This window comes from Thermobifida sp. (genome assembly GCF_017577275.1).
Taxonomy (GTDB): domain Bacteria; phylum Actinomycetota; class Actinomycetes; order Streptosporangiales; family Streptosporangiaceae; genus Thermobifida; species Thermobifida fusca.
The window spans coordinates 57,306-110,693 of sequence record NZ_PITY01000024.1 but is presented as its reverse complement, the minus strand read 5'-3'; the positions used below and the strand labels follow the sequence as shown (position 1 = coordinate 110,693).

Below are 53,388 nucleotides of genomic sequence, written 5' to 3'. Positions count from 1 at the left end.
GTGAGGGTTACGGCGGTCATAGCGGGCGGGGTCCACCCGGTCCCATTCCGAACCCGGTCGTTAAGCCGCCCAGCGCCGATGGTACTGCCCTGTGGTGGGGTGGGAGAGTAGGACACCGCCGTACACATGTGTGAGTGGGGGTGGAACAACCGTTCCACCCCCACTTTGTTTTTCTACTTCTTTGCACGGTCAATATACGATTCACCGGTACCGTAGAGTTGACGTGCATCTTTGAATCATTTCGCGCTGCTACGGACAAGTGGCAGCGTTTTTGACTGTTTACGGACGGAACATGACTGACGACAGCCGATCGGAGAGGCGCGACGGTTCTGGGACCCGAAACCGGAAAGGTTTCCGATCCGGCAGACATGGTCAACGGCGACGGGAAAGCTCCCGGTTCGGTTATGGCAGAGTGCGGGGGAAGTCTGGTCAGGGCCGCCGCTCCTCGCGGAAGAAGGAGGCCGGCTACGGCGACCGCCCAGAACCTACAACGCCGTCTCCCAGCCGGGAGAAGCAGCCAGAGAACCTCACGTCGGGGGGAGAAACAGCAGGCACGGGGAAAGACGCTGCTCCCCAGCTGCCTAAGAACGCCCATCCGCACCGCTTGGACCTGGAGATCCGCAAAGAGCTGCGCACTCTCCCTAAATTCCTGGCGGAGCTGGTGGCCAGGCACTTGGTCGCTGCAGGAGACTTCCTCAATGAAGACCCGGAGCGTGCCTACCAGCATGCTCTTTATGCCCGCCGTAAGGCGTCCCGGGTCGGCGCGGTGCGTGAAGCCGCTGGTATCGCTGCCTATCTGACCGGACGGTGGCAGGAAGCCCTGTCCGACCTGCGGGCTGCCCGTCGTATCACGGGGCAGGACATCTATCTCCCCATGATCGCTGACTGCGAGCGGGGACTGGGGCGCCCCGAACGTGCGTTGGAGATCATCCGCGAGGCCCCGATCGACGAGCTTGACGTCGCGCACCAAGTCGAGCTGCGCATTGTTGCTTCGGGGGCGCGACGTGACATGGGGGACCTGCAAGGGGCCCTGGTGGAACTGCAATGCCCGCAGTTGAAGGAACGCCGGGCACGCCCCTGGGTGGCACGGCTGTTCTACGCCTATGCCGACGTGCTGGAAGAGCTGGGCCGCAAAGGGGAAGCCCGCGAATACTTCTCCCGAGCGTCTGCTGTAGACCGGGAAGGGGTGACCGACGCCGACGAGCGTCTGGCCGCGTTGGAAGGACTCGAGATTGTCGACGTCGGCGACGACGTGGTGTGGAGCGATGCGGAGGACTTCGCATTGAGTGCTGTGGAGCCGGAAGAGTCGAAGGCTCCCGCAGCGGACTCATCCGACCAGTAGCACGACACCCGCTAGACCCGATTCACTCATCTATTGCGTTCCGGTACGGCCAGGAGTGGCTGTACCGGAACGCACCTTTTCCCTTCACGTATTCCTGTTTCCATGGCTGTGAACCCACCCCCGTTGAACGGGGCCACCGTCCACCTGGGGAGCCTCCCTGCCAGCCACGACTCGGTGGTCGTGCTGCTGGTGTCGGGGCGGCACCTGGTCATGGTCCGCCACCGGGACCGAGCCTGGGAGTTCCCGGGCGGCCATGCCGAACCTGGGGAGGATATTGAAGCGACCGCGCGTCGTGAAGCGTGGGAGGAAGCCGGGGCAGAGCTGGCAGGCTTGCGGGCTGTCGGCTACTACGTGCTGCCGAACGGGCACACCACTGTGGTGACCTGTGCCCAGGCCGCGGCGTTGCACCCGTTGACCGGGGAGCACGAGACCGTGGAAGTGCGGGCTTTCGACACGCTGCCTTCCGACCTGTCGTTCACCGACGGCCTCTACGCCTACCTGCTCACCGAGCTCGGCCTCTTGAACGGACCCGATACTCCACGCTCCGACCCAGGAGAGGCGCCCCCTGCGGCTGGAACGACAACCCTGTGAGCTCTGAGGAGTTCGGTTGCGCTCTGCCAGCAGCCGTGCGGCGCGCCGACACATAGAACGGGCTGTTGTTGGGGCGCCTGGGCGGCAGGCTGCGACAGGGGACGAGAGGAGACCTGCCGCCCGGGAAACCGCTGATCCGCGACGCGCAGCCGTGCTATTGTCGCGGGGAGTCCTGTGCTGCAGCGGCCTGCTCCGCTGCGAGCCGGTCCAACCAGTGCATGATGCCGGAGACGTTGCCTTCCTCCCCGCAGAGGATCTCCAAGACCTCCTGGGTTCCTTGCGGAACCTCGTCCGGGAGAGGACGGTAGCGTTCCCGCACCCGCTCACGCACCAAGGCGACTGCATGGTCGAGGTCGCCGGCGGTGCTGTGCGACTCCCGTACGGTCTCCACCCACAGCCGCAGCTCCTCCACGGAGCGCTCCAAGACCGGTTCTACGTCGCTGACCGCCCCGAAGTGGGAGAACATGAGCCGCTGCGGTTTGATGTCACTGAACAGCCGCAGCGAGTCCAGGGCCGCTGCCAGGTTGAAGTCGGGGGGAGGCGTGGCGGGACGCACATCACCGGTGTAGGGGTTGTACATTCCCGCTGCATCGCCCACGTACAGGTCGCCGGTCGCCGAATCTACGAGGCCGATGTGGTGTTTGGCGTGGCCAGGCGAGTAGTAGGCGGTGAGGGTGCGGCCTGCGCCCAAGTCGATGGTTGCGCCAGTGTCCACTGCCCGGATGCGGGTCGCTTCCGTGGGCGCCATCTCGCCGAACAGCACCTCCAGCCGGTCTCCCCACACCATGCGGGCGCTGTTCATCAACCGGGTCGGGTCGGCGAGGTGGCGGGCACCGCGTTCGTGGACGATGATTTCGGCATTGGGGAACATGCGGGCGATCTCCCCGGTGCCGCCCGCGTGGTCCAAGTGGATGTGGGTGACCACCACGGTGGCCAAGTCCTGCGCTTCCACTCCCAGGGAATGCAGGGCGTCGCGGAGCACCGGCGCGGATCCGGCGGTGCCGACTTCCACCACGCAGGGACGTTCGGAACGGATCAGGTAGCTCGAGGTGATCCCCGGGTAGCCCGCCATCCGGGTGTCGATCGCGAAGACGTCGTCACCGAGGGCGACGATGTCCTCCGCAGCGGCCCCGGCCGTCTGCTCCGCCATGTGCTGTTTCCTTTCCTCGACTCTTCGCCACCAGAACCGAATCTAGTTCACGTGGTTTCCGGGAACCCGTCCAGGGATCCGCTGGCCGCGGCACACCCTGGTTATCCACAGGGAAGCGATGTCGGCTTCCGTAACTCGGAGTGGTTGGGCGACTCTGGAGTGAGACAGGGTGTCGCGGTAGGGCGCGGCACGATCGGTTTCCGGTTGGAGAGGACCACCATGGACAACCCGTCGGCGCTCCCGAGCTCCTCCCGGCGCGGTACGCCCGCTGGATGGCAGACGTGCGAAGAAGTTGAGCACCGTAACGAGATTCTGCTCGCCGGGCGTGTGATCGCCGAACCGTCGGTTCGGGAGCTGCACAACGGCGGCCAGTTGGTGACCTGGCGTATCGCAGTGAACCGGCCTTCGTCAAAGCGGCGTCCCCGGCAGGAAGCGGATCCCATCACCTGTGTCAGCTTCCACCGGGACATGGTGGAACTCACCCGGGATTGGCGGATCGGCGACACAGTTCAGGTCACCGGGGCGCTGCGGCGGCGGTTCTGGCGCTCTGTGCACGGCGCGGCCAGCGTGTTCGAGGTGGAAGCCAAGACAGCGCGGCGCGTCAAAGCGGCTGACTCTTCCGCGGTTACCAGCCGAGGATGCCAGTGACTTCGTGGAGAGAGTCGGGGGCGAACACGCGGCCGCTCTGCCATGCCGCGACACAGAGGGCGCGCAGGCCGTCCAGCCGTTCCCCGGACCCCTGCAAGAGCAGCCGGTCTGAGTGGACTGTCGCAGTCCATCCTCCGCAGCGCGCTTCGCGACCGTCCCACAGCACTTCGGGATGGGGTTCGTTGAGTCCGCCAATGTCGTAGGCGAGGTAGGAGGGCCGACGCTGCGGCGGGGCGAGGAGGAGATCCACCGGGGTGGTCACCCCGGTGAGGACCAGCATGCTCGCTGCACCGCGCCGGTGTGCACCTTCGATATCGGTGTCCAAGCGGTCACCGATCACCAGGGGGTTGACGGCACCGGTGCGGCGCACCCCCTCCTCATGCAAGGGGGGTTCCGGTTTGCCTGCCACAAGCGGTTCCTGGTGGGTGGCGTGGGCGATCACTCGGGCAAAGGACCCGTTGCCCGGCTGGATACCGCGACCCATGGGGGCCGTAGCGTCGTTGTTGCTGACCACGAACAGCGCGCCCGCGGCCACGGCCAACGCTCCTTCAACAGCCAGATCGAAACCGAGCCGGGGGGAATATCCCTGGACTACAGCGACCGGGCGGTCGTGGATGGTCGTCACCGGGCGCAGGCCGTGGGCCCGCACTGCCTGGCGCAGCCCGGTGTCCCCGACGACCAGTACCGGTGATCCGGGGGGAAACCGTTCCGCGATCAGGCGGGCCGCGGCCTGGGCGGAGGTGACCACTTCGTCGGCTGCCGCGGTTACCCCCAGGGCGGTGAGGTGCTCGGCAACAGCAGCCGGGGTACGCGACGCATTGTTGGTCACGAAAGCCACCCGCATGCCTTGGGCGCGCGCCTTCGCTACCGCTTCCGGGGCAGCGGGGACTACACGTGGGCCAAGGTAGACGACCCCATCCAAGTCGATGAGGGCCGCGTCGTACAGCGAGTGCAGCGGTTGGGATGCGGTCAGCAGAGTCATCGTCGTCCGTTGCTGTGGTCGGTGGAGCCAGACGGGAAGCCCGGCGCGAGGCTGGAGGTGGTCCCTGCACCGGGAGAGTCAGGGACGGGGCCGCACCGGTCGGGAACGGGTGCGGAAGAAACAGGGGCAGGCCACAGAGCACCCACGCCGACCGCCCTTGATCCTCGGACGCTGGGACAAAGAGAAGAGCCCGCTACCGTGGAGCATCGTGGCGGACGGCTGCAGGGCACAGCCGGTACAGCAGACAAGAGGAACGGAGAAACCTCCATCGGAACGGTGAGAGGACAGGCGGCGACATCCACCCGAATGAAGAAGGGTACCCGGGCCCTGGCGAAGCCAACGGAGGGCTCGCTGAGGACGCTCCGGCGCAGATCCCGGGAACAGCAGGGGTGCTGGTTGAGGCGGCAGGAACGGCAGAGCGCGGAGGTGGGCCGGGTGCCGGTTCGGGAAGCACAGGGCTGCGGCGTTGCGGTGCTGCTGCAGACTCGGGTGGAGAGCTACAGCAGTTTGCGCAGCCGCGCCATGTCGCTGAGGCTCGCTTTCACTTTGACGCGACCAGTGAACAGGGCTTTGGCGTAGTCCAAGCGGTCTTCGGCCAACGCGACAAGGTCGTCGCTGCTGATCGTGATACGCACTTGGGCGCGGTTGCCTGCGGCGGTAGAGGGGCGGGGGGTGATGTCGACCAGGCCGTGCGGGGTCAACCGCATGTCGAAGACGCTGTCCAGGTCGCTGATGGTCAAGCTGATCGTCCGTTCCACGATGTGGGCGCGCCGCTGTGCTTCGTCGAACTGAGTGATGCGCGCAGAGACCAGGTCGAGAGCGGAACGGCATTCGTTGAGGGTGGCCATACCTTTCATACTGCACGATCAGTCGGCCGTGAACCGGGGAGAACGCGGCATGCAGGCGCCCGTGCCGGGCAGGCCCGGAAGGTTTCCCTGTGCACCAGGAAGCCCGGTGCGGCGCGGCGCCAGGCCAGCGCGCCCCAGTGAGCGAGGAAACCACAGGGCGGGTGTGCGCCCGCCGTTCCCTGCTGCTCGGCACGGCACTCCCTCGCCGGGGCTGCGGTGGAGCGGAGACCGGTTCCTGTCCGAGAGTTGAGATCGCCTTTGCCTGCGCTCGAAGAACGGTAGTTTTTCTCTCAAGTCTTCCCGTATCAGGCACCGCAACTGGTTCACCCGGATTTCTGCGAGGAGCATGTTTCATGGTCGTCGAAGTGGTACGCGCCTATCTGGAAGCCGCCAGCGGCCTCACCGAACTCACGAGGAAACACGCGGTTGCGGTAGCCAAAATCCTGATCCGGGAGAGTGAAGAACGCCCAGGGGCACCAACGCGGAGCTCCGAGCTTCCCAAGAACGAGTCGGAAGGCGGGGAGGCTGCGCTGCTCAGCGCGCGGGTCGGCCCCAGTATTCAGGCGTTGGCCACCGAGCTGATTGAAACCAACCAGAGCAACCGTGCCGCACTCAGCCGACTCGTGGAGGCTGAGGTCGCGCGAGTCCTGGACCGCCTCGACGTTGTGCCGCGAGAGGACTATGAGCGGTTAGCGCGCCGGGTCAGCGAGCTGGAACGGCGGTTGGCCGCGGTCACCGCGACCCAGCGGCGCCGGGTCGCGGCCGAGGAACCGGAGTCTGCTGTCGAAGCTGCGGCGGTTACCGTGGCGACAGACCAGGCCCCGCCCTCCGCTGAAACGAGGAGCGCGGAAACCCCCAGCACTGAGGCTGCTGGCGCAGCGGAGGAGACCGCGAAGACTGCCGTACCGGAATCCAACACCCCGGATCCTGGTGCAGCCTCGACCGCTCAGGAATCCGCCGCTGAGGAGACCGGGAAAGCTGAGGAGACCGGGAAAGACGAGACCGCGGCTGCAGAGTCGACGGCCCGCGGCGGGAAGACGAAGAGCGGCCGCGCCCGCGCCACGAAGTCCCAGAGCAAACGCGCTGCAGCCCGCCGTAGTGCAGCCCGGAGCGGAAAGTAGGCCATGACTGACGAAGAAGCGCTCGCGGAACGCGTCATCGACCAAGTGCAGGCCCGGCTGGACTCCTTGGACAGCCTTCCCGTGCACGAGCACGTCACCGTGTTCGAGACCGTGCACCAGGAGCTGGCCGCGGTGCTGTCCGTCCTGGATGCGCCCGGCCAGGGCGCGGTCCGCTGACCCGCTGGGCGTGGTACGGAAGACCGTGCGGGGCACCCGGTTGGGGAGCGTACGGTTGGAGGGACGACAGCTCTGACAGTGAGAAGGAGACGTACACCCCGCTATGGCTAGACGTAGCCGACTCGACGCCGAACTGGTCCGGCGCGGCCACGCGCGTTCCCGGGCCCATGCGGCTGAACTCATCGCGGCAGGCCGGGTCCGTGTGGCAGGCACCCTCGCCACCAAGGCCGCGACCCAGGTGGGTGTCGACCAGGCGATCGTGGTGGAGCAGGCTGACGACGAGCCGGTGTACGTCTCCCGGGGCGCCTACAAGCTCATCGGGGCGCTCGACGCTTTCGCGGTTGACGTGACTGGGCGGCGCTGCCTGGATGCGGGTGCGTCCACTGGGGGATTCACCGATGTTCTGCTCCGGCGCGGCGCCGCCCACGTGGTCGCGGTCGACGTGGGCTACGGACAGTTGGCGTGGTCGCTGCGGTCCGATCCCCGGGTGACGGTGCTGGAACGGCAGAATGTCCGCGAGCTCACCCCCGACCAGGTCGGCGAGCCCCGCCCCGACCTGGTGGTCGCTGATCTGTCGTTCATCTCGCTGCGGCTCGTGCTCGCTCCGCTCCTCGCGTGCGCCGCCTCCGACGCCGATTTCGTGCTCCTGGTCAAACCGCAGTTCGAGGTGGGCCGGGAACGGGTCGGTGCTAAAGGGGTGGTCCGCGATCCGGAAGCGCGTGCCTCCGCGGTGCGGGATGTCGCCGCCCACGCCTGGACTCTCGGGTTAGGGGTATGCGGGGTCACTGCCAGTCCGCTACCGGGGCCATCCGGTAATGTCGAGTATTTCCTGTGGCTGCGCTCTGGCGCCGCCCCGCTCGACGAGCGCCAGCTGGAGCGGGCGGTCGCGGAGGGACCGCAATAGCCGTAGGCCGCGTGTCCGCCCGCTACTCAGGGTTGGATAACGTAACTCGGCCACTTGGCGATCAACTGGCGTCGCGGTGATGCGGTGCCAGCCCCGGCGACGAGGAGGGCCCTCTGTGAAGACCAGCGAAAGTACGGATCGGTTCGGCGGCGTGGCTGGAGAGACGACCAACCGCACCGTGCTTCTCCTGGCCCACACGGGACGTCCCGCCGCCCTGCGCAGTGCGCGCCTCGTCCACGAAAGCCTGACCCGCGCCGGGGTGACGGTGCGGATGCTCGCCTCCGAAATCGAGGCGATCAGAAAGACCGGTGCGCGGATGCAGCCGGTGGAGGTCGTGGAACCGGGGGCGGACGCTGCCGCGGGAACCGAGCTCATCATGGTGCTGGGCGGGGACGGCACCCTGTTGCGTGCCGCGGAGCTCGCCCGGCCTGCCGGGGCGCCGCTGCTGGGGGTCAACCTCGGGCACGTGGGTTTCCTCGCTGAGGCGGAGCGCGACGACTTGTCGGATACGGTCCGCTGCGTGGTCGAGCGCGACTACTCGGTTGAGGAGCGGATGACCATCGATGTGGCGGTCTACAACGGCGGGCGCACCAGTGCGGCACCTGCGGTGCGCACCTGGGCGTTGAACGAGGCCACTGCGGAGAAGGTCGAGTCGGGCCGCATGCTGGAAGTGGTGCTGGAGATCGATGGGCGCCCGCTCTCCCGGTGGGGGTGCGACGGGGTGGTGTGTGCGACACCCACCGGTTCGACCGCGCACGCGTTCTCGGGAGGCGGTCCGATTGTGTGGCCTTCTGTGGAGGCGCTGCTGGTTGTGCCGTTGAGCGCGCACGCTTTGTTCGCGAGGCCGCTGGTGGTCGCCCCGGATGCGGTGATCGCACTGGAGGTCCTGCCGGAGACGACTGACGGGGTGCTCTGGTGTGATGGACGTCGTAGGGTCGAATTGCCCGCTGGAGCGCGGGTGGAGATCTCACGGTCGAAGACACCGGTGCGTTTGGCTCGGTTGCAGCAGGCACCGTTCACCAATCGGCTCGTCGCGAAGTTCGCTCTCCCAGTGGCAGGTTGGCGGGGACGGGCGGCGGAACGCGACAGCGGATAGGCGGTCCGGGCGGACGCGGGTGAACCGCACAGTGCCGCAGCAGTGGTGATTACGGGAGAGAGTTCGGTGCTCGAAGAAGTCCGAATCCAAGGTCTCGGCGTGATTGACGACGCCGTGGTGGAGCTGTCCCCAGGGTTCACCGTGGTCACCGGCGAGACCGGTGCGGGCAAGACGATGGTGGTCACGGGTCTGGGGCTGCTGTTCGGCGGCCGGGCCGACCCGCAGCGGGTGCGTCCTGGGGCGAGCCGGGCGGTGGTGGAAGGACGGTTGACGGTCGACCCCGGCAGCAAGGTCGCCCGGCGGGTGGAGGAGGCCGGCGGGGAGCTCGACGACGGGGTGCTGATCATCTCCCGCAGTGTGTCAGCGGAGGGCCGGTCCAGGGCGTCGGTGGGGGGCCGGTCTGCCCCGGTGAGCCTGCTGGCGTACTTGGCTGATGACCTGGTGGCGGTGCACGGCCAGTCGGACCAGCAGCGGCTGCTCCGCACCGACCGGCAGCGCGCCGCGCTGGACCGGTATGCGGGCGAGGAACTGCAGAAGACGTTGGGCGCGTACACGGCTGCCTACCGCAGGCACCAGGAGGTGTCGGCGGAGTTGACGGAGCTGGTCACGCGGGCCCGGGAGCGTGCCCAGGAAGCAGACTTGCTGCGGTTCGGGATTGAGGAGATCGCTGCGGCGGAGCTCCGTCCTGGGGAAGAGGCGGAGCTGTTGGCGGAGGAGACGCGCCTGGCGCACGCTGATGCGCTGCGGATGGCTGCGACCACCGCGCACGAGGCTTTGGTCGGTGATCCTGCTTCCGGCGTGGAAGTGGACGTCACCACGCTGCTGGCGGGGGCGCGGCAGGCGTTGGCTGCGGTCCGCCAGCACGACACGACGCTGGCCGCGCTCGCTGACCGGCTTGATGAGGTCAGTTACATGATCAGTGACGCCGCTACCGAGCTGGCGTCGTACGCCGAGTCGGTGGATGCTGATCCTGCGCGGCTGGCCGCAGTCCAGGAGCGTCGGGCGCTGCTGGCCCAGTTGTCCCGCAAGTACGGGGACACGGCCGAGGAGATCCTCGCCTGGGCGGAGGACGCCAGTAAGCGGTTGACCGAGCTGGAGGGCGACGACGAGCGGATCGAGCAGCTCACCGCGGAAGAAGCCGAGTTGCGGGAGCGGATGACTGAGCTTGCGGACAAGCTCACCGCGATCCGTACCCAGGCCGCGGAGCGGTTCGGGGCGGCGGTCACCGAGGAGCTCACCGCGCTGGCGATGCCGCACGCCCGGGTGTCGGTGCGGATCCGTACCGGTGAAGAGTTCGGCCCGTACGGGCGGGACGAGGTGGAGCTGTTGCTCGCGCCGCATCCCAGCGCCCCGCCGTTGCCGTTGCACAAGGGGGCGTCCGGTGGGGAGCTGTCCCGTGTCATGCTGGCGATCGAGGTGGTTTTCGCGGGTGCTGACCCGGTGCCGACTTTTGTGTTCGACGAGGTGGATGCCGGGGTCGGTGGTAAGGCGGCAGTGGAGATCGGTCGGCGGCTCGCCCGGTTGGCGCGGAGCGCCCAAGTCATTGTGGTCACTCATCTGCCGCAGGTGGCGGCTTTCGCTGACGTGCACCTGGTGGTGGAGAAGTCCAGTGACGGCATGGTCACGTCCAGTGGGGTGACCCGGTTGGACCGCGGGGGGCGGGTCCGGGAGCTTTCCCGCATGTTGGCGGGGATGGAGGATTCCGAGCTCGGCCAAGCGCACGCGGAGGAGCTTCTCACGCTTGCGGAGGCGGAACGGAATCGGGGCTGAGTTGGGCGGCGCCCGCAAGAGGGCTTCCGGCTGTGCGCGGTGAGGTTGCCGCCTGCGGGGCGGGCCACGGAAGTGTCGACACGCCGATGCGGCACTCTATGTCACTGAGTTTTCACTTTTCGTGGCAGTATGCGGGCGATGAAGGTTCCGACCGCGCTGAGTGCGCGATTGATCAGACTCCGTCGCGCTAAGCCCTACGGGGTGACCGGCGTGACCGCGCCGGTCCGCGCTGACCGCCGCACCAAAAACCTCACTAAACGCCTCAAACCCGGCGATATTGCGATCATCGACCACGTTGACCTCGACCGGGTCAGTGCTGAGGCTCTCGTCGAGTGCGGGGTCTCCGCGGTAGTGAACGCCGCCAAAAGTATCAGCGGCCGCTACCCCAACCTGGGGCCGCAGCTCCTCGTCGAAGCAGGGATCCCCCTCGTCGACGAGGTAGGGCCGGAGATCTTCACGCAGATCGAAGAGGGGGAGCGTCTCCGGTTGGAGGGCAACACCCTGCTGCGCGGTGACACGGTCGTGGCCAAGGGGGTGGAGCAGGACGCCGAATCGATCAAAGCCGCCATGGCCGAAGCCCGCGCCGGCCTGGCCGTCCAGCTTGAAGCGTTCGCCGCCAACACGATGGAGTACCTCAAACGCGAGCGGGCGCTCCTGTTGGAAGGCGTCGGCGTTCCCGAGATCACCACGCCGATCGAAGGCCGGCATGTGCTGATCGTGGTGCGCGGCTACCACTACCGGGAGGATCTGGCAGCGCTCCGCCCCTACATCCGCGAATACCGCCCGGTCATCATCGGAGTGGACGGCGGCGCGGACGCGCTTCTGGAAGCCGGATACCGGCCTGACATCATCGTCGGTGACTTCGACTCGGTCTCTGACCGAGCCTTGGCCTGCGGCGCGGAACTCGTCGTCCACGCCTACCGGGACGGGCGGGCGCCCGGATTGCGGCGCCTCACCGAGCTCGGCTACGAGGCCGTGGTGTTTCCCGCCACCGGGACCAGCGAGGACGTGGCGATGATGCTCGCCGACGAAGCGGGAGCCGCGCTCATCGTTGCGGTCGGCACCCACGCCACCCTCGAAGAGTTCCTCGACAAAGGACGCGCGGGAATGGCCAGCACGTTCCTTACCCGCCTGCGGGTCGGCGGCAAACTCGTCGACGCTAAAGGCGTCAGCCGTCTCTACCGCAGCCGGATCTCGCCGTGGACGCTGCTCCTGCTCGTAGCAGCCAGCCTGCTCACCATCGTCGTCGCGGCCTACTGCTCTCCAGCCGGACAGGTCTACATGACCTTCCTCGCTGCGCGGTGGGACGCGTTCTACTACTGGCTCACGGGGCTTTTCGCGTGATCGACTTCCGCTACCACCTGGTCTCCACAGTCGCGATCTTCCTGGCACTCACTGTCGGCATCGTGCTGGGCAGCACGATGCTGCAAGACCCGCTGCTGCACACCCTCAAAGAGGAGACAGAGCAGTTGCGGCTGCAGAGCGAGCGGCTGCGCGCCGACAAGGATGTGGCGGACCAGTTCAACGCCGGTGCCGCGCAGCTCATCGCCGCCTACGAGACGGTGATGCTCGACCGCAGGCTCACCGACGTGCGGATCGTCGTGGTGGAGCCGGACGGAGTGGACCCTACGCTGCGCGACGCAGTCGTGGAGCAGTTGCGGCACGCCGGGGGCACGGTCGTGGGCCGTATCACTCTCACGGAACGCTACCTCGACCCCGCTGAAGCCACCCACGTCGCCAAAGTCGCCGACCGGTGGGCTGAAGGCCTCAACGTCTCCTACGACAACCCCTACGAGCAGGCCGGCGCCGAACTCGCCCAGGCGCTGCTCGCCTTCGAGGACGACCAGCGTGCCGACACCGGCTTCGACCCGGACAGTGTCCTCGCCGGATACGTCACGTCGGGGCTGCTCGCCGTGCACGGCAAACCCGCGGGCCGGGCGGATGCGGCACTCCTGCTCGCCCCCGCGGAACCGTTCGCGTTCGCTGACGAGCGTGACGCCGAGGATCCGGCGGCCACCCCGCCCGCCAACGCGATCATGCTGGCGTTCGCCCGCGCTCTTGACCAGGTCGGGATCGCCACGGTGCTGGCGGGGCCGCCGGACGCAGCCGACCCGCACGGTGTCATCGGGCAGGCGCGCACCGAAAAAGCCCGGTTCACCACCGTGGACATCGCCGGCACCGCGCCGGGCGACGTCGTCACCGTGCTGGCGTTGGCGACAGCGGTGGAAGGCCGCCCCGGCCACTACGGCATTGGCGCGCAGGCCGACGGTTTCCTGCCGGAAGTCCTCCCCACCCCGCGGCCGGAACCGACTCCCACCCCGTCCGGTGCCCTTTCTGCTGTCGACGACGAACCTTAGTGAGTCCGAACCATGCTGCTCCGTTTCTTCACCACCCAGGCCCGTAACCGTCCTCGACTCCGGGACGCCCTTACCCCGGCGTGGCGCACCACCGGCGCGGCGGTCCTCGCCGCAGGGGTGGGCGCGGTTGCGGCCCGCGGCCTGTACCGGGTGCTGACCGACCGGTGGGGCACCGCTCATCCCCGGGGAAAGTGGAACCGTGTCAACTACCGGGGGGAGCGGGTCACCCTGCTGGAAGGGCCCGCGGTGGCAGCCGGCGCCTGCGCGGGGATCGCACTCACCCCGGGGATCCGGCCTGCGCTGCGCGTGGCAGCCGTCCTCGCCGGGGGCGGGGCAGCGGTGTTCGGCGCCTACGACGACCTGTACGGGTCCGGCTCTTCACGGGGTTTCCGCGGGCACGTGGGCGCGCTGGCACGCGGCCGCCTCACCACAGGAGCCGTCAAAATCGCGGGGATCGGCGCGAGCGGCCTGGCAGCCGCTGCAACCTTGAACCGCACCGCGGTGGACACGCTGGTCGATGGGGCGTTGATTGCGGGAAGCGCCAACCTGCTCAACCTGTTCGACCTGCGTCCGGGGCGGGCCGCCAAAGTGGCGCTCCTGACAGGGTCCTCCGCGCTCGCCCACCCCGGGGCTGCGCCCGTGGCCGCCGCGCTGCTCGGCGCGACCTGCGCGCTGCTCCCTGAAGACCTCCGCGAGCGCGCCATGCTCGGTGACGCGGGGGCAAACGCCCTCGGAGCGCTCCTCGGCTTGGCGGCCGCCGCCTCCTGCCCGCGGTGGGCGCGGCTCGGCCTGCTCGCCGGAGTGGTCGCACTGACCGCGGCCAGTGAATACGTGAGCTTCACGCACGTCATCGCGGTCACCCCGCCGCTGCGGCTGCTCGACGAGTGGGGGCGCCGTCCCGCCCCGCTTCCCGCGCCGGTTACGCAACCCGGTTGATCGGGACGGAACAGGGCCTGGCCCGCGGGAAGCGGACGGTCCGGCAGCGGCGCGAGGAATTAACGGAGGGGAGCGGACCGGCGGTGGTCCGGGAACGGCGAGCGGGAATTTCCGTGGCGGGAGCCGCGATCCTCATCAGTGTCGTCACCGTGGTCGCGCGCGCCGCCGGATTCGGCCGCACCGTGGTCTTCGCCCACACGGTCGGGGAGAACTGCCTGGGCACCGCCTACGTGACCGCCAACCAGGTCCCCACGGTGCTCTACGAGATCGTCATCGGCGGTGCCCTGTCGGGAATGGTCGTGCCGGTGCTGGCCGACGCGGCCCGCCGCGGCGATACCGGTTATGTCCAACGCACCGCCTCGGCGCTCATCACCTGGGTGGTGGTCGTGGCCGTGCCGCTGAGCCTGCTCCTCGCCGCAGCCGCAGAGTCGGTGATGGCGGTGCTCCTCGCCGGCACCCGCGGCTGCTCCACCGCTGACCTGCTGGCCCTTGCCTCCCGATTCCTCGCGGTGTTCGCGCCGCAGGTGCTGTTCTACGGGCTTGCCGCCGTGCTGTACGGGGTTTTGCAGGCGCACCGGCGCTTCCTCGCCCCCGCGCTGGCGCCGCTGATCTCCAGCCTCGTCGTGGCCGGCGCGTACCTGGCCTACGTGCCGTTGAGCGCGGGAAGCACCGACGTCCGAGCCGTGCCTGCCGCAGCGGAGCTCGTGCTGTCCGTGGGCACGACTGCCGGGGTGGCTGCGCTGTGCCTGACCGCGCTCATACCGGTGCTGCGGATGCGGTTAGGGCTGCGGCCGACCCTGTCTTTTCCCCCGGGGGTGGGGGCGCGGGCCCGCGCGCTCGCGGTGTCGGCCCTGGTGCCGCTGGTGGCCATGCAGGCGACCCTGCTGGTGTCGATGTGGCTCGCCAACCACGGCGGCGGTGGGGGGACCGGGGTGCTGTACAGCTACGCGTGGGCCCTGTTCACCCTGCCCTACGGCGTGATCGCGGTGCCTATCGCCACGAGCGCGTTCACTGCTTTAGCGGAATACCACGGCCAGCAGGACCACGCCGGATACGACCGGGTGCTTGCGGTAGGGATGCGCGCCTGCCTGATCGCGGTGAGCGGCTCAGCCGTGGCTTTGGCGGCGGCCGCCGCCCCCCTGGCCCGGCTGTTCGCAGACGACCAGGCGGAAGCACTGCAGCAGGCGCTGCTCGCGTATGCGCCCGGGGTGGTTGCTTTCGGGGGCATGGCACTGCTCAGCCGGGCCTTGTATGCCGTGCACCGTGGACGGCTCGCCGCCGCAGCCCAGGTGGTGGGCTGGACGGTGGCGGCGGGCGCGTCCGCGACCGCGGTGGCGGTGTGCCCGCCAGAGCAGACTGTGGCCGCACTGGGGGCGGGCACGTCCCTGGGATTGGGGGTGGGGGTGGTGCTGCTCGGCGGAGCGGTGTGGCGGGTCAGAGGGCGGACAGCGTTCGCTTCCCTGGGGCGTACCGCTGCAGCGTGCCTGCTCGGCACGGTTGTGGGCTACGGGTGCGGGGCGGGGGTCTCCGCGCTGCTGCCTGCCGGGTCCCCGGGGGCCGCCATGGTTGCGGCTCTGCTGGCGGCGTTCGCCGCGGTGTTGGGCTACGGGGCGGCGGTGGCAGCGGTCGACGCCGCCGCGCTGCACGCGGTGCTGACCCGCCGTATGGGCGCGACAGACACCACGGAAAGGACAACGGGGTGAACGGGTTGCGGATTGCCTTGGTGTTAGCGACGAGCAGCGGGGGAGTGGGCAGCCATGTGCGGTCGCTGAGCCGCGGACTTGTGGCCCAGGGCCACCGGGTCGCGGTGGTGGGGCCGGAAGCGACCGAGCAGCGGTTCGACTTCACGGGGACAGGGGCGCGGTTCGCGCCGTTGGAGGTCGCTGACCGGCCGCGGCCGTTCCGTGACCTTGCCGCGCTGCTGCGGTTGAACGCTCTGCTCGCCGGGGCCGACGTGGTCCACGCGCACGGGGCGCGGGCCGGGGCGCTGGTGGCGTTGAGCGGTGCGGCTGCGCCGCTCGTGGTCACCATGCACAACGCTCCCCCAGCCGGGGGCGGGGCGTGGCTGTTCGGCCTCCTCGAACAGATCCTGGTGTGCCGCGCCGACCTGGTGCTGGGCGTGTCCAGCGACTTGGTGGAGCGGGCTCGGACGCGGGGGGCGCGGCGTGTGGCGCGCGCCCTCGTCCCTGCCCCGCCCGCTGCCCCTTCGGGACGGGACCCGGAGCAGATCCGGGCCGAGCTCGGGGTTGAGCCCGGGCAGCCTTTGCTGGTGACCGTGGCCCGGCTGGCCGAGCAGAAAGGACTGCCGGTGCTGCTGGATGCGGCGCGCGCGTGGGCGCGGCGCACCCCGTCCCCGCTGGTGGTCGTCGCTGGCGAGGGGCCGCTGCGGGAGTCGCTTACGGCGCGGATCACCGCCGAGAACCTCCCCGTGCGGCTGCTCGGCAACCGCGACGACGTCGCTGACCTGCTTGCCGCGGCCGACGTGTTCGTCCTGTCCAGCATGTGGGAGGGGCAGCCGCTGGTGGTGCAGGAGGCGCTGCGTGCCGGGGTGCCTGTGGTGGCCACGGACGCGGGAGGGGTCGCGGACTTGGTGGGAGACGCTGCGGTGCTGGTTCCCGTGGGGGATGCGGATGCGTTGGCTGACGGGGTAGTCCAGGTGTTGGACGATGAGGCGCGGGCGGCACGCATGCGGCTGCGTTCCCGGGCCGCAGCAGCCGTGCTTCCCCCGCCTGGTTCTGACTGTGCGCAGGTCATCAGCTACTATGCGGAACTCGTGGACCGGGCACGCACACGGTGAGGCCTGGCTCACTGTCGAGGAGGAGAAAAATATCGGGGACGGTGGTTCTCCGCACTCCGCAGCGATGGCATGATAGACCCCGATGCTGAACACGAGCTGAAATTTTTTCGGCTTCGTGCTTTCTGCAGTTCGGTAGGGGAGTATCCCTTCGCGACGGTGCCGTCACCACGGAACGCAACGGGGCGTTCCCGGTCCGTCGGTCCACACCATGGTGTTCGTGGATGGGAGAGACCTCCGGTTCTTGTCGTGCTCGCTTTTCGAGGCGGCCACCGTAACCGGAGAAGAGGATCCCTGACATGGACGCACCCTGGTGGGTCTGGCTGGCAACTATCGTCGGCATCGCCGTGATCCTGGTCGTCGACCTCGCTATCGTCGATCGCCCATGGAGTAAGAAGCGCGAGCCGAAGGAGTTCTCGCTCAAAGAGGCCTCGTGGTGGTCGGCCTTCTACATCGCGCTCGCCATCGTCTTCGGGATCGGCATCTGGTATTTCGCCGGGTGGGAGAAGGCCGGTGAGTACTTCGCCGGCTATGTCACCGAGAAGAGCCTGAGCGTCGACAACCTCTTCGTCTTCTACCTGATCCTCACCTCTTTCGCGGTGCCCAAGAAGTACCAGCATGAGGTGCTGCTGGTCGGCATCATGCTGGCGCTGGTCATGCGCGGCGTGTTCATCGCGGTCGGGGCGCAAGCGGTCAACGCGTGGAGCGAAGTCTTCTACCTGTTCGGCGCGTTCCTCATCTACACGGCGATCAAGATCGTCCGGGACAACGTCGCAGGCTCGGAGGAAGAGGAGACCAACTACACCGACAGTTTCGCGGTGCGCATGCTCCGCAAGGTGTGGCCGGTAACCGACAGCTACCACGGCCCCCGGCTGACCGTGAAACTCGACGGACGCCGTCACATCACCCCGATGTTCATGGTGATCGTCGCGGTCGGTGTCACCGACCTGATCTTCGCGGTCGACTCGATCCCAGCGATCTTCGGGCTCACCCAGGACGCCTACCTGGTGTTCACCGCGAACGCTTTCGCGCTGCTCGGGCTGCGGGTCCTGTACTTCCTGCTGGCCGGGTTGATGGACCGGCTGGCCTACATCAGCTGGGGCCTCGCCGCGATCATGGTGTTCATCGGCATCAAGATGCTCTTGCATGCCCTCCACGAGAACGGGGTCGACGTCCCCGAGGTCGGTACCAGCCTGTCGCTGGGCGTCATCCTCGGCGTGATGACCATCACGGTCATCGCGAGTGTGGTCAAGTCCCGCAGCGATATGCGGAAGTTGCAGGCTCGTGCCGGCGATATCACGCCCCGCGAGTGACCGCGCAGCTTCCCGCGACACCCGAAAATCGAACAGGCGTACCCATAGAATGGGGTCCCAGCCGGAATGAGGCCGGACCCCACGTGGTTGCTGTGGGCGAAGCTCCGGCGGTGGCGCTGCCGCATGCTCGCACGGGGCAGCGCGCCCTGTCGTACCGGTGGGCGCGGCAGTACAGGAAGTCTCGCGATACGCACCGCCGTGGTCCGACCGCACACCCTCGACGAGGAAGGATGAAGCGCACCGGCGTCCGGGACGGTCCCGGGGCCACGCGCGAAGAACTATGGCCGATCGTCTGGTGATCCGCGGGGCCCGCGAACACAACTTGAAGAACGTCTCCCTGGAACTGCCCCGCGACTCGATGATCGTGTTTACCGGGCTGTCCGGTTCAGGGAAGTCGTCGCTGGCCTTCGACACGATCTTCGCTGAGGGGCAGCGCAGGTACGTGGAGTCGCTCTCCGCGTACGCCCGCCAGTTCCTCGGCCAGATGGACAAGCCCGCCGTCGACTTCATCGAGGGCCTGTCTCCCGCGGTTTCCATCGACCAGAAGTCCACGAGCCGCAACCCGCGCTCTACGGTCGGCACCATCACGGAGGTGTACGACTACCTGCGGCTGCTGTGGGCGCGGATCGGAAAGCCGCACTGTCCCCGCTGCGGCCGCCAGATCGCCCCGCAGACCCCGCAGCAGATCGTGGACCGGGTGTTGGAACTGCCGGAGGGCACCCGTTTCCAAGTGCTGGCGCCCGTGGTGCGGGGGCGGAAAGGCGAGTACACGGAACTGTTCCAGAGCCTGCAGGCCAAAGGGTTCACCCGGGCGCGGGTCGACGGTGTGCTCGTGCGGTTGGACGAGGCGCCGGAGCTCAAACGGTACGAGACTCACGACATCGCTGTCGTGGTGGACCGGCTCAGCGTCAAACCCACGGCGAGTCAACGGCTGGCCGACTCGGTGGAGACCGCGCTGCAGTTGGCGGGCGGCACCATCATCGTGGAGTTCGTGGACCTGCCCGAGGACGATCCCGGGCGGGAGCGGATCTACTCTGAGCACCTGTACTGCCCCTACGACGACCTGTCGTTCGAAGAGCTTGAGCCGCGGTCCTTCTCCTTCAACTCGCCGTACGGGGCCTGCCCGGAATGCACCGGGCTGGGCACCCGACTGGAGGTCGACGCGGAACTGGTCGTCCCCGACCCCACGAAGACCCTTGCTGAAGGCGCGATCGCTCCGTGGAGCAGCGGCAGCCCCAGCGACTACTTCCTCCGCCTCATGCAGGCGTTGGGTGAGGCCATGGGGTTCGACTTGGACACCCCGTGGGAGAAGCTGCCGCGCAAAGCACGCCAGGCCCTGCTCACCGGTTACGACACCCAGGTCCACGTCAGCTACCGCAACCGGTACGGGCGGCGGCGCGCCTACTACACCGATTTCGAGGGAGTCGTCAACTGGATCCGCCGCCGCCACGCGGAGAGCGACAGCGAGCTCGTGCGGGAGCGGCTTGAAGGCTACATGCGGGTCGTGCCGTGCCCCGCATGCCAGGGCAGCAGGCTCAAACCGGAAGCCCTCGCGGTGACCGTCGGCGGCAAGTCCATCGCCGAGGTCAGCGCGATGCCGCTGGGGGAGTGCGCGGACTTCTTCGCGTCGCTGGAACTGTCCGACCGCGACCGGACGATCGCCGCCCAAGTCCTCAAGGAGATCAACGCCCGGCTCGGCTTCCTTCTCGACGTGGGCCTGGACTATCTCACCCTCAGCCGGGCCGCAGCCACCCTGTCTGGTGGGGAGGCCCAGCGGATCCGGCTGGCCACCCAGATCGGCTCCGGGCTGGTCGGGGTGCTCTACGTCCTCGACGAGCCGTCGATCGGACTGCACCAGCGGGACAACTTCCGGCTGTTGGAGACGTTGCAGCGGCTGCGGGACCTCGGCAACACGCTCATCGTCGTCGAGCACGACGAGGACACGATCCGCGTCGCGGACTGGGTGGTCGACATCGGCCCGGGCGCCGGGGAGCACGGCGGCCAGGTCGTCGTGTCCGGGACCGTGAAGGAACTGCTGGAGCACCCCGAGTCGATCACGGGACAGTACCTGTCGGGGCGGCGGACGATCCCGGTGCCTGAGAAGCGGCGGCCCCGCGATCCCAAGCGGCAGCTCGTCGTCAAAGGCGCCCGCGAGAACAATCTGCGCGATATCGACGTCGCGTTCCCGCTGGGGGTGTTCACTGCCGTCACCGGGGTGTCCGGGTCGGGCAAGTCCACCCTGGTCAACGAGATCCTGTACAAGGCGCTGGCCAAGGAGCTGCACGGGGCGCGCGACGTGCCCGGGCGGCACACGCGGATCAACGGGGTGCACCTGGTGGACAAGGTCGTCCACGTCGATCAGAGCCCGATCGGCCGGACCCCGCGGTCGAACCCGGCAACCTACACCGGGGTGTTCGACCACATCCGCAAACTGTTCGCGCAGACGACAGAAGCGAAGGTCCGCGGCTACCAGCCGGGCCGGTTCTCCTTCAACGTCAAGGGGGGCCGCTGCGAAGCGTGCGCGGGCGACGGCACGATCAAGATCGAAATGCAGTTCCTCCCGGACGTCTACGTGCCGTGCGAGGTCTGCCACGGCGCCCGGTACAACCGCGAGACGCTCGACGTGCACTACAAGGGCAAGAACATCGCGGACGTGCTGGATATGCCGATCACTGAGGCGCTGGAGTTCTTCGAGTCGATCAGCGCGATCCGCCGCCACTTGCAGACCTTGCACGACGTGGGGTTGGGCTATGTGCGGCTCGGACAGCCTGCCACCACCCTGTCGGGCGGGGAGGCCCAGCGGGTGAAGCTCGCCACCGAGCTGCAGCGCCGCTCTACCGGGCGCACCGTGTACATCCTGGACGAACCGACCACGGGACTGCACTTCGCTGACATCGAGAAACTGTTGAACGTGCTGGGACGGCTCGTGGATGCGGGCAACACCGTCATCGTGATCGAGCACAACCTCGACGTCATCAAGACCGCCGACTACCTCATTGACATGGGGCCGGAAGGCGGGTCGCGCGGCGGCACGGTGGTGGTGACAGGAACCCCGGAAGAGGTTGCCCAGCATCCGGAGAGCCACACCGGCCACTTCCTCCGCGCGATTCTCCGCTGACCGGCAGCCGGCGGGCCGGGGCGGTGTGGCGCCCTGCCTCGGGAATGCGGGCACGCGCGACAGGGCGCGCGGGGCGCGGCGGGGCCCGTGGGGTGGGCGTCTCCGTTCGTGGCGTGGGGCGATGCCTCGAGGGTGGGGTCGGACCATTATGGTGGGGTTGGTCCCCGTCGTGGCGCGGCTGCTCAGCTGGGCGTGCGGCAGAGCCCTCCGGCGCGGCCGGGGCCGGTGCCGGGGGAGGCGGTGGGGAGCTGCGGGACCCCGTGCCGGTCTACTCTCAGATCCGTACTACATTGCGTAGTAGATCTGTTCGACCATTTCAGGGAGCTTGGAGATGACAACGGAGCCGTCACCGCGTGTTTGCCGGATCAGCCGTCGCGCAATGCTGGCGGGGACGGGCGCTGCGGGAGCGGTGGCGCTCACCGCGACCGGCTGCGGGACCACGCCGAAGCCGCAGGATGCGCTGCGCGGCACTGTAGTGGCGCAGACCACGGACGTCCCCGAAGGCGGCGGGCTGCTGCTGATGGACGCCAAGCTGGTGATCACCCAGCCTGAACCAGGCACGTTCCTCGCGTTCAGTGCTTCGTGCACCCACGGGGGCTGTACGGTCCAGGAAGTCACCACGGAGATCCTCTGCCTGTGCCACCACAGCAAGTTCGGGCTCGACGGTGAGGTGCTCCAGGGGCCGGCCGTCGACCCCTTGGAGCAGTTCGAAGTGAAGGTGGAGGGGACCGACATCATCCTGGTCTGAGCGGAACAGCCAGGCTTAGTCGGTCTTGGTGCGTGCAGTGTCGTCCGGGGCGGGGGCGGCGGAAGGCTGGCGGGGCGCTCCAGTGGGCACCACCGCGGGGTAACGCTGGTCTTCGCCGTCCATGCCCGTGAATTGGGTGCGGTTGCGCGGAAGGGCTTCAGGGAAGTTCTCCCGGATGTAGGTGAGCATGTGCTCACGCAACTGCACCATGAGGGTCCACCGGGCGCTGGAGTCGGCGGCGGTCACTGTGGCGCGGAGCTCCACCAGACCCGAGTCGAGGATGTCGGTGACGTCGAGCGACCAACTGCGACCGTCCCACTGGGGGTGGTTGGTCACAAACGACTCCACTTCGGCGCGGAGCCGGTCCACTGGGACCTCCCAGTCGACTCGGAACATCACCACGCCCGTGATGTTGCTGCCGTGCTTGGTCCAGTTTTCGAAGGGTTGCGTGGTGAAGTAGGACACGGGGAAGATCAGTCGGCGCTCGTCCCAGATGCGCACGGTCACGTTGGTGAGCGTCAGTTCTTCGACCCGGCCCCATTCGCCTTCTACAACGACCACGTCGTTGATGCGCAGCGAGTCGCTGAAGGCCAGTTGCAGTCCGGCGAACATGTTGCCCAGCGTGGCCTGAGCGGCCACACCGGCGATGATGCCGATCAGACCGGCGGACGCCAGAATACCGGCACCGAGTGCGGCGACCGCGGGGAAGGTGAACAGGATCGCTGCGACGGCGAGCAGGCCCAGCACGGTGGCCACCACCCGCCGCAGGAGCCGCACCTGGGTCTGCAGGCGGCGGGAGCGGCGGTCAGCGTCGCCGTTGCGCGCCGACAGGCGCGCCAGGATCATGTCGGTGACCGCGTAGGCCATGGTCAGCCCCAGCCACGTCAGCGACGCGATCATCGCGATGCGCATGCCGTGCTGGAAGATCGGATACCAGAACTTGGGGTTCTCAAACCCTCGCGCGTCGGGGATCGCCAGGTTGATCCCGATGACGATAGCCGCCGCGTACGCGGAGTATCGGCAGCGTCGCACCAGGTGCTCGGCCATGGCCCACACTCTGGAGAGCTGGTGGGTCAGTAACCAGTGCAGCACCGTGACCAGGAACACGGAGATGGCGACGGCGATGCCTACTGCAACCCAGTTGCCGAGTGACATCACTGGAGGGGCCCCCTTGTGCGACGTTGAGAAGAAAAAGAAAAGGGATACAACGCAGACAGGGACAACCTAGAACATCCCTATGCCGATCTGTGACCGTTCCTAGGGTGAGCCGTGACACCGCGGAGTGTCCTCCCAGAGGATCGGCATTCCAGCGCGTAGGGTCTGCCGCGGGGAACCCTGCCCGGGAGCCTTGACGTTGTCTCCACGCGGAGCCCGGGGCGTCGCGCCCTGTCCCCTGGGGCTTCCGGCGATACCGCTGACCGCTGGGGTGCGGCCAACGGTATGTCTGGGAGTACGCACTAAAGAATGGGAGGGGAGGCTCCAGGACGCTGCGTCCGCGGGGCCTGTTCCGCTTCCCGGAGTCCACCCCCGCCTGGGGCGGGGAGCACTGATGAGGGAAACCCGATGACCGTCCGCCCGACTTTGCGTCCGAAGCCCGGATCGATCCCCACCGATCCGGGGGTCTACCGTTTCCGGGACGAGCACGGCCGTGTGATCTACGTCGGCAAGGCGAAGAACCTGCGGGCCCGCCTGTCCTCGTACTTCCAGGATTTCAGCGCGCTGCACCCCCGCACCCAGACCATGATCTCCACCGCCGCCGACGTCGACTGGACGGTGGTGAACACCGAGGTGGAGGCCCTGCAACTGGAGTATTCCTGGATCAAGGAGTACTCTCCGCGGTTCAATGTCCGCTACCGCGACGACAAAAGCTACCCCTACTTGGCGGTGACCCTCAACGAAGAGTTCCCCCGGGTGCAGGTGATGCGCGGGGCCCGCCGCCGCGGGGTGCGCTACTTCGGGCCCTACTCCTATGCGTGGGCGATCCGCGACACCGTCGACCTGCTGCTCCGCGTGTTCCCGGTGCGCACCTGCTCGGCTGGGGTGTTCAAACGCGCTCGGTCCAGTGGCCGCCCTTGCCTGCTGGGCTATATCGACAAGTGCTCTGCCCCGTGCGTGGGGCGGATCGGCGTGGAGGAGTACCGGGCGCTCGCCGAGGATTTCTGCGCTTTCATGGCAGGGGAGACCGGCCGGTTCCTGCGGCAGTTGGAAGCCGAGATGAAACAGGCGGCGGCCGCGCAGGAGTACGAGCGTGCCGCCCGGATCCGTGACGATATCCAGGCGCTGCGCACGGTCATGGAGAAGCAGGCGGTGGTGCTCGGGGACAGCACCGACTGCGACGTGATCGCGATCGCCGAGGACCAGTTGGAAGCCGCGGTCCAAGTGTTCTACGTGCGCGGCGGCCGGATCCGCGGGGAGCGCGGCTGGGTGGTGGACAAAGTCGAGGACGTCTCCACGGGGAAACTCGTCGAGCAGTTCCTGGCCCAGACGTACGGGGGTGCCGACGATGAGGAGTCCACCACGGCGATTCCCCGCGAAGTGCTGGTGTCGGCCGAGCCCGCCGACCGGGACGCGGTCGTCGCCTGGCTGTCGAAGCGGCGCGGCGCGGCCGTGGATGTGCGGGTCCCCCAGCGCGGCGACAAACGGGCCCTCATGGAGACCGTGCTCAAAAACGCGGAGCAGACCCTGGCCCGCCACAAGAGCCAGCGCGCTTCCGACTTGACGACCCGGTCCAAAGCCCTGGCGGAGATCGCGGAGGCGCTCGGTCTGGCGGAGGCGCCGCTGCGCATCGAATGCTTCGACATCTCCACCCTGCAGGGGGAGCACACTGTGGCGTCCATGGTGGTGTTCGAAGACGGTCTGGCCCGCAAGTCCGAGTACCGGCGGTTCAGTATCCGCGGGGCGGAAGGCGCGGACAGTGACGTGGCCGCGATGTACGAGGTCATCAGCCGGCGGTTCACCCGTTACCTGGAGGAGAGCCAGCGTGTCGGCGAACTGGACACGCTGGGGGAGAGCGGTGCGCCGCAGGGGGCGGAGCGGAAGGCCCCCCGTTTCGCCTATCCCCCTAACCTCGTCGTCGTGGACGGCGGCCGTCCGCAGGTCGCGGCTGCCCAGCGGGCCTTGGACGATCTGGGGATCGAGGATGTGGCGGTCTGCGGGCTGGCGAAACGCTTGGAGGAAGTGTGGTTGCCCGGGGAAGAGGACCCGATCATCCTGCCGCGGACGAGTGAGGGGCTCTACCTGCTGCAGCGTGTGCGAGACGAGGCGCACCGGTTTGCGATCTCCTACCATCGACGCAAGAGAGCGAAGGCGCTGACAGCCAGCGTGCTGGATGACATCCCCGGGCTGGGGCCGGTCCGCCGCGCCGCTCTGCTGAAGCATTTCGGGTCGGTGCGGCGGCTGGCGCAGGCCACGGCCGCGGAGATCGCTGAGGTGCCGGGGATCGGGGAGCGGACCGCGCAGACTATCTACGAGCGGCTCACGAGCGTGGAGGGCGGACAGCGGACACAACCGGAGAACAGCAAGGCAGACGAGTGAGACTACGAGGGGAAGAACACGTGGCGACCAGTCGAGGAGACGATCTCCTGCCAGAGATTGTCGTCGTGACGGGCATGTCGGGGGCCGGGCGGAGCACCGCGGCGCGGGCACTGGAGGACCTCGACTGGTTCGTCGTCGACAACCTGCCGCCGGCCCTGCTGCCGACCATGATTGATCTGGCGGCGCGCACCCGAGGCGCCGTGCCCCAGATCGCCGCGGTCGTGGACGTGCGCAGCATGGCGTTCACCGAGGACCTGCTGTCCACCGTGGAGGATTTGCGGAGCCGCGGGATCGGGGCCCGCGTCGTGTTTTTGGAGGCGTCAGACGAGACGCTGGTGCGCCGCTTCGAGAGTGTGCGCCGTCCCCACCCGCTGCAGGGGGACGGGCGGTTGACCGACGGGATCAGCCGGGAGCGGGAACTGCTGCGGTCGATCCGCGGCGAGGCTGACCTGGTGGTCGACACGTCCCAGCTCAACGTGCACCAGCTCAAGGCGAAGATGGTGGGGTTTTTCGGGAAGGCCCGGGAGACCCGACTGCGCGCCAATGTGGTGTCTTTCGGATACAAGCACGGACTTCCGGTCGACGCCGACCTGGTGTTGGACTGCCGCTTCTTGCCCAACCCGCACTGGGTGCCGGAGCTGCGCCCGCTGACCGGGCAGGACGAGCCGGTGCGCGACTATGTGCTGGCCCAGCGCGGCGCCAAGGAGATGCTCGACTCCTATACCGAAGTGCTGCGGCTGTTGGTCTCCGGATACCAGCGGGAGGGTAAGCACTACATGACGCTTGCGGTGGGATGCACTGGAGGCAAGCACCGGAGCGTCGCCATGTCGGAACAGCTTGCCGCACGCTTGCGTGACGAAGGAGTCGAGGTGAACATCATCCACCGGGACCTGGGACGCGAGTAGGCGGCGGCGCGGCGGCGAGGGCCGCTCCACAGTGCCCGGGGCTGGGAGGAGCCGGGAGGGAATGAGGGGCGCGTAGACCGATGGCGGGTTACGAGGACGCTTGGGAGAAGCCGCACAGTGAGCACGACGCTGCCGAACCGCCGCGCGTGGTTGCGCTCGGCGGAGGGCACGGACTGTACGCGTCGTTATCCGCGTTACGCCGGGTCACCACTGACGTCACCGCGATCGTCACGGTTGCTGACGACGGGGGGTCCAGTGGGCGGCTGCGCCGCGAGCTGGGGGTGCTGCCTCCCGGGGACCTGCGGATGGCGCTGGCTGCGCTGTGCGGTGACGACGAGTGGGGCAGCACCTGGAGTGAAGTCGTGCAGCACCGGTTCCGATCCGAGGGTGAACTGCACGGCCACGCGGTAGGCAACCTGCTCATCGTCGCGCTGTGGGAACTGTTGGGTGACTCGGTGGCCGCCTTGGACTGGGTGGGCCAGTTGCTGGGCGCGCACGGCCGGGTGCTGCCCATGTCGTCGGTGCCGTTGGACATCGTCGCCGAAGTGGAGGGCGCCGACCCGGAGCGCCCGGACGAGGTGGTGACGGTGCGCGGGCAGGTGGCCTGTGCCAGTACTCGGGGACGAGTGCGGTCGATTTCGCTGATTCCGGAGCGGCCGCCGGTGCCGAGCCAGGTGATCCGGGCTGTGCACGAGGCCGACTGGGTGGTGTTCGGTCCGGGGTCGTGGTTCACCAGCGTGCTTCCGCACCTGCTCGTGCCGGATTTGGCGCGGGCGCTGGTGACGACGAAGGCCCGGCGCCTTGTGGCGCTCAACTTGTCTCCGCAACGGGGAGAGACGGACGGGTTTGCCGCGCACACCTACCTGGAGGTGCTTGCCGACCACGCCCCTGACTTGCGGGTGGACGTGGTGCTGGCGGACCGCAAAGGGGTGGAGGACACGGTGCGGCTGGAGCAGGTCTCCGCGGAACTGGGCGCCCGGCTGGTGGTGGCCGACCTGGCGGTCGACGACGGCTCACCGCGGCATGATCCGGATCGGTTCGCAGCGGCGTTCGATCAGATCTTCGCCAGCTAAGCGGGTTTGATCGCAAACTCGGGAAAGTGCGGAGTGTCGGAACGGTCAAGGGGCCAGACACACGCACGGAGGACATGGAGTTGGCGGCGTGGCCAAGTAGTCTGCCCGAAAGGGCGCTGCTTGGCCGCGGCGCGCGCATGTGCGTTCTACAGGGGGAAGGGGCCGCATCTATGGCGATGACCGGCGTGGTGAAGGACGAGTTGAGCCGACTGACCGTTCTCAAGCCATGCTGCCGCAAAGCGGAAGTCTCGACGATTCTGCGTTTCACCGGCGGACTGCATCTGGTCGGCGGACGTATTGTGATCGAATCCGAACTTGATACCGGGGTGGCTGCGCGTCGGCTGCGCAAGGACATCGCTGAGGTGTTCGGACACGAGTCCGAGGTGCTGGTGCTGTCTCCGAGCGGGCTGCGCAAGGGGAACCGCTATGTGGTGCGGGTCATCAAGGAGGGGGAGAGCCTCGCCCGGCAGACAGGGCTGATCGACAGCAATGGCCGCCCGGTGCGCGGCCTGCCTCGCCATGTGGTGGCGGGTGGGGTGTGCGATGCAGAGTCGGCGTGGCGTGGCGCGTTCATCGCTCACGGGTCGTTGACTGAGCCGGGACGGTCTATGTCGTTGGAGGTCACCTGCCCGGGGCCGGAGGCGGCGCTGGCTCTGGTGGGGGCGGCGCGCCGGCTGAAGGTGCACGCCAAGGCCCGTGAGGTGCGCGGCGTGGACCGGGTGGTGGTGCGCGACGGGGATTCGATCAGTGCGATGCTGACGCGGCTCGGCGCCCATCAGAGCGTGCTGGCGTGGGAGGAGCGGCGGATGCGCCGCGAGGTGCGGGCGACCGCTAACCGGCTGGCGAACTTTGACGATGCGAACCTGCGGCGGAGCGCGCGGGCCGCGGTGGCGGCGGGGGCCCGGGTACAGCGCGCGTTGGAGATTCTCGCTGACGATGCCCCTCCCCACTTGGTGGCCGCGGGCAAGCTGCGCTTGAAGCACAAGCAGGCGTCGCTGGAGGAGCTGGGCCAGCTTGCTGACCCGCCGTTGACCAAGGACGCTATTGCGGGCCGGATCCGGCGGTTGCTGGCGATGGCGGACAAGCGTGCGGCTGATTTGGGGATCCCCAACACCGAGGCGAGCCTGACACCCGACATGCTCGTTCCATAGTGTGAGGATGATCACAATATATATCCGAGAGTAGTCATTTGGTCACTCTCGGATAGGGCGTGGGGTGGTAGAAGGGGAAAGTAGCCCAATGGCCGGTCAACATCCCTCGTTAATGCGCCCGTAATAAAGTGTGAACCTTTTTCTGGAAATGCCCACACTTTCACGAGCTGCGGAAACGATGGTGGTGGGTGGGGAAGAATACGGTCTAATGGTCTATACCTTTGAGGTGTGAGGGTGCCAGTATTGGCCCCGACGGGACAGCCCGCGCCGTAGCAGATCCGGCTCCGGCGGCTCGGAACGCGGACGATAGGCTCGCCCCGACGAAACGCACACTGTTTTCCACGGTCCGACGCGTACGCGTCGGAAACAAGCGTCGACGACGCAGACGACACGTGAGGAGAATGGTTCCGTGACCATCCGTGTAGGTGTAAACGGATTCGGACGAATCGGCCGTAACTTCTGGCGGGCGGTTCAGGCCGCCGGCGGCAGCGATGTCGAAATCGTGGCGGTCAACGACCTCACCGACAAGGCCACCCTGGCGCACCTGCTCAAGTACGACACGGTGCTGGGCACCCTGCCGGGCGAGGTCGAGGTCGGCGAGGACAGCATCACGGTCGGCGGCACCACCATGAAGGCGCTCGCCCAGCGCGACCCGGCTCAGCTCCCGTGGGGCGACCTCGGGGTGGACATCGTCGTGGAGTCCACTGGCTTCTTCACCAAGGCTGAGGACGCGAAGAAGCACCTCGACGCCGGCGCCAAGAAGGTCATCATCTCCGCCCCCGCCAAGGGCGAGGACCTGACGGTCGTCATGGGCGTCAACGACGACAAGTACGACCCGGCCAACCACCACATCCTGTCCAACGCCTCCTGCACCACCAACTGCGTGGCGCCGATGGCGAAGACCCTGATGGAGAACTTCGGCATCGTCAAGGGTCTGATGACCACGGTGCACGCCTACACCAACGACCAGGTCATCCTGGACTACCCGCACAAGGACCTGCGCCGTGCCCGGGCCGCCGCGCAGAACATCATCCCGACCACCACCGGTGCCGCCAAGGCCACCGCTCTGGTGCTGCCCGAGCTGAAGGGCAAGCTCGACGGCCTGGCGATGCGGGTGCCGGTGCCGGACGGCTCGGTGACCGACCTGGTGGTCACGCTGGAGCGCGAAGTCACCAAGGAAGAGGTCAACGCCGCCTTCAAGGCTGCGGCCGAGGGCGCGCTCAAGGACATCCTGGTCTACACCGAGGACCCGATCGTCTCCTCCGACATCGTCGGCACCCCGGCGTCCTGCACCTTCGACGCCAGCCTCACCATGGCCTTCGGCACCCAGGTCAAGGTCGTCGGCTGGTACGACAACGAGTGGGGCTACTCCAACCGCCTGGTCGACCTGGTCAAGCTGGTCGGCTCCAACCTCTGACCCGCGCCGCGTACGGCATCGGCGACGCCCTCGCCACCGGCCCACGCACGGCCGGACGGGGGCGTCGCCGCCCCATGGAGCCCACCTTCTGCCAGAAAGAGAAGTCACGATATGCGGACGATCGAGGATCTCGACGTCGCGGGCAAGCGCGTCTTCGTCCGAGCCGATCTCAACGTGCCGCTCGACGGTGACCGCATCACCGACGACGGTCGTATCCGGGCCAGCCTGCCCACCATCACTGCACTGCGCGAGCGGAACGCGCGCGTGATCATCGGCGCCCACTTGGGCCGCCCCAAAGGCAAGGTCGACCCTGCCTACTCGCTGACGCCGGTCGCCGCCCGCCTGGGCGAGCTGCTGGGCACCGAGGTGCGCTTCGCCTCCGACACCGCAGGCGAATCCGCCCAGGCCATCAGCCGCGAGCTGGCCGACGGCGAGGTCGCCCTCGTGGAGAACCTGCGTTTTGAGCCGGGCGAGACCAGCAAGGACGACGCCGAACGCGGTGAGTTCGCCGATCGGCTCGCCGCACTGGCTGAGCTGTACGTCGGCGACGGTTTCGGCGCCGTGCACCGCAAGCACGCCAGCGTCTACGACCTGCCGAAGCGTCTGCCGCACGCCGCCGGCGGACTGGTGCTGGCCGAAGTCAGCGTGCTGCGCAAGCTGACCGAGTCCCCGCAGCGCCCCTACGTGGTCGTACTGGGCGGCTCCAAGGTCTCCGACAAACTCGGCGTCATCGACAACCTGCTCAACACCGCCGACCGCATCCTCATCGGCGGCGGCATGGCCTACACCTTCCTCGCCGCGCAGGGCTACGAGGTGGGCGCCAGCCTGCTGGAGCGGGACCAGATCGACACCGTCAAGGGGTACCTGCGCCGGGCTGAGGAGCGCGGTGTGGAACTCGTGCTCCCGGTGGACGTGGTGGCCGCAGAGAAGTTCGCTGCGGACGCCGCCCACGACGTGGTCGACGTCCGGGAGATCCCCGCGGACCGGATGGGGCTGGACATCGGACCGGCCTCGGCTGAGCTCTTCGCGTCGAAACTGGCGGACGCCGCGACCGTGTTCTGGAACGGCCCGATGGGCGTGTTCGAAATGGAGCCGTACGCGAAGGGCACCCGCTCCGTGGCGCAGGCCCTAGCCGACTCCTCGGCGTTCACCGTGGTCGGCGGGGGCGACTCGGCCGCAGCCGTCCGGGCACTCGGCTTCGACGAGAAGGCGTTCAGCCACATCTCCACCGGTGGCGGTGCCAGCCTGGAGTACCTCGAAGGAAAGACCCTGCCCGGCATCGCGGCATTGGAGGAATAGGACGACATGGCAACCGCCAAGCGCAAGCCGCTGATTGCGGGTAACTGGAAGCTGAACAACAACCACCTCGAGGCCATCGCGCTGGTGCAGAAGATGGCCTTCGCCCTCAACGACGCCGACTACGACGCCGCAGACATCGCGGTTCTGCCGCCGTTCACCGCGATCCGCAGCGTGCAGACCCTGGTGGAAGGGGACAAACTGCGGATCACCTACGGTGCCCAGGACATCTCCCAGCACGAGAAGGGCGCCTACACCGGTGAAGTGTCCGGCCCGATGCTGGCCAAACTCAACTGCACGTACGCGCTGGCCGGGCACTCGGAGCGGCGCGAATACCACCACGAGGACGACGCGGTCGTCAACGCGAAAGTCAAAGCGGCCTTCGCCAGCGGCATCACGCCCATCCTGTGCCTGGGTGAAGGGTTGGAGGTCCGCAAGGCGGGACGCCACGTCGAGCACACCCTCGCCCAGTTGGAAGGCGCGCTCAAGGGCGTGACCGAGGAGCAAGTCCGCACCCTGGTCGTGGCCTACGAGCCGGTGTGGGCGATCGGTACCGGCGAAGTCGCCACGCCCGAGGACGCCCAGGAGGTGTGCGCGGCGCTGCGCAAGCGGATTGGTGAACTGTACTCCCCTGAGGCCGCACAGCAGACCCGCATCCTCTACGGCGGGTCGGTGAAGAGCGGCAACGTCGCAGCGATCATGGCGCAAGCAGACGTTGACGGCGCGCTGGTCGGCGGTGCGAGCCTGGACGCTGACGAGTTCGTCAAGCTGATCCGCGCCGCGGTCCAGGGCTGAGCCTGTGCCGTCGGCGGGTCGTCCGCGCGCGGTGCGGCTCGCCGACGGCGCCGTCAGCGGAGTTGTTCACACTGAATGGCACTGGGGCCTACAGTGTCAGGGGTAAAATCAGGTAATGTTCCCGATACCCTGTCCGGGGTTCCGCTTTCCCTCACACACTGCGGGACCGGACGGAGGTTCTGGTCGTTCGGATTCCCCCTCGTTGGGGTCGAGTTGCGGGTGAGCGTGTGATTATCGTCGGTCTCTCTATTGCCTTGATGGTCGTCAGCGTACTGATGATCATGCTGGTGCTGCTCCACAAGGGTAAAGGCGGCGGCCTCTCCGACCTGTTCGGTGGCGGCGTCACCTCTTCCTTGGGGGGCTCATCGGTGGTGCAGCGCAACCTTGACCGGTTGACGATCGCCACCGGGCTTGTCTGGATCGTCGGTATCGTCGCGCTCGGCCTGCTCATTCTCCGACAGGGCTAGTCACAGCATCGCGATCCTACGCCCGCAGGGCCTGGCACGCGCTCGGTGCTGTGTGCGTTCTGCGGCGCGTGCGGCGGGCTTGCCGGGCACATCACGCTGAAGGAGTTTTTCGTGGGTAGTGGCAGTGCCATCCGTGGCAGCCGCGTTGGTGCCGGCCCGATGGGTGAGGCCGAGCGTGGTGAGGCGGCCCCGCGGATTCGTGTCGCGTTCTACTGCGCCAACAAGCACCAAGTGGTTCCGAGCTTCGCGCACGATGCTCAGATCCCTGATGAGTGGGACTGCCCCCGTTGTGGTTTCCCCGCCGGTAAGGACCCCGAGAACCCTCCGGCCCCTCCGAAGACCGAACCCTACAAGACGCATCTGGCCTACGTGAAAGAGCGGCGTAGCGAAGCCGACGGCGAGGCCATCCTGCAAGAGGCGATCGCTAAGCTCCGTGCGGAGCGCGCTGCGATGTCGTCTGCTTTGAAGTCGTTCACTGACTGAGACTGAGCGTGGGCGGACGGACCACGCGGTCAGTATCCGGGTCTGTCCTTGCGCTCGCCGATTCTTCTGGGACGTGCGACCAGGTCTCAGATGCCCCCGTCGGATGTCCGGCGGGGGCACTGGCGTGTCTGGGCCCGGATCGGGTCTTGCGCTGTCTGCGGCTGCCGTGGCGGGAATCCCGGCGCTGTGCGCTCCGCTGCCCGCGATAGGCCGGACAGCGGAGCGGTGCCGTCCCGCGTGCGATGCGCCGGGGCGGCTCTTTTTTCTTGCTGGGTGAGGACGGCTGCCCGCCGGGACTCCTGTGGAGGGGGAGTGCCGCGGTCTGCGGCGTGCGCTTCGTACCGTCTGCGAGCGACCCGCGTCTGCCGCGCAGCATCGGCTGGTATGCCCGGCGGGTGATGCGCCGGGCACTGCCTCATTCCCGGTCTCACCTCGCAAAGTCGCGCACAAGACAGACAACTGCGACAATGCTCATGATCGTGCAAACGCATGAGCAGTCGGGTAGATACGGGCGTTAGCGGACGTGTTGAATGGACCCTGGCAGTGGTCCACCACGACCGTGACGAAGACCTTCCCCACACCCGTGCGTGTCCGTCCCACGCACGGAACGACGGGCGCCCCCGATCCGTCCTGGAGGGCGCCCGTCACGTTCTTCGCCGGCTTTGCCGCGAAGAAGAGCGGGCAACCGGGCAGCACCCCCACAAGGGGTGGTTCCCGGGAGTGGAGTGTCCGCACGAAGGGCCACGACGCTGTCTTGGCACAGTCGACACGGGGGCACCCGCCGTAACGGACGGAACGGTTCGGGACACTGGCATCAAAGGCATGCGCTACTGCGCCCCGACAGTCAGGACCCAGCGACGATGAGGAGCGACCCGTGAGCGACACTTTCGACCGGTTGTGGGCTGGTCTCGCCCCACTGGGACGCGACCGCACTACCGGAGGCTACCGGCGCCTCTCGTGGACACCCGTCGACGCCGAGCTGCGGGCCTGGTTCACCAGTGAGGCTCAAGCCCGCGGGATGACAGTGGAGGCCGACGGCAACGGCAACCTGTGGGCCTGGTGGCCAGAGGCCGGTCCCGACGCTGTCGTCACCGGGTCGCACCTGGACTCGGTTCCCAACGGCGGCGGGTACGACGGTCCGCTCGGAGTCGTCAGCGCGCTGGCTGCCGTTGATGAACTCAAACAGCGCGGTCTGCGTCCGCAGCGTCCGCTGGCAGTCGTGGTGTTCGTGGAGGAAGAGGGCGCCCGGTTCGGCGTGCCGCGGCTCGGATCCCGGCTGCTCACCGGGGCCATCACCGCGGAACGGGTCCGTGGTCTCACCGACGCCGACGGGGTCACCTGGGCCCGGGCGATGACCGAGGCCGGTTTGGATCCGGAGCGGATGGGCGCCGACCCCGAGCGGTTGGCGCGCATCGGCGTCTTCGTGGAACTCCACATTGAGCAGGGCCGTTTCCTCGCCCACCACGGGGTTCCGGTCGGGGTGGGCGCCACGGTCTGGCCGCACGGCCGGTGGCGACTGGACTTCTCCGGGCAGGCCGACCATGCCGGAACCACGCGGATCGCCGATCGCAACGACCCCATGCTGCCGTTCGCGGAGACGGTGAGCGCAGTCCGCCGGGCCGCACTCGAACACGATGCGGTGGCTACGGTGGGACGAGTGTGGCTCACCCCCAACACCAGCAATTCCATTCCGTCCCGGGTACGCGCCTGGTTGGATGCGCGCGCCCCCCAGGAAGCCACGCTGCGTGCCATGGTGCACGACATCGATATGGCGGCCCGGGTGGCCGCGGCCGAGCACGGGGTCAGCCTCAGCAGTTTTCAGGAGTCGTTCTTCCCCCGGGTGGATTTTCCCCGGGAACTGTGCCACCGGTTGGCTGCCCTGGTCGGCGGGGAGACACCTGCTCCGCTGCTGTCCACCGGTGCGGGACACGATGCGGCGATCCTTGCGTCAGCGGTGCCCGCGAGCATGCTCTTCGTCCGCAACCCCACGGGTATTTCGCATGCTCCCGAGGAGCGCGTTGATCCCGCGGACTGCCATGCGGGAGTCGCCGCCCTCACCGAGGTGCTCGCCGATCTCACCGAGGCGAAACGCCACTGAGCGCACAGCACTGTATCGGAAAGCCCGCGGGGACAGCCGGGCTGCTGCCGTTGGCGAGCACGCGGCGGGATGAAGGGCGCTCCTGGACGGTGTTCCGGGGCAGCCGCCAGGCGCCGGAGGCAGTCCGGGCGGTTCGAGTAGTGCGGCACAGCCCGTTATGCGCCGAGAAACCCCTCGCCCACCCCTTCTCCTTCTTCACCGCTGGGCTGCGCGGGAGGCGCGGCGAGCCTGCTGTGGTGGATTCCGTAGAGGAAGTAGATGGCGACCCCGATCACGAGCCATACCGCGAACCGGATCCAGGTGAGCGCGGTCAGGTTGAGCATCAGCCAGAGGCAGGAGAGCGCGGCCAGCAGCGGCAGTACCGGAGACCAGGGCACGCGGAATGCCCGCGGCAGGTCGGGGCGGAGAGAACGCAGGACGACCACGCCCACAGACACTACGACGAACGCGAACAGCGTGCCGATATTGACCATCTCTTCAAGCGTGCTGATGGGAACGAGGCCGCCGAGCAGTGCCACGGCCGCGGTGGTCAGCAGGGTGGTCACATACGGGGTGCCGAACCGCGGGTGGATACGGGAGAGCGCTCGGGGCAGCAGCCCGTCGCGGGACATGGCGAACGCGACCCGGGCCTGACCCATCATCAGCACCAGGATGACGGTGGTGATGCCGATGACCCCGCCCAGCGAGATCAGGGTCGCCGCCCAGTCGGCGCCGACAGAGCGGAAGGCGTCGGAGAGGGGTGCGGTCACGTTGAGTTCCGTGTACGGGCGCATCCCTGTGACGACTGCGGCCACCGCCATGTACAGCAGGGTGACGATGAGCAGGGAGCCGAAGATGCCGACAGGGATGTCCCGCCGCGGGTTGCGGGTTTCTTCAGCGGTGGTGGCGACGATGTCGAAGCCGATGAAGGAGAAGAACACCACTGATGCGGCGGCGACCACTCCCCACGGGCCGAAGGAGGTGGGTTCCAAGCCGAAGAGGACGTGGGTGAGCGTGGCATCGCTCACCCCGGTGGTGTCCGCGGCCGCGGGCTGCGCGGGTGGGATGAACGGCGTCCAGTTGGCGGGGTCGACGTAGGCTGCGCCCACGGCGATGATGAAGAGCACGATGCCGACTTTGATCGCCACCACGACCGCGGTGACCCGGCCCGACAGTTTGGCTCCCAGCATGCCGACAAGGCCCAGGAGGACGGCGATGGCCACGGCGCCGAGGTTCACCGGGAGACCGGCGAGGGTGACCGTGGTCGGCAGGGCGAGGAGGTCTCCGGCATATTCCGACCAGCCCACGGAGACCACAGAGGCCGCCAGGGTGAACTCCAAGATGAGGTCCCAGCCGATGATCCAGGCGACGAATTCCCCTAGCGTGGCGTAGCCGAACGTGTACGCGCTCCCGGCGACCGGCACGGTGGAGGCGAATTCGGCGTAGCACATGGCAGCCAGTGCGCATACAGCTCCGGCAGCGAGGAAGGACAGGACGATGGCGGGGCCGGCGTTCTCGGCGGCCTGCCGTCCCGTGACGACGAAGATGCCGGTTCCGATGATGACTCCGATGCCGAAGACGATCAGGTCGAAGCCGTTGAGGTCCCGGCGGAGCCGATACCCGGGTTCGTCGGTGTCCCGGATGGACTGTTCGATGCTCTTCGTGCGCCAGATACTCACCTGATCTCCAGTCCCGCCCGCGTGCCGTGCAGCACACATCACCGTTCGAAGAGTAACGAGAAAAATACTCTCAGTAATAGGAGGGGAGGGTGGGAAGACACGAGCGGCCGGCGCCGCTCTGCGGCGCCGGCCGGGACATGGGGCCGAGGGGCGCGCTGGAGAAACAGAGCGCTGCGCAGCCGCCTAGTTCTCGGCGGGAGTGCTCTCTGCGGGGGTGTTCTCGGCCGTGGTCTTCTTCGTACGGCGCCGCTTCACCGGACGGGAGTAGTCGAGCAGCGGTTCGAACCGGGCGTCGTATTCCTGCTTGCACTCCACGCAGGCGTCGACTTCGCGGATGACACCGTCCCAGGCGAACTGGATCGCTTCAGTGGCCTCGACCTTCTCGCCGTTCACGGCATGCGGGTCGCAGTACTTGCGAGTGAAGACCTCGGTGACCACGATGCGGCTCCCCTTCGGTAGGCGGTACGGGTACTGGCACCGTGATCATACACGCGTTCGAATGGAGGGCTGGGCCTTCGCGCAGGCCCGCGGTATGCGGCCCCCAAGAGCCTAGCGGAGTGTGGCGCTAGATGTGTCGTTTTTAGCGGAATGTCGGGTGGGGTGCCGGGAAAGCCTTTTCCTGAGAGTGTTGGAAGTGTTACTCTCTGTGTATATTTCTTTGGGAGTGATCCCAAATACGGGTTTTTCCTGTCCCTGAACCGGCTGGAGCACTCGTGCGAGAGTATCCCCCCACGCGGCGCCGACCGGTGCGCTTCGGCGCGGCCCTTGCCGCATTCGTGCTCGGTGCCACCGGTGCTGCGGCTCTCCCCAGCCCAGCCCACGCCGCCGCCGGATGCAGCGTCGACTACAGCGTCAACCAGTGGAACGACGGTTTCACTGGAACCGTCACCGTCACCAACCTGGGCGACCCCGTCAACGGCTGGACCCTCAGTTGGCGCTTCCCTTCCGGGGAGCGGATCACCCACGAGTGGAACGCTGAGTTCCAGACCAACGGCGCCGAGGTCACCGCCGCCAACACTCCCTGGAACGCCAGCGTCCCCACGGGCGGCACCGTCAGTTTCGGCTTCAACGCCACCCACAACGGCACGGTCGGCATCCCCGAGTCCTTCACCTTCAACGGCACCGTATGCACTGGCCAGCCCACGCCGGGCGGGCCAGAAGAACCCGGCGGCCCCGAGGAGCCCGGCGGGCCTGAAGAACCAGGCGAACCCGAAGAACCCGCCCTCCCCGAACCCACCGGAGCCCGCCAAGCGGAACGGCTCGACCGCGGACTGATCAGCGTGCGCAGCGGCAACGGGAACCTGGTGAGCTGGCGGCTGCTCGGCTCGGACCCCCGCGACATCGCGTTCAACGTCTACCGCGGATCCACCCGCGTCAACTCCACCCCCCTCACCTCCGCCACCTCCTACCTTGACGCCGGCGCCCCAGCCGACGCCTCCTACACAGTGCGGCCGGTCGTCGACGGCGTGGAACTGGGCCCCTCCGCAGCCTCCCTCAACTTCACCAACGGCTACCTGGACGTGCCGTTGCAGCGTCCCGCGGGCGGCACCGTCCACGGCTCCTCCTACACCTATGAGGCCAACGACGCCAGCGTCGGCGACCTCGACGGCGACGGCCGCTACGAGATCGTCCTGAAGTGGGAGCCCACCAACGCCAAGGACAACTCCCAGTCCGGCTACACCGGGCCGGTCCTCATCGACGCCTACGAACTCGACGGCACCCTCCTGTGGCGGATCAACCTGGGCATCAACATCCGCGCCGGGGCCCACTACACCCAGTTCCAGGTCTATGACTACGACGGCGACGGGCGCGCCGAAGTCGCCATGAAAACCGCTGACGGGACCCGCGACGGCACCGGGGCGGTGATCGGCTCCGCCAACGCCGACTACCGCAACTCCTCCGGATACGTCCTGTCCGGACCGGAATACCTCACCGTCTTCGACGGGCGCACCGGCCGGGCCCTGGACACAGTGGACTACGTGCCGCCCCGCGGCAACGTGTCCTCGTGGGGCGACTCCTACGGCAACCGGGTGGACCGCTTCCTCGCCGGCACCGCCTACCTGGACGGGAAACGGCCCAGCATGATCTTCTCCCGCGGCTACTACACCCGAACCGTCATCACAGCGTGGGACTTCCGCGACGGACGACTCACCCGCCGGTGGACCTTCGACACCAACAGCTCCACCAACACCGGACGCGGCTACGAAGGCCAAGGGTTCCACTCCCTGTCCATCGCGGACGCCGACGGCGACGGCCGTGACGAGATCATGTTCGGCGCCATGGCCGTCGACGATGACGGGCGCGGCATGTGGACCACCGGATACGGCCACGGCGACGCCCTGCACGTCGGCGACTTCGTCCCCGCCCGGCCCGGACTCGAGGTGTACGGGGTTTCCGAAAGCTCCTCGCAGCCCAACGCTTGGCTCGCCGACGCGCGCACAGGAAGCACCCTGTGGCGCACCGCCTCCGGCGACGACAACGGGCGCGGCGTCGCCGGAGATATCTGGGCAGGCAGCCCCGGCGCCGAATTCTGGTCCTCACGGGTGGACGGCCTACTCAACACCTCCGGAACCGCCATCGGCCGCAAACCCAGCTCGATCAACTTCCTCGTCTGGTGGGACGGAGACCCCAGCCGGGAACTGCTGGACCAGACCCGGATCGACAAGTACGGTCCGAACGGCGACACGCGCCTGCTCACGGGCAGCGGTGTGGCCTCCAACAACGGCACCAAAGCCACCCCGTCCCTGTCCGGCGACATCCTCGGCGACTGGCGCGAAGAGGTGATCTGGCGGACCAGCGACAACTCGGCGCTGCGGATCTACGCCAGCCCGCACCCCACGGAACTGCGGATCCCCACCCTGATGCATGACACCCAGTACCGGGTAGCGATCGCCTGGCAGAACACCGCATACAACCAGCCGCCGCACCCGTCCTTCCCCATCGGAGACGGCATGGCGCCGCCGTGGCCGGACATCTACTACCCCTGATCCCGAGAGATTCCTGACCTCTGCACGACCGGTGGGGCGCTGCCGTGGTGGCGCCCCACCGCGCTGCGTTCCCGCAGCACCGCCCAGGCGGTGGTTCCGCCCCGCGGCGCAGCGGGGGGCACGGACCGTGGCACCGCACAGGCACAACCTCTCGTGACGTGCAGTGATCCCCGCTAGCGGCACCGGAAAGGCGAGGAGAGGCCGCCCCCGCGCCCCTGCCTCCGCAGGGGCGGAGCGGACACCACAAGCTCCACAGCGGGAAAAGGACGAGGACCGCGGCGCCAGTGCCCGCGATAAATCAGAAAATAGCGACAGATCTCTTTCCAGACCTGTGTCCGGCATGTTACTCTCTGTTTCGTTCGGTGGAGGAAACCCCCGATTCAGTTACGGTGTGTGTTTCTCTTTGCCAGCGGTGTTGCGGAACCGTCGCACCTACAGCCCTCACAGACCTGCGGCGCGGCGACCTCTCCCCGGTACGGACCACCCTTGCTGATGTGAGGAATCCCCGCAGACGTGGGCGCCCGGAACAACCGATGGCGTCTTCGACTACCGCCGGGATGGGAGGAGACAAGGGGCGGACAGCGTCCTGCTGCCCGCCCCTTTCCGCTCAAACGGCACCCTGCGCCCTACACCACGCCGGGGACGTAGAAGCCGGGTGGCAGGGCACTGGCTGCGGCGCGGTCGAGAAGGAACAGCGTGCGGGAACGCCCCCGCGCGCCCGCCGCAGGCACCTGGATCGGCCCGGCTTTATCCAACGCCAGCCGGATCGCGTTGGCCTTGGCCTCCCCGGAAGCGATCAGCCACACTTCCCGGGCTGCGCGGATCGCCGGCAGCGTCAACGAGATCCGCACCGGCGGCGGTTTAGGAGAACCGTGGACCGACACTACGGTCCGCTCCGTCTCATACATGGCAGGCCGCCCGGGAAACAGCGAGGCCACATGGGCGTCCTCACCCACACCCAGCAGGCAGACATCGAACGCGGGCACCGCGTCGCCGTACTCGGCCGCCTCCCGCAGCTCGTCAGCGTAGCGGCGTGCCGCCGCTTCCGGGGAGTCGTCGACCCTGTCGGAGGCGCCCATCGGATGCACCCGCTCCGCCGGAACAGGAACATGGTCCAGCAAGGCACGGCGTGCCTGGGTCTCGTTGCGGTCCGGGTCGCCGGACGGAAGGAACCGCTCGTCCCCCCACCAGATGTCCACGCGGGACCAGTCGATGGCGTCGCGGGCCGGGGCCAGCGCCAACTGTTCGAGCACCGCGATACCGATCCCGCCGCCGGTCAGCACCAAGGAGGCGGTGCCGCGCATTGCTTGGGCATCCACCAGGCGGGTCACCAGCCGCGCCGCTGTCGCCTTGGCCAGCAGCTCGGCATCGGACTGCACCACCACGGTAGGGGGATTGACGATTCGGCTCACGCCGATACCTCCGCTCTTGCTAACCGTTCCGCCAGGAACTTCGCCGTGGCCGCATACATCTCGTCGGCGTCCAAGTGACGCAGCTCTTCGGCGAGATACTCGGAAAGGTGACGCCGTGACAGGGCCACGGTCTGCAGAGGACGGTTCGGCCGCTGCAGGGTCGCCACCCGCCCGTCTTTGCGGCTGATGGTGATCGGCCCGTCCTCGGTGACCAGCACCGTCTCGGTGATCCCGGGGCCGCTGGACACCCGGCGCTCCACCGGAACCTCCAAACGCTGCGACAACCACGCGGCCAGCAGGTCGGCGCTGGGCAGGTGGTCTTCTGCGACGACCTCTGCCCGGGTGACCCACCCGCACGACTGGTCCATCGTGGACGCGAGCAAGGCCCGCCACGGCGTGGTCCGCGTCCACGCCAGGTCAGTGTCCCCTGGATGGTAATGGCTGATCCGCGTCACCAGGTCCGCGAGAGGATCGGCGGCACGATGGGAGTCGGTGATGCGTCGGGCAGCCAGCTGTCCCACCGGGTCGGCTGCTGGATGGACCGGACCGCCCTCCGGCCACCACGCCACCACGGGGGTATCCGGAACCAGCAGCGGGGTGACCACCGAGTCGGCATGGTCGGCGAGCGGACCGTACAGCCGCAGCAGCACGGTCTCCCCCGGACCGAAAGTGCCGGGACGGCGGATCTCTGCGTCGAGCGCCGGTTCCAGGCCAGGGTCGCGCAGGATCAACGCGATCACGCGGCTGGGATGCTCCCGGCCGGCTTCGGTGGCCGCCTGCACCGCGTCGTAGTGGCCGGCTTCATCGGTGACGATGACCAGGGTGAGGACAAGGTTCATCGCACCGCCGCCGACACTGCGCCGTTCAGTAGCCAACGCTTCGGTGATCTGCGCGGTGGTTGTTCGCGGAAGATACAGGGTCACAACGGTCCTCCCCAGAACTGATCGCCCTATGCGCGGCACAGGCGCGGGGCCGGGCCGTAGCGCAGGCCCCGAAAACGGCTGGTGCACGGGTGCGGGAAAGCGCAGGCCTCCGGCTCCCGGCGGGCCGAGGCGGGCAGAGGGGGCCGGAGCCGGTCATGGTCTGCGCCACGTACGGTTGTCGCGGGCCAGCAGCTCGTGGCCGCTGGGCGGGCCCCAGCTACCCGCCGGGTAGGGTTCGGGGCGGCCGTTCTTGGCCCAGAACTCCTCGACCGGGTCGAGGATCCGCCACGACAGCTCTACTTCTTCCTGGTGGGGGAAGAGCGGAGGATCGCCGATGAGCACGTCGAGGATCAGCCGCTCGTAGGCTTCCGGACTGGTTTCGGTGAAGGACGCGCCGTAGCTGAAGTCCATGCTGACATCGCGCACCTCCATGGCGGTCCCGGGGACTTTGGAGCCGAACCGCAACGTCACCCCCTCATCCGGCTGGATCCGGATCACCAAGGAGTTGGCGCCCTGGTTGGCGGTGGCAACATGGTCGAACACCTGGTTGGCGGTGCGGTGGAACACCAGTGCGACCTCGGTGACCCGCCGCCCCAGGCGTTTCCCCGTGCGCAGGTAGAACGGGACGCCCGCCCAGCGCCGCGTGTTCACCCCCAGCCGCATGGCCGCGTACGTCTCCGTGGTGGAGTTCGGGGGGATGCCTTCTTCCTCCAAGTAGCCGGGAACCCAGGCGCCGCCCTGCCAGCCCGCGGTGTACTGGCCGCGCGCGGTCCCGGTCGCAAGATCGTCGGGGAGTTGGACCGCGGACAACGCTTTGACCTTCTCCGCGCGGATCGCGTCCGCGGTGAAGGACAGCGGTTCCTCCATCGCGACCAGGGCGAGGAGCTGCAGCAGGTGGTTCTGGATGACGTCGCGCGCCGCCCCGATACCGTCGTAGTACCCGGCGCGTCCCCCCACCCCGATGTCCTCGGCCATGGTGATCTGGACGTGGTCGATATACGAGCGGTTCCAGATCGGCTCGAACAGGGTGTTGGAGAAACGCAGCGCCAGCAGGTTCTGGACGGTTTCCTTCCCCAAGTAGTGGTCGATACGGAACACGGAGTGCGGTGGGAACACGTCGTCGACGAGGGCGTTGAGCTCCTGGGCGCTGGCCAGGTCGTGGCCGAACGGCTTCTCGATCACCACCCGCCGCCACGAGTCCCCCGAGCTCTCCGCCAGGCCGCTCCGCTTCAACTGGGTGAGCACCGTGGGGAACAGTTTCGGGGGTAGCGAAAGGTAGAACGCGTAATTGCCGCCGGTGCCCCGGCTCTCGTCCAGTTCCCGCACGGTGCGCACCAGCGCATCAAACGCGGCGTCGTCATGCGCCTCGCCGGGGACGAACCGCACCCCCTCGCTCAACTGGCGCCACACGTCTTCCCGGAACGGGGTGCGCGCATGCGTACGGACCGCGTCATAGGCGACCTGGGTGAAGTCCTGGTCGGCCCAGTCCCGGCGGGCGAATCCCACGAGTCCGAAACCGGGCGGTAGCAGCCCTCGGTTCGCCAGGTCGTAAATAGCGGGAAGCAGCTTCTTGCGGGACAGGTCGCCCGTGACCCCGAAGAGGACGAGCACACACGGGCCGGCAATCCGCGGTAACCGCCGGTCCAGCACACTGCGCAGCGGGTTGGGGACCGCTCCCGGCATCACCGGTTCTTTCACGTCGGCGTCCTCCCTGGGTGAATCGCGGTCGTGGCTGGTCCGGCTGAGCGTGCCGGGCACGGGAGAACCCGGACCCGGCACCACCGACCTTCTTCCCAGAATTAGGGACGAATCTCACCCAAGGCCCGGATCAGTTCTGCCAGACCCGCGGACCGGTCCCGCCAGTGCAGCCGCACCGTGGGCCGGGACCGCTCCGCCAGGGCGTTGAAGTCGCCCAGCGCCTGGGCGAGCTGCAGCCGGGAGAAGGTGTACGGCTTCCCGGCGATGGGGAGGTCCTCGGTAATGTCCCCGGTGATCTGCAGGAATACTCCGTTGGCCGGGCCGCCCTTGTGGTACTGCCCCGTGGAGTGCAGGAAGCGCGGCCCCCAGCCGAAGGTGACCGGGCGCGCGGTGAGCGCGGCCAGCTCCGAACGGAGAGCGGCAGCCTGTCCGTCGCCTTCCGCGTCCCGGTCAAGGTAGGCCATCACCGCGAGGTAGCCGTCGTCCGGGATCTGCTCGATGAGGGCCCGAAGCACCGAAGCGAGGTTCTTGGCGTCCCCCACCCCGGTGCCGTCGGAGGCGTACACCTCGACCGCGCCGTCCGTGAGAAGCGGGGTGCCGGTGGGCAAGGTGCCGTTGTTCGACAGCTCCAGCAGCGCCTTGGTGTTGTCCTTGGACTCTTGCACGTTCGGCTGGTCGAACGGGTTGATACCGAGCAGGTGGCCGGCCACCGCGGTGGCGTACTCCCAGGCGAGGAACTGGGCGCCGAGCGGGCCGGTCACCACGGTGTCGGCGGTCTCGGGGACCTCCGGCTCGGTTTCGCCGTAGACCACGAGATGAGTGTCGGGCCCGGGGGTGAAACCGGGGGCGGAAGCGCTCTCCACCACCACCGGCAGCAGCCCGGTGCCGTCCTTGCCGGTGGATTCGGCCACGAGCTGTTCGATCCAGTCGCCCAAGCCCACCGGGGTGGCTCCGGCCAGCACCACTTTGTCGCGGCCGGAGAACCCGCCGAGGGCCGCACCGAGCAGCAGCGCCGGGTTGGTGTCGTCCGCCAGCGTGGCGGCAAGGGCCGCTGCCTCATCCAGCAGCGCTTCGATGTCCACGCCGACGAGTGCGCTCGGCACCAGGCCGAACGCGCTGAGCGCGCTGTAGCGGCCGCCGACGTGCGGGTTGGCCAGCACGGTCGGATAGCCGCGTTCCCCGGCCAGTTCGGCCAGGGGAGAGCCCGGGTCGGTGACGACGACGATCCGCTCCGCCGGGTCAATGCCCGCGTCCGCGAACGCCTGCTCGAAGGCACGGCGGTGGCTGTCGGTCTCCACCGTGCTCCCGCTCTTGGAAGCGACCACGACGACCGTGCGGTCGAGGTCGGTGGTGACGACACGGCGCACCTGGTGCGGGTCGGTGGTGTCCAAGGTGATCAGGCGGGCGTCGCGGCTCGCGGCGATCACTTCGGGGGCCAGGGAGGAGCCGCCCATCCCGGCCAGCACCACGCGGTCGAGGCCGGCTTCCCGCTTGGCCTGCGCGATTTCGCTGATCTGCGGCAGCAGGGCCCGCGACTCCTGCGGCAGGTCCACCCAGCCCAGCCGGATCGACGCCTCGGGCTCGGCCGCAGGCCCCCACAGGGTGGCGTCCTTAGCGGCGAGGCGGGACGCCACCCTGCTGGCCCGTAGCTGCTGCAACGCGTTCTCCGCTGCGTCCCGGACCGGGCCGCGCAGGGTGACGGTGAGGCCCCCGGCCTGTACCTGATCGCTACTCAAGGCGATTGGTCCTTCCTTGTCTTCACACACGGTCACTGCAATTGTCGCGTCCCGCAGTACCGAATCGGATTCGACAAGGCGGGGCCGGGCGGGCCCTGCACCGTTCTGCCAGGTGGAGAGCTTGCTACGGGTGGGAAGAGAGAGTGCTCACGTGTGGGCGGCAAGCTGCTGGGCGACGCGGTCCAGCAGTTCTTCCCAGGACTTCACGAACTTGTCGACGCCCTCGTCCTCCAAGGTCTCCACCACGTCGGACATGGACACGCCGACCGACTCCACCGCATCCAGGTGGGCCCGAGCCGCGTCGTAGTGTCCGCGCACCGTGTCCCCGGTGATCGTGCCGTGGTCGGCGACCGCGTCCAGCGTGGCCTGCGGCATCGTGTTCACCGTGCCCGGGGCGACCAGTTCGGTCACATACAGCGTGTCCGGCAGCTCCGGGTCCTTCACCCCGGTCGACGCCCACAGCGGACGCTGCGGGCGCGCCCCGGCCTGGGCGAGGGCGGTCCACCGGGCAGACGAGAACACCTCTTCGTAGGCGGCGTAGGCCAGGCGGGCGTTGGCCAGCGCGGTCTTGCCGCGGAGCGCCACCGCCTCCTCCGTGGCGATCTTCGACAGCCGTTTGTCCACCTCGGTGTCCACCCGGCTGACGAAGAACGACGCCACCGAGTGGATCGTCGACAGGTCACGGCCGGCCTGCTGGGCCTGCTCCAGACCGGCGAGGAACGCGTCCATGACCGCCCGGTAGCGCTCCAGCGAGAAGATCAGGGTCACGTTGACGCTGATGCCTTCGGCGAGCGCCGCGGTGATCGCCGGCAGTCCCTCGACGGTCGCGGGGATCTTGATCATCAGGTTGGGCCGGTCCACCAGCCACCACAAGGCGCGGGCTTCGGCGACAGTCCGCTCCGTGTCGCGGGCCAGCCGCGGGTCGACCTCCAGCGACACCCGCCCGTCCACGCCGTCGGTGGCCTCGTAGACCGGGCGCAGCACATCCGCAGCCCAACGGATGTCGTACGCGGTGATGAGGCGTACCGCTTCTTCCACTGACACGCCGCGCACGGCCAGGTCGCGCAACTGGCCGTCGTAGGCGTCGCCCTCCGCCAGCGCCTTGGCGAAGATCGTGGGATTGGAGGTGACTCCCACGACGTTGCGTTGGGCGATCAACTCGGCCAGGTTGCCGCTGCGCAGCCGCTGCCTGCTGATGTCGTCCAGCCAGACGGCTACGCCCGCGTCAGAGAGCTGCTGAAGTGGGCTGCCCATGGTGTGATCCACTCCTTGGAGAAGGAGGAGGGCCGCCGACGGCGACCCTCCCCACAACGGTCAGTTGCCGGTCGTTGATCCACGGTCACCGCCGAGCTTGGCAGCGCTGGAGTGTACGGCTGCCACTACCCGGTCGGCGGTGAGCCCGAACTGCTCGTAGAGAGTCGCGTACGGAGCCGAAGCGCCGAAGTGTTCCAGACTCACCGACTCGCCATACTCGCCCACCAGCTCGCGCCAGCCCAAGGCGACCCCGGCTTCCACGGAGACCCGGACCCGGACCGACGGTGGAAGCACCTGCTGGCGGTAGGCGTCGTCCTGCTCGTTGAACCACTCCAGGCACGGCATCGACACCACACGGGTAGGAGTACCCGACTCCTCCAGGCGGGAACGCGCCTCCAACGCGATCTGCACCTCACTTCCGGTGGCGATGATGATCGCCTCCGGACGGCCGTTGCTGGCTTCGGCCAGGATGTACCCGCCGCGGGAGACCAGCTCCGCAGAGGCGAGCTCGGAGCGGTCCAGAACCGGAACCGACTGCCGGGTCAGCGCGAGCGCCACCGGGCCGTCATTGCGTTCCAGGATGGTGCGCCAGGCCACTGCCGTCTCGTTGGCGTCGGCGGGACGCACCACCGCCAGGCCGGGGATGGCGCGCAGCGACCACAGGTGCTCCACCGGCTGGTGGGTGGGTCCGTCTTCGCCCAGACCGATCGAGTCGTGGGTCCACACGTACGTGACCGGCAGCTTCATCAGGGCAGCCAGCCGCACCGACGGCCGCATGTAGTCGCTGAACACGAGGAAGGTGCCACCGTAGGGGCGGGTGGGGCCGTGCAGCGCGATCCCGTTGAGGATCGCCCCCATGCCGTGTTCACGGATCCCGAAGTGCAGCACCCGGCCGTAGCGGTGGCCGGAGAACGCCTTCGTGGACCGCTCCTCGGGGATGAACGACGGCTCGCCCTTAGGCGTGGTGTTGTTGGATCCGGCCAAGTCCGCCGAGCCGCCCCACAGCTCCGGCAGCACCGGGGCGATCGCGCTCAGCACCTCACCGGACGCTTTCCGGGTGGCCATGCCCTTAGCGCTGGGCTCGAAGGTCGGGATCGCCTTCTCCCAACCGTCCGGGAGCGAGCCTGCCATCAGCCGGTCGAACAGTTCGGCACGCTCGCCCGCGTTGGCCCGCCACTTGGCGAACAAGGCCTCCCATTCCTGGCGGGCGGCGCGGCCCCGCGCCACCACGCCCCGGGCGTGCTCCAGCAGCTCGTTGGGCACGTCGAACTGCGCCTCAGGGTTGAGGCCCAGCACCCGCTTGGTGGCGGCGACCTCTTCAGCCCCCAGCGCGGCGCCGTGGATCGCCCCCGTGTTCTGCTTGTTCGGGGACGGCCAGCCGATGATGGTGCGCAGCCGGATGAAAGAGGGACGTTCCGTCTCCGCCTGGGCGGCCCGGATCGCGTCGTACAGCGCCGCCACGTCTTCGTGGTAGGAGCCGTCCTCGCCGACCCACTCGACCTCTTGGACGTGCCAGCCGTAGGCGGCGTAGCGGGCGACGACGTCTTCGGTGAATGCGATCTGGGTGTCGTCTTCGATGGAGATGCGGTTGTCGTCCCAGATGACGATGAGGTTGCCGAGCTTCTGCGTGCCGGCGAGGGCACTTACTTCGTGGCTGATGCCCTCCTGGACGTCGCCGTCAGAGCACAGGACGTAGATGTAGTGGTCGAACGGGCTTTCCCCGATCGGGGTGTCCGGGTCGAACAGGCCCCGCTCCCGGCGGGCGGCCATGGCCATGCCGACCGCGTTGCCGATGCCCTGCCCCAAGGGGCCGGTGGTGGTTTCCACCCCGGCGGTGTGCCCGTATTCGGGGTGGCCCGGGGTGAGGCTGCCCCACTGGCGCAGCCGCTTGATGTCGTTCAGGCTCAGCCCGTAGCCAGCCAGGTAGAGCTGGATGTAGAGCGTGAGGCTGGAGTGCCCGCAGGACAGGACGAAGCGGTCGCGGCCGATCCACTTCGGATCTGTCGGATCGTGCCGCATCACCTTCTGGAAGAGCAGGTAGGCCACAGGCGCCAGACTCATCGCGGTTCCAGGGTGCCCGGATCCCGCTTCTTCGACCGCGTCCATCGCCAGGGCACGAACCACGTCTACGGTACGTCTATCGAGATCAGACCAGTCCAGGGTCTTTGGGGTGCCGGTGTTCACGCGGGCTAAAGCTCCTTTCGCGAATCCAGGCCAGTGTGTAGGCGTGGTGGCCGGAAAAGAAGGATTGGGGTGGGTCCACCGTGACCCGCAGCTAACCAACCGTAGTGACAGCCGCGCAGCGTGAGGAGATGCGGGGCGTCGTAATGTGGCGCCGTGCGTGTCGCGGTGACGGAACCCCTGAGGGCTGGTGACTATCCCTGACCCTATCGCCGAAACCCCGACATCTAATCACCGGACTGGCATGGTTGACGCCGCACCGACGGACGGCCCCGATGAGAACGCGCCCGAACCTAGCACTACACTCTGTCGTTGACGGTGTCGTGCGTCGTGCCAGGCGCGCGAGGGGTCACAGGTGCCGCACCGCGCCGCGCATTCGTGGTGAGCAGCCAGGAACAATTGATGCCCATTTGATGCCCTGACGCCCAGTTTCTTTGAGGTTTGAGCGTGTCTGTGTCCGTAGAACGGGTGACGGCCGTGCGTTCCGCGCCGCACGGCCAGCAACCCCAGCAGCCGAGAACAACGGCCCGGCGCGTGACCCAGGTACGGCGGCGGCCATGACACTCCTCGGTCGTCCCGCTGCCCCCGATACCTGCGCGGCCGCTGATTCTCCCACTGGGGGTGTGTCGCGCTCCGCTTCGCTGGGGACCTACATCCGCGCCTATATCGCCCTGTCGAAGCCGCGGGTCATTGAACTGCTGCTGATCACCACTATCCCGGTGATGTTCGTGGCAGCCCAGGGCGTGCCGCCGCTGGGGATCGCCGTGGCCACCCTGGTGTTCGGCACCATGTCCGCGGCCAGTGCCAACGCCATCAACTGCTACATCGACCGGGACATCGACCGTGCTATGCGGCGTACCCGCCGCAGACCCACCGCCATGGAGCAGGTGACGCCGCGCGGCACGATGATCTACGGGATTACGCTGGCGGTCCTGTCCACGGTCGGCTTCGTGGTGTTCGTGAACTGGCTGGCCGCGGCGTTGTCGGTGTTCGCGATCGCGTTCTACATCTTCGTCTACACACTGCTGCTCAAGCGGCGCACCGCGCAGAACGTGGTGTGGGGCGGGATCGCCGGCTGCATGCCCGTGCTCATCGGCTGGGCGGCGATCACCGAGCGCCTCGACTGGGCCCCGTTCATCCTGTTCCTGGTGGTGTTCTTCTGGACACCGCCGCACACGTGGGCATTGGCCATGCGGTACCGCGAGGACTACGCCGCCGCGAACGTCCCCATGCTCCCGGTGGTGGCTAGCGACCGCCGGGTGATGCTGGAGTGCGTGCTGTACTCGTGGGCCACCGTGGTGGTGTCGCTGCTGCTGTGGCCTATCGCCGATACCACGCTGCTGTACCCGGTGGCGGCCGCCGTGCTGGGGGTGATCCTGCTCGCCCAGGCGCACCGCCTCTACAACCAGGTCCGTGCCGGAGTGAGCGGCAGCAAGCTCAAGACCATGGGCTTCTTCCACCTGTCGAACGCCTACCTGGCCCTGCTGTTCGTGGCGGTGACGATCGACCCGCTCCTGGCTAACGCACTGCGCTGATCGACGAGAGGTGACGACGATAACGGGAGGCTGCGCGCAGCCTCCCGTTATCGTTGCCGCTTCGGGAGGCGGCCGAGGCGGCCTGCGGCACGACACGGGTGGGAGAGTGGAGCCATGAGGAAGATCACCCGCTGGGAAGCCATGGTGCAGCAGAATCCCGGCCATTCCCGGTGGTATGTGGAGCGTTTCCGCACCATGGCCGCGCAGGGGAACGACCTTGCGGGCGAGGCTCGCATGATCGACGCGATGGTGGGGCGCGGTTCCCGGATTCTGGACGCGGGCTGCGGGCCGGGACGGGTCGGCGGGGAACTCGCTGCACGCGGCCACCACGTGGTGGGGGTGGACATCGACCCCTATCTGGTCAACGCGGCCCGCGAAGACTATCCGCAGGGCGACTGGCGGGTGGGCGACCTGGCCGAGCTTGACCTTGTGGAGCGCGGGGAAGAGCCTTTCGACCTCGTGGTCTGCGCGGGAAACGTGATGACGTTCCTCGCCCCCGGCACCGAAGTGGAAGTGCTGCGCAGGATGGGCGCCCACATCCGGGACGGAGGCCGGATCGTCGTGGGCTTCGGCGCGGGCCGCGGCTATCCGTTTGAGCGGTTCTTCGCCGACGTGGCCGAAGCCGGTCTCGTCACCGAGCTGTGCTTAGCCACCTGGGATCTGCGCCCGTTCACCCCGGAGTCCGACTTTCTGGTGGCGGTGCTGGGACGCGCAGCCGAGACGCCGCCCACCGGGTGAACGACGCTAGGCGCTGCCCTGTGCCTCCTTGACCGCCAGGACCGCGGATACGTGCCTGGTCGTGCCCCCACGAGCGGGGAAGCACGGGCAGCGCCGCGCCGTCTGCGGGAGGACCCGTCCCGCACATGGACGGGGGTCGGCCCGCTCGCACCGTGGGACCCGGCTGCGGATGGGTGCCCTGCGGTGGCAAGCGGGCCGCCGCTGACGACCCCCGCGGGGTGCCCTCCGTCGCAGGCGACGTGCCGGCGGGAGGGCGGACGTGTTCCGGCCTGCTGCGGAGTGCGCCAGGGGCGTGCCGCTGGCGCACTCCAGGCGGATCGCCTATCTTTTCGGGATACGTCTCTTTGGAGGCCGTGGGGCCGAGGCTGCGGATGGTGGCCCCACGGCCGCTCACCCCAGGGAGGCGCCGACTTTGACGTACCCTTTGAGCAGGTCGCGGGCGATGGTGCGGCGCTGGATCTCGTCGGTTCCCTCATAGATGCGCAGCAGCCGCAGCTCGCGGTACCAGCGCTCGATGGGGAGCTCCCGGGTGTAGCCCATACCGCCGTGGATCTGCAGCACCCGGTCGACGATCTCGTTGGCTTTCACACCGCCGTACAGTTTGGCGATGGACTGGGCGTGCCGGGAGTCCCGGCCGTTGTCCACCTGCCAGGCGGCGTGGAGCACGAGCAGCCGCAGCGCTTCGATCTCCACCTGGGAGTCGGCGATCATCCACTGGATGGCCTGCCGTTCCGCAAGCGGCTTACCGAAGGTCTCACGCGTGTTGGCGTAGTCGATGGCCATGCTCAGCAGCCGTTCGCAGGCGCCGAGCGCACGCGCGGGGAGCAGGTAGCGGCCCCGGCCGATCCACTTCATCGCCAGCTCGAAGCCCTTGCCGACCTCACCGAGCACGTTGGATTCCGGCACCCGGACGTTGTCGAAGACCAGGGAGGCCGGACCCCACTCGCCCATGGTGGGGATGGGCTCGGAGCGCCATCCCGCCTCCCGGTCCACCAGGAAGCAGGTCACTCCGCCGTTGGCGCCCTTCTCCGGGTCGGTGACCGCGAACACCATGGCGAAGTCGGCTTCGTTCCCACCGGTGATGAACGTCTTCTCCCCGTTGATCACCCAGTGGTCGCCGTCCTTGTAGGCCCGGGTGCGGATCGCTTTGGCGTCGGAGCCGGCGCCGGGCTCGGTGATGGCGAAGCAGGACTTGCGTTCGCCCGCGATGGTGGGCAGCAGGTAGCGCTTCTTCTGCTCTTCGTTGGCGTAGAAGAGGATGTTGTCGGCGCCGCCGCCGAAGCTGAACGGGATGAAGGTACGGCCCAGTTCGATCTCCACCAGTGCGGTGGTGACCGCATCCAGTCCCATGCCGCCGTACTCGACGGGGGTCTGGATCCCCCAGAAGTCGGACTTCTTGGCGAGCTGCCTCAGGTCGTGCAACTCCTGGGGGGTCAGACCGTGCCCCTCGCCGTTCCGTTCCCGGCGCAGCACCTCCGGTTCGAGCGGCATAAGTTCGCGCTCGACGAAGGTGCGCACCCAGTTGCGGATTTCCCGCTGTTCTTCGGTCAGTGAGAAATCGACCATGTTTCCTTAGCTCTTTCCCCCGAAGCGCGCACGCAGTTCGCGCTTGAGTACTTTGAGGCTCGGACCCAGTGGAAGCTCGGTCACGATCTCCACTCTGCGCGGGTACTTGTGTTTGCCCAGGCGCTCCTGCGCCCAGGCCTGGAGTTCAGCGGGGTCGACGGCGCCCTCCTTGTCGGGCACCACCACCGCGCAGACCTCCTCACCCAGTTCGGCGTCGGGCACGCCGATCACCGCTACCTGGGAAATCCCGGGGAATTTCAGCAGGACCTCTTCCACTTCGCGCGGGTAGACGTTGAAGCCGCCGCGGATGATCAGGTCCTTCTTGCGGTCCACGATGTGGATGAAGCCGTCGTCGTCGATGAAGCCGATGTCTCCGGTGCGGAACCAGCCGTCAACGATCGCCTCGGCGGTGGCCTCCGGGCGGTTGAGGTATCCGACGAAGACGTTGTGGCCGCGGATGACGATTTCGCCGTGCTCGCCGCGCGGCAGGAGTTCGATCCGGTCGTCGATGTCGGCGCGGGCGATCTCCACTTCCACACCCCAGATGGGGTGGCCGACCGAGCCGACGCGGGCGCCGTAGAGCGTC

43 protein-coding genes and 1 rRNA gene (1 of these 44 cut by a window edge) are annotated in these 53,388 nt (G+C 68.1%); 30 read left to right on the top strand and 14 right to left on the bottom strand.

Annotated features, from left to right (window positions below; all coding sequences use genetic code 11):
• Window positions 1-8: 8 nt before the first annotated feature.
• The 3 genes from rrf (at window position 9) to CW348_RS12645 (ending at window position 1,933) form a co-directional block, all read left to right on the top strand.
• Window positions 9-124 (top strand): 5S ribosomal RNA (gene rrf, locus CW348_RS12655).
• A gap of 480 nt (window positions 125-604) precedes the next feature.
• The gene (locus CW348_RS12650; RefSeq protein WP_016188947.1) at window positions 605-1,342 is read left to right on the top strand and encodes a hypothetical protein; all 738 of its coding nucleotides are present in this window, start codon (window positions 605-607) and stop codon (window positions 1,340-1,342) included.
• A 102-nt stretch (window positions 1,343-1,444) separates the two neighbouring features.
• Entirely contained in the window at window positions 1,445-1,933 is a 489-nt protein-coding gene (locus CW348_RS12645) for an NUDIX domain-containing protein (protein ID WP_051122476.1), read from the top strand.
• Between the two features lie 154 nt (window positions 1,934-2,087).
• On the opposite strand, the gene CW348_RS12640 is transcribed toward CW348_RS12645, so the two are convergent.
• A complete protein-coding gene (locus tag CW348_RS12640) occupies window positions 2,088-3,083 on the bottom strand; it encodes an MBL fold metallo-hydrolase (RefSeq protein WP_011292463.1) in 996 nt (331 codons plus the stop codon).
• A 159-nt stretch (window positions 3,084-3,242) separates the two neighbouring features.
• Here CW348_RS12640 and CW348_RS12635 point away from each other — a divergent pair, with 159 nt between their 5' ends.
• On the top strand, window positions 3,243-3,731 hold the full coding sequence (locus tag CW348_RS12635) for a single-stranded DNA-binding protein (protein WP_394342277.1): 489 nt from the start codon (window positions 3,243-3,245) through the stop codon (window positions 3,729-3,731).
• Here CW348_RS12635 and CW348_RS12630 read toward each other — a convergent pair.
• Both CW348_RS12630 and CW348_RS12625 read right to left on the bottom strand, forming a co-directional pair.
• Window positions 3,709-4,713: an HAD-IIA family hydrolase gene (locus CW348_RS12630; protein ID WP_011292461.1), complete on the bottom strand. Its 1,005-nt coding sequence runs from the start codon at window positions 4,711-4,713 to the stop codon at window positions 3,709-3,711. The two genes, CW348_RS12635 and CW348_RS12630, sit on opposite strands and share 23 nt — an antisense overlap.
• 497 nt (window positions 4,714-5,210) lie before the next feature.
• Window positions 5,211-5,561: an SCP2 sterol-binding domain-containing protein gene (locus CW348_RS12625; RefSeq protein WP_041428135.1), complete on the bottom strand. Its 351-nt coding sequence runs from the start codon at window positions 5,559-5,561 to the stop codon at window positions 5,211-5,213.
• Window positions 5,562-5,914: 353 nt separating this feature from the next.
• Between CW348_RS12625 and CW348_RS12620 the strand changes: the two genes are divergently transcribed.
• From CW348_RS12620 to CW348_RS12560, 13 genes are all read left to right on the top strand, one after another.
• Window positions 5,915-6,682 (top strand): hypothetical protein, encoded by a 768-nt coding sequence (locus tag CW348_RS12620; RefSeq protein ID WP_016188944.1) that lies wholly within the window; start codon window positions 5,915-5,917, stop codon window positions 6,680-6,682.
• Between the two features lie 3 nt (window positions 6,683-6,685).
• On the top strand, window positions 6,686-6,859 hold the full coding sequence (locus CW348_RS12615; RefSeq protein WP_011292458.1) for a hypothetical protein: 174 nt from the start codon (window positions 6,686-6,688) through the stop codon (window positions 6,857-6,859).
• A gap of 103 nt (window positions 6,860-6,962) precedes the next feature.
• Complete coding sequence (locus CW348_RS12610) at window positions 6,963-7,763, top strand: TlyA family RNA methyltransferase (protein WP_011292457.1); 801 nt, start codon at window positions 6,963-6,965, stop codon at window positions 7,761-7,763.
• A gap of 115 nt (window positions 7,764-7,878) precedes the next feature.
• Window positions 7,879-8,859 (top strand): NAD kinase, encoded by a 981-nt coding sequence (locus CW348_RS12605; protein WP_011292456.1) that lies wholly within the window; start codon window positions 7,879-7,881, stop codon window positions 8,857-8,859.
• A 66-nt stretch (window positions 8,860-8,925) separates the two neighbouring features.
• Entirely contained in the window at window positions 8,926-10,629 is a 1,704-nt protein-coding gene (recN, locus tag CW348_RS12600) for a DNA repair protein RecN (protein ID WP_016188942.1), read from the top strand.
• 138 nt (window positions 10,630-10,767) lie between these two features.
• Window positions 10,768-11,973: a putative cytokinetic ring protein SteA gene (gene steA, locus CW348_RS12595; RefSeq protein WP_173668252.1), complete on the top strand. Its 1,206-nt coding sequence runs from the start codon at window positions 10,768-10,770 to the stop codon at window positions 11,971-11,973.
• Window positions 11,970-12,986: a copper transporter gene (locus CW348_RS12590; protein WP_011292452.1), complete on the top strand. Its 1,017-nt coding sequence runs from the start codon at window positions 11,970-11,972 to the stop codon at window positions 12,984-12,986. The genes steA and CW348_RS12590 overlap by 4 nt, the downstream gene beginning before the upstream one ends.
• A gap of 12 nt (window positions 12,987-12,998) precedes the next feature.
• The gene (locus CW348_RS12585) at window positions 12,999-13,922 is read left to right on the top strand and encodes a hypothetical protein (protein WP_011292451.1); all 924 of its coding nucleotides are present in this window, start codon (window positions 12,999-13,001) and stop codon (window positions 13,920-13,922) included.
• An 83-nt stretch (window positions 13,923-14,005) separates the two neighbouring features.
• Window positions 14,006-15,625 (top strand): murein biosynthesis integral membrane protein MurJ, encoded by a 1,620-nt coding sequence (gene murJ, locus CW348_RS12580; protein ID WP_287463837.1) that lies wholly within the window; start codon window positions 14,006-14,008, stop codon window positions 15,623-15,625.
• Complete coding sequence (locus CW348_RS12575) at window positions 15,622-16,719, top strand: glycosyltransferase family 4 protein (protein WP_011292449.1); 1,098 nt, start codon at window positions 15,622-15,624, stop codon at window positions 16,717-16,719. Before murJ ends, CW348_RS12575 begins: the two co-directional genes overlap by 4 nt.
• Before the next feature lie 296 nt (window positions 16,720-17,015).
• Window positions 17,016-18,029 (top strand): TerC family protein, encoded by a 1,014-nt coding sequence (locus tag CW348_RS12570; protein WP_011292448.1) that lies wholly within the window; start codon window positions 17,016-17,018, stop codon window positions 18,027-18,029.
• 280 nt (window positions 18,030-18,309) lie between these two features.
• Window positions 18,310-21,147, top strand: a complete 2,838-nt coding sequence (uvrA, locus tag CW348_RS12565; protein ID WP_011292447.1) for an excinuclease ABC subunit UvrA — start codon at window positions 18,310-18,312, stop codon at window positions 21,145-21,147.
• A 379-nt stretch (window positions 21,148-21,526) separates the two neighbouring features.
• Window positions 21,527-21,895 carry a Rieske (2Fe-2S) protein gene (locus CW348_RS12560; protein ID WP_016188938.1) on the top strand — a complete coding sequence of 123 codons (369 nt, stop codon included), beginning with the start codon at window positions 21,527-21,529 and terminating at the stop codon, window positions 21,893-21,895.
• Window positions 21,896-21,910: 15 nt separating this feature from the next.
• Here the strand turns inward: CW348_RS12560 and CW348_RS12555 are convergent, their stop codons facing one another.
• Window positions 21,911-23,050 (bottom strand): mechanosensitive ion channel family protein, encoded by a 1,140-nt coding sequence (locus CW348_RS12555; protein ID WP_016188937.1) that lies wholly within the window; start codon window positions 23,048-23,050, stop codon window positions 21,911-21,913.
• A gap of 408 nt (window positions 23,051-23,458) precedes the next feature.
• On the opposite strand from CW348_RS12555, the gene uvrC reads away from it, so the two are divergent.
• From uvrC to CW348_RS12505, 10 genes are all read left to right on the top strand, one after another.
• On the top strand, window positions 23,459-25,429 hold the full coding sequence (gene uvrC, locus CW348_RS12550) for an excinuclease ABC subunit UvrC (RefSeq protein ID WP_011292444.1): 1,971 nt from the start codon (window positions 23,459-23,461) through the stop codon (window positions 25,427-25,429).
• A 20-nt stretch (window positions 25,430-25,449) separates the two neighbouring features.
• Window positions 25,450-26,334: an RNase adapter RapZ gene (gene rapZ / locus CW348_RS12545; protein ID WP_011292443.1), complete on the top strand. Its 885-nt coding sequence runs from the start codon at window positions 25,450-25,452 to the stop codon at window positions 26,332-26,334.
• A 146-nt stretch (window positions 26,335-26,480) separates the two neighbouring features.
• Complete coding sequence (yvcK, locus tag CW348_RS12540; RefSeq protein WP_038043924.1) at window positions 26,481-27,407, top strand: uridine diphosphate-N-acetylglucosamine-binding protein YvcK; 927 nt, start codon at window positions 26,481-26,483, stop codon at window positions 27,405-27,407.
• Between the two features lie 170 nt (window positions 27,408-27,577).
• A complete protein-coding gene (gene whiA, locus CW348_RS12535; RefSeq protein ID WP_011292441.1) occupies window positions 27,578-28,558 on the top strand; it encodes a DNA-binding protein WhiA in 981 nt (326 codons plus the stop codon).
• A gap of 409 nt (window positions 28,559-28,967) precedes the next feature.
• Entirely contained in the window at window positions 28,968-29,975 is a 1,008-nt protein-coding gene (gap, locus tag CW348_RS12530; RefSeq protein ID WP_011292440.1) for a type I glyceraldehyde-3-phosphate dehydrogenase, read from the top strand.
• A 111-nt stretch (window positions 29,976-30,086) separates the two neighbouring features.
• Window positions 30,087-31,274, top strand: a complete 1,188-nt coding sequence (locus tag CW348_RS12525; protein WP_287463818.1) for a phosphoglycerate kinase — start codon at window positions 30,087-30,089, stop codon at window positions 31,272-31,274.
• A 6-nt stretch (window positions 31,275-31,280) separates the two neighbouring features.
• Window positions 31,281-32,066 (top strand): triose-phosphate isomerase, encoded by a 786-nt coding sequence (tpiA, locus tag CW348_RS12520; protein WP_011292438.1) that lies wholly within the window; start codon window positions 31,281-31,283, stop codon window positions 32,064-32,066.
• A 230-nt stretch (window positions 32,067-32,296) separates the two neighbouring features.
• Complete coding sequence (secG, locus tag CW348_RS12515) at window positions 32,297-32,533, top strand: preprotein translocase subunit SecG (protein WP_038043916.1); 237 nt, start codon at window positions 32,297-32,299, stop codon at window positions 32,531-32,533.
• Window positions 32,534-32,644: 111 nt separating this feature from the next.
• On the top strand, window positions 32,645-33,016 hold the full coding sequence (locus tag CW348_RS12510) for an RNA polymerase-binding protein RbpA (protein ID WP_011292436.1): 372 nt from the start codon (window positions 32,645-32,647) through the stop codon (window positions 33,014-33,016).
• 874 nt (window positions 33,017-33,890) lie between these two features.
• Window positions 33,891-35,114 (top strand): allantoate amidohydrolase, encoded by a 1,224-nt coding sequence (locus tag CW348_RS12505; RefSeq protein WP_016188933.1) that lies wholly within the window; start codon window positions 33,891-33,893, stop codon window positions 35,112-35,114.
• Between the two features lie 155 nt (window positions 35,115-35,269).
• Here the strand turns inward: CW348_RS12505 and CW348_RS12500 are convergent, their stop codons facing one another.
• Window positions 35,270-36,772, bottom strand: a complete 1,503-nt coding sequence (locus CW348_RS12500) for an amino acid permease (protein ID WP_011292434.1) — start codon at window positions 36,770-36,772, stop codon at window positions 35,270-35,272.
• A gap of 183 nt (window positions 36,773-36,955) precedes the next feature.
• Window positions 36,956-37,210, bottom strand: a complete 255-nt coding sequence (locus CW348_RS12495; protein WP_011292433.1) for a hypothetical protein — start codon at window positions 37,208-37,210, stop codon at window positions 36,956-36,958.
• Window positions 37,211-37,485: 275 nt separating this feature from the next.
• Between CW348_RS12495 and CW348_RS12490 the strand changes: the two genes are divergently transcribed.
• Complete coding sequence (locus CW348_RS12490; RefSeq protein WP_104612960.1) at window positions 37,486-39,759, top strand: cellulose binding domain-containing protein; 2,274 nt, start codon at window positions 37,486-37,488, stop codon at window positions 39,757-39,759.
• Between the two features lie 626 nt (window positions 39,760-40,385).
• Here CW348_RS12490 and pgl read toward each other — a convergent pair.
• The 6 genes from pgl to tkt form a co-directional block, all read right to left on the bottom strand.
• Entirely contained in the window at window positions 40,386-41,171 is a 786-nt protein-coding gene (gene pgl / locus CW348_RS12485; protein WP_011292430.1) for a 6-phosphogluconolactonase, read from the bottom strand.
• A complete protein-coding gene (locus CW348_RS12480; protein WP_011292429.1) occupies window positions 41,168-42,094 on the bottom strand; it encodes a glucose-6-phosphate dehydrogenase assembly protein OpcA in 927 nt (308 codons plus the stop codon). The genes pgl and CW348_RS12480 overlap by 4 nt, the downstream gene beginning before the upstream one ends.
• A 153-nt stretch (window positions 42,095-42,247) precedes the next feature.
• Window positions 42,248-43,777, bottom strand: a complete 1,530-nt coding sequence (gene zwf, locus CW348_RS12475; RefSeq protein WP_038043913.1) for a glucose-6-phosphate dehydrogenase — start codon at window positions 43,775-43,777, stop codon at window positions 42,248-42,250.
• Window positions 43,778-43,893: 116 nt separating this feature from the next.
• Window positions 43,894-45,528 (bottom strand): glucose-6-phosphate isomerase, encoded by a 1,635-nt coding sequence (locus CW348_RS12470; protein WP_011292427.1) that lies wholly within the window; start codon window positions 45,526-45,528, stop codon window positions 43,894-43,896.
• Window positions 45,529-45,675: 147 nt separating this feature from the next.
• A complete protein-coding gene (gene tal / locus CW348_RS12465) occupies window positions 45,676-46,782 on the bottom strand; it encodes a transaldolase (protein ID WP_011292426.1) in 1,107 nt (368 codons plus the stop codon).
• A 60-nt stretch (window positions 46,783-46,842) separates the two neighbouring features.
• The gene (gene tkt, locus CW348_RS12460) at window positions 46,843-48,966 is read right to left on the bottom strand and encodes a transketolase (RefSeq protein ID WP_011292425.1); all 2,124 of its coding nucleotides are present in this window, start codon (window positions 48,964-48,966) and stop codon (window positions 46,843-46,845) included.
• Between the two features lie 554 nt (window positions 48,967-49,520).
• Between tkt and CW348_RS12455 the strand changes: the two genes are divergently transcribed.
• A complete protein-coding gene (locus tag CW348_RS12455; RefSeq protein ID WP_038043908.1) occupies window positions 49,521-50,498 on the top strand; it encodes a heme o synthase in 978 nt (325 codons plus the stop codon).
• Between the two features lie 114 nt (window positions 50,499-50,612).
• A complete protein-coding gene (locus tag CW348_RS12450) occupies window positions 50,613-51,236 on the top strand; it encodes a bifunctional 2-polyprenyl-6-hydroxyphenol methylase/3-demethylubiquinol 3-O-methyltransferase UbiG (protein ID WP_011292423.1) in 624 nt (207 codons plus the stop codon).
• A gap of 390 nt (window positions 51,237-51,626) precedes the next feature.
• Here the strand turns inward: CW348_RS12450 and CW348_RS12445 are convergent, their stop codons facing one another.
• Together CW348_RS12445 and CW348_RS12440 are read right to left on the bottom strand one after the other, a co-directional pair.
• A complete protein-coding gene (locus CW348_RS12445; RefSeq protein ID WP_011292422.1) occupies window positions 51,627-52,802 on the bottom strand; it encodes an acyl-CoA dehydrogenase family protein in 1,176 nt (391 codons plus the stop codon).
• Window positions 52,803-52,808: 6 nt separating this feature from the next.
• Window positions 52,809-53,388, bottom strand: the final stretch of a protein-coding gene (locus tag CW348_RS12440) for a long-chain fatty acid--CoA ligase (RefSeq protein ID WP_011292421.1). The gene runs 947 nt beyond the window's last position; the window shows 580 of its 1,527 coding nt (coding positions 948-1,527); its start codon lies beyond the right edge, outside the window; its stop codon occupies window positions 52,809-52,811.

Excerpts from the sequence above, each read along its gene's own strand:
- CW348_RS12645 (WP_051122476.1), top strand. The coding sequence starts at position 1,445 with ATGGCTGTGAACCCACCCCCGTTGAACGGGGCCACCGTCCACCTGGGG.
- CW348_RS12640 (WP_011292463.1), bottom strand. The coding sequence starts at position 3,083 with ATGGCGGAGCAGACGGCCGGGGCCGCTGCGGAGGACATCGTCGCCCTC.
- CW348_RS12630 (WP_011292461.1), bottom strand. The coding sequence starts at position 4,713 with ATGACTCTGCTGACCGCATCCCAACCGCTGCACTCGCTGTACGACGCG.
- CW348_RS12625 (WP_041428135.1), bottom strand. The coding sequence starts at position 5,561 with ATGGCCACCCTCAACGAATGCCGTTCCGCTCTCGACCTGGTCTCTGCG.
- CW348_RS12620 (WP_016188944.1), top strand. The coding sequence starts at position 5,915 with ATGGTCGTCGAAGTGGTACGCGCCTATCTGGAAGCCGCCAGCGGCCTC.
- CW348_RS12615 (WP_011292458.1), top strand. The coding sequence starts at position 6,686 with ATGACTGACGAAGAAGCGCTCGCGGAACGCGTCATCGACCAAGTGCAG.
- CW348_RS12610 (WP_011292457.1), top strand. The coding sequence starts at position 6,963 with ATGGCTAGACGTAGCCGACTCGACGCCGAACTGGTCCGGCGCGGCCAC.
- steA (WP_173668252.1), top strand. The coding sequence starts at position 10,768 with ATGAAGGTTCCGACCGCGCTGAGTGCGCGATTGATCAGACTCCGTCGC.
- CW348_RS12585 (WP_011292451.1), top strand. The coding sequence starts at position 12,999 with ATGCTGCTCCGTTTCTTCACCACCCAGGCCCGTAACCGTCCTCGACTC.
- CW348_RS12570 (WP_011292448.1), top strand. The coding sequence starts at position 17,016 with ATGGACGCACCCTGGTGGGTCTGGCTGGCAACTATCGTCGGCATCGCC.
- uvrA (WP_011292447.1), top strand. The coding sequence starts at position 18,310 with ATGGCCGATCGTCTGGTGATCCGCGGGGCCCGCGAACACAACTTGAAG.
- CW348_RS12560 (WP_016188938.1), top strand. The coding sequence starts at position 21,527 with ATGCTGGCGGGGACGGGCGCTGCGGGAGCGGTGGCGCTCACCGCGACC.
- CW348_RS12555 (WP_016188937.1), bottom strand. The coding sequence starts at position 23,050 with ATGTCACTCGGCAACTGGGTTGCAGTAGGCATCGCCGTCGCCATCTCC.
- uvrC (WP_011292444.1), top strand. The coding sequence starts at position 23,459 with ATGACCGTCCGCCCGACTTTGCGTCCGAAGCCCGGATCGATCCCCACC.
- whiA (WP_011292441.1), top strand. The coding sequence starts at position 27,578 with ATGGCGATGACCGGCGTGGTGAAGGACGAGTTGAGCCGACTGACCGTT.
- CW348_RS12525 (WP_287463818.1), top strand. The coding sequence starts at position 30,087 with ATGCGGACGATCGAGGATCTCGACGTCGCGGGCAAGCGCGTCTTCGTC.
- tpiA (WP_011292438.1), top strand. The coding sequence starts at position 31,281 with ATGGCAACCGCCAAGCGCAAGCCGCTGATTGCGGGTAACTGGAAGCTG.
- zwf (WP_038043913.1), bottom strand. The coding sequence starts at position 43,777 with ATGCCGGGAGCGGTCCCCAACCCGCTGCGCAGTGTGCTGGACCGGCGG.
- tal (WP_011292426.1), bottom strand. The coding sequence starts at position 46,782 with ATGGGCAGCCCACTTCAGCAGCTCTCTGACGCGGGCGTAGCCGTCTGG.
- CW348_RS12455 (WP_038043908.1), top strand. The coding sequence starts at position 49,521 with ATGACACTCCTCGGTCGTCCCGCTGCCCCCGATACCTGCGCGGCCGCT.
- CW348_RS12450 (WP_011292423.1), top strand. The coding sequence starts at position 50,613 with ATGAGGAAGATCACCCGCTGGGAAGCCATGGTGCAGCAGAATCCCGGC.
- CW348_RS12445 (WP_011292422.1), bottom strand. The coding sequence starts at position 52,802 with ATGGTCGATTTCTCACTGACCGAAGAACAGCGGGAAATCCGCAACTGG.